Origin of the sequence: Pseudonocardia sp. T1-2H, from assembly GCF_038039215.1 — a bacterium.
GTDB lineage: Bacteria > Actinomycetota > Actinomycetes > Mycobacteriales > Pseudonocardiaceae > Pseudonocardia.
In genome coordinates, this window is the sequence record NZ_JBBPCL010000001.1 from 5,628,293 (window position 1) to 5,685,218 (window position 56,926).

The 56,926-nt window shown below is 74.0% G+C and carries 50 protein-coding genes and 9 pseudogenes (2 of these 59 cut by a window edge); 20 read left to right on the top strand and 39 right to left on the bottom strand.

Annotated elements, in window-relative coordinates:
* Window positions 1-515, top strand: partial view of a M28 family metallopeptidase gene (locus WBK50_RS27685; protein WP_341338410.1) — the 3' portion only. Its footprint begins 907 nt before the window's first position; 515 of the gene's 1,422 nt are visible here — the last part of the coding sequence; its start codon lies beyond the left edge, outside the window; it ends in the stop codon at window positions 513-515.
* A gap of 61 nt (window positions 516-576) precedes the next feature.
* Here the strand turns inward: WBK50_RS27685 and WBK50_RS27690 are convergent, their stop codons facing one another.
* From WBK50_RS27690 to WBK50_RS27730, 9 genes and pseudogenes are all read right to left on the bottom strand, one after another.
* Window positions 577-2,454 (bottom strand): DNA polymerase Y family protein, encoded by a 1,878-nt coding sequence (locus WBK50_RS27690; protein WP_341338411.1) that lies wholly within the window; start codon window positions 2,452-2,454, stop codon window positions 577-579.
* Between the two features lie 26 nt (window positions 2,455-2,480).
* On the bottom strand, window positions 2,481-3,245 hold the full coding sequence (locus WBK50_RS27695; RefSeq protein WP_341338412.1) for a hypothetical protein: 765 nt from the start codon (window positions 3,243-3,245) through the stop codon (window positions 2,481-2,483).
* 197 nt (window positions 3,246-3,442) lie between these two features.
* Window positions 3,443-5,003: pseudogene (purH, locus tag WBK50_RS27700) on the bottom strand (bifunctional phosphoribosylaminoimidazolecarboxamide formyltransferase/IMP cyclohydrolase).
* Window positions 5,004-5,036: 33 nt separating this feature from the next.
* A pseudogene (gene purN, locus WBK50_RS27705) lies at window positions 5,037-5,660 on the bottom strand (phosphoribosylglycinamide formyltransferase); the annotation flags it as partial.
* A gap of 129 nt (window positions 5,661-5,789) precedes the next feature.
* Complete coding sequence (locus WBK50_RS27710) at window positions 5,790-7,862, bottom strand: cell division protein PerM (protein ID WP_341338413.1); 2,073 nt, start codon at window positions 7,860-7,862, stop codon at window positions 5,790-5,792.
* Window positions 7,863-7,947: 85 nt separating this feature from the next.
* Window positions 7,948-8,985 (bottom strand): DUF5336 domain-containing protein, encoded by a 1,038-nt coding sequence (locus WBK50_RS27715; RefSeq protein WP_341338414.1) that lies wholly within the window; start codon window positions 8,983-8,985, stop codon window positions 7,948-7,950.
* Window positions 8,986-9,212: 227 nt separating this feature from the next.
* Window positions 9,213-10,100: a succinate--CoA ligase subunit alpha gene (sucD, locus tag WBK50_RS27720; protein WP_297494359.1), complete on the bottom strand. Its 888-nt coding sequence runs from the start codon at window positions 10,098-10,100 to the stop codon at window positions 9,213-9,215.
* A 2-nt stretch (window positions 10,101-10,102) separates the two neighbouring features.
* Complete coding sequence (sucC, locus tag WBK50_RS27725; RefSeq protein ID WP_341338415.1) at window positions 10,103-11,386, bottom strand: ADP-forming succinate--CoA ligase subunit beta; 1,284 nt, start codon at window positions 11,384-11,386, stop codon at window positions 10,103-10,105.
* A gap of 53 nt (window positions 11,387-11,439) precedes the next feature.
* The gene (locus WBK50_RS27730) at window positions 11,440-11,790 is read right to left on the bottom strand and encodes a hypothetical protein (protein WP_341338416.1); all 351 of its coding nucleotides are present in this window, start codon (window positions 11,788-11,790) and stop codon (window positions 11,440-11,442) included.
* 148 nt (window positions 11,791-11,938) lie between these two features.
* Between WBK50_RS27730 and WBK50_RS27735 the strand changes: the two genes are divergently transcribed.
* Entirely contained in the window at window positions 11,939-12,895 is a 957-nt protein-coding gene (locus WBK50_RS27735; RefSeq protein ID WP_341338417.1) for an esterase/lipase family protein, read from the top strand.
* A gap of 345 nt (window positions 12,896-13,240) precedes the next feature.
* Window positions 13,241-14,020: a M23 family metallopeptidase gene (locus WBK50_RS27740; RefSeq protein WP_341338418.1), complete on the top strand. Its 780-nt coding sequence runs from the start codon at window positions 13,241-13,243 to the stop codon at window positions 14,018-14,020.
* A gap of 112 nt (window positions 14,021-14,132) precedes the next feature.
* Here the strand turns inward: WBK50_RS27740 and pcrA are convergent, their stop codons facing one another.
* A complete protein-coding gene (gene pcrA / locus WBK50_RS27745) occupies window positions 14,133-16,475 on the bottom strand; it encodes a DNA helicase PcrA (RefSeq protein WP_341338419.1) in 2,343 nt (780 codons plus the stop codon).
* Between the two features lie 233 nt (window positions 16,476-16,708).
* Here pcrA and WBK50_RS27750 point away from each other — a divergent pair, with 233 nt between their 5' ends.
* The 4 genes and pseudogenes from WBK50_RS27750 (at window position 16,709) to WBK50_RS27765 (ending at window position 19,471) form a co-directional block, all read left to right on the top strand.
* Window positions 16,709-17,020 carry a chorismate mutase gene (locus tag WBK50_RS27750; RefSeq protein ID WP_341338420.1) on the top strand — a complete coding sequence of 104 codons (312 nt, stop codon included), beginning with the start codon at window positions 16,709-16,711 and terminating at the stop codon, window positions 17,018-17,020.
* Window positions 17,021-17,097: 77 nt separating this feature from the next.
* Window positions 17,098-17,403, top strand: a complete 306-nt coding sequence (locus WBK50_RS27755; protein ID WP_341338421.1) for a hypothetical protein — start codon at window positions 17,098-17,100, stop codon at window positions 17,401-17,403.
* Window positions 17,404-17,486: 83 nt separating this feature from the next.
* Window positions 17,487-18,167, top strand: a pseudogene (locus tag WBK50_RS27760) (PIG-L deacetylase family protein); the annotation flags it as partial.
* A 134-nt stretch (window positions 18,168-18,301) separates the two neighbouring features.
* Window positions 18,302-19,471 (top strand): hypothetical protein, encoded by a 1,170-nt coding sequence (locus WBK50_RS27765; RefSeq protein WP_341338422.1) that lies wholly within the window; start codon window positions 18,302-18,304, stop codon window positions 19,469-19,471.
* Between the two features lie 33 nt (window positions 19,472-19,504).
* Here WBK50_RS27765 and WBK50_RS27770 read toward each other — a convergent pair whose 3' ends face one another.
* Both WBK50_RS27770 and WBK50_RS27775 read right to left on the bottom strand, forming a co-directional pair.
* Window positions 19,505-20,194, bottom strand: a complete 690-nt coding sequence (locus tag WBK50_RS27770; RefSeq protein ID WP_341338423.1) for a response regulator transcription factor — start codon at window positions 20,192-20,194, stop codon at window positions 19,505-19,507.
* A pseudogene (locus WBK50_RS27775) lies at window positions 20,191-21,499 on the bottom strand (ATP-binding protein). Before WBK50_RS27775 ends, WBK50_RS27770 begins: the two are co-directional and overlap by 4 nt.
* Window positions 21,500-21,608: 109 nt before the next feature.
* Here WBK50_RS27775 and WBK50_RS27780 point away from each other — a divergent pair.
* Complete coding sequence (locus tag WBK50_RS27780; protein WP_341338424.1) at window positions 21,609-22,853, top strand: PspC domain-containing protein; 1,245 nt, start codon at window positions 21,609-21,611, stop codon at window positions 22,851-22,853.
* Window positions 22,846-23,088 (top strand): hypothetical protein, encoded by a 243-nt coding sequence (locus tag WBK50_RS27785; protein WP_341338425.1) that lies wholly within the window; start codon window positions 22,846-22,848, stop codon window positions 23,086-23,088. Before WBK50_RS27780 ends, WBK50_RS27785 begins: the two co-directional genes overlap by 8 nt.
* Window positions 23,089-23,170: 82 nt before the next feature.
* On the opposite strand, the gene guaA is transcribed toward WBK50_RS27785, so the two are convergent.
* Window positions 23,171-24,721 carry a glutamine-hydrolyzing GMP synthase gene (gene guaA / locus WBK50_RS27790; protein WP_341338426.1) on the bottom strand — a complete coding sequence of 517 codons (1,551 nt, stop codon included), beginning with the start codon at window positions 24,719-24,721 and terminating at the stop codon, window positions 23,171-23,173.
* Between the two features lie 406 nt (window positions 24,722-25,127).
* Here guaA and WBK50_RS27795 point away from each other — a divergent pair.
* From WBK50_RS27795 to WBK50_RS27810, 4 genes and pseudogenes are all read left to right on the top strand, one after another.
* Window positions 25,128-26,705: pseudogene (locus WBK50_RS27795) on the top strand (circularly permuted type 2 ATP-grasp protein); the annotation flags it as partial.
* Window positions 26,696-27,619 (top strand): alpha-E domain-containing protein, encoded by a 924-nt coding sequence (locus WBK50_RS27800; protein WP_341338427.1) that lies wholly within the window; start codon window positions 26,696-26,698, stop codon window positions 27,617-27,619. The pseudogene WBK50_RS27795 and the gene WBK50_RS27800, both read left to right, overlap by 10 nt.
* The gene (locus WBK50_RS27805) at window positions 27,616-28,491 is read left to right on the top strand and encodes a transglutaminase family protein (RefSeq protein ID WP_341338428.1); all 876 of its coding nucleotides are present in this window, start codon (window positions 27,616-27,618) and stop codon (window positions 28,489-28,491) included. The genes WBK50_RS27800 and WBK50_RS27805 overlap by 4 nt, the downstream gene beginning before the upstream one ends.
* An 8-nt stretch (window positions 28,492-28,499) precedes the next feature.
* Entirely contained in the window at window positions 28,500-29,546 is a 1,047-nt protein-coding gene (locus WBK50_RS27810; RefSeq protein WP_341338429.1) for a zinc-binding metallopeptidase family protein, read from the top strand.
* A 164-nt stretch (window positions 29,547-29,710) separates the two neighbouring features.
* Here WBK50_RS27810 and WBK50_RS27815 read toward each other — a convergent pair.
* Together WBK50_RS27815 and guaB are read right to left on the bottom strand one after the other, a co-directional pair.
* Window positions 29,711-30,846, bottom strand: a pseudogene (locus WBK50_RS27815) (GuaB3 family IMP dehydrogenase-related protein).
* Between the two features lie 32 nt (window positions 30,847-30,878).
* Window positions 30,879-32,384 (bottom strand): IMP dehydrogenase, encoded by a 1,506-nt coding sequence (gene guaB / locus WBK50_RS27820; protein ID WP_341338430.1) that lies wholly within the window; start codon window positions 32,382-32,384, stop codon window positions 30,879-30,881.
* Window positions 32,385-32,586: 202 nt separating this feature from the next.
* On the opposite strand from guaB, the gene WBK50_RS27825 reads away from it, so the two are divergent.
* Window positions 32,587-32,973 (top strand): DUF5319 domain-containing protein, encoded by a 387-nt coding sequence (locus WBK50_RS27825; protein WP_445942314.1) that lies wholly within the window; start codon window positions 32,587-32,589, stop codon window positions 32,971-32,973.
* Window positions 32,974-33,051: 78 nt separating this feature from the next.
* Here WBK50_RS27825 and WBK50_RS27830 read toward each other — a convergent pair whose 3' ends face one another.
* The 6 genes from WBK50_RS27830 to WBK50_RS27855 form a co-directional block, all read right to left on the bottom strand.
* Entirely contained in the window at window positions 33,052-33,432 is a 381-nt protein-coding gene (locus WBK50_RS27830) for a hypothetical protein (protein ID WP_341338432.1), read from the bottom strand.
* On the bottom strand, window positions 33,429-34,256 hold the full coding sequence (locus tag WBK50_RS27835; protein ID WP_341338433.1) for an anti-sigma-D factor RsdA: 828 nt from the start codon (window positions 34,254-34,256) through the stop codon (window positions 33,429-33,431). Before WBK50_RS27835 ends, WBK50_RS27830 begins: the two co-directional genes overlap by 4 nt.
* Complete coding sequence (locus tag WBK50_RS27840) at window positions 34,257-34,829, bottom strand: sigma-70 family RNA polymerase sigma factor (RefSeq protein ID WP_341338434.1); 573 nt, start codon at window positions 34,827-34,829, stop codon at window positions 34,257-34,259.
* Between the two features lie 566 nt (window positions 34,830-35,395).
* Complete coding sequence (locus WBK50_RS27845; protein ID WP_037046231.1) at window positions 35,396-35,992, bottom strand: response regulator transcription factor; 597 nt, start codon at window positions 35,990-35,992, stop codon at window positions 35,396-35,398.
* A 192-nt stretch (window positions 35,993-36,184) separates the two neighbouring features.
* A complete protein-coding gene (locus WBK50_RS27850) occupies window positions 36,185-37,183 on the bottom strand; it encodes a hypothetical protein (protein WP_341338435.1) in 999 nt (332 codons plus the stop codon).
* A 39-nt stretch (window positions 37,184-37,222) separates the two neighbouring features.
* Entirely contained in the window at window positions 37,223-38,338 is a 1,116-nt protein-coding gene (locus tag WBK50_RS27855; RefSeq protein ID WP_341338436.1) for a MerR family transcriptional regulator, read from the bottom strand.
* 151 nt (window positions 38,339-38,489) lie between these two features.
* Between WBK50_RS27855 and WBK50_RS27860 the strand changes: the two genes are divergently transcribed.
* A complete protein-coding gene (locus tag WBK50_RS27860; RefSeq protein WP_341338437.1) occupies window positions 38,490-38,813 on the top strand; it encodes a WhiB family transcriptional regulator in 324 nt (107 codons plus the stop codon).
* A 69-nt stretch (window positions 38,814-38,882) separates the two neighbouring features.
* On the opposite strand, the gene groL is transcribed toward WBK50_RS27860, so the two are convergent.
* A complete protein-coding gene (gene groL / locus WBK50_RS27865) occupies window positions 38,883-40,502 on the bottom strand; it encodes a chaperonin GroEL (RefSeq protein ID WP_341338438.1) in 1,620 nt (539 codons plus the stop codon).
* 125 nt (window positions 40,503-40,627) lie between these two features.
* On the bottom strand, window positions 40,628-40,921 hold the full coding sequence (gene groES / locus WBK50_RS27870; protein WP_341339522.1) for a co-chaperone GroES: 294 nt from the start codon (window positions 40,919-40,921) through the stop codon (window positions 40,628-40,630).
* 194 nt (window positions 40,922-41,115) lie between these two features.
* Here groES and WBK50_RS27875 point away from each other — a divergent pair, with 194 nt between their 5' ends.
* Entirely contained in the window at window positions 41,116-42,042 is a 927-nt protein-coding gene (locus WBK50_RS27875) for an aldo/keto reductase (RefSeq protein WP_341338439.1), read from the top strand.
* A 214-nt stretch (window positions 42,043-42,256) separates the two neighbouring features.
* Here WBK50_RS27875 and WBK50_RS27880 read toward each other — a convergent pair.
* The 4 genes and pseudogenes from WBK50_RS27880 to WBK50_RS27900 form a co-directional block, all read right to left on the bottom strand.
* Window positions 42,257-42,454 (bottom strand): annotated as a pseudogene (locus WBK50_RS27880) (AMP-dependent acyl-CoA synthetase); the annotation flags it as partial.
* 36 nt (window positions 42,455-42,490) lie between these two features.
* Window positions 42,491-43,134, bottom strand: a pseudogene (locus WBK50_RS27885) (DUF5938 domain-containing protein).
* A gap of 54 nt (window positions 43,135-43,188) precedes the next feature.
* The gene (locus WBK50_RS27895; protein WP_341338441.1) at window positions 43,189-43,614 is read right to left on the bottom strand and encodes a saccharopine dehydrogenase NADP-binding domain-containing protein; all 426 of its coding nucleotides are present in this window, start codon (window positions 43,612-43,614) and stop codon (window positions 43,189-43,191) included.
* Window positions 43,611-43,844 carry an SDR family oxidoreductase gene (locus WBK50_RS27900; protein WP_341339524.1) on the bottom strand — a complete coding sequence of 78 codons (234 nt, stop codon included), beginning with the start codon at window positions 43,842-43,844 and terminating at the stop codon, window positions 43,611-43,613. Before WBK50_RS27900 ends, WBK50_RS27895 begins: the two co-directional genes overlap by 4 nt.
* A 247-nt stretch (window positions 43,845-44,091) precedes the next feature.
* Between WBK50_RS27900 and WBK50_RS27905 the strand changes: the two genes are divergently transcribed.
* Window positions 44,092-44,712 carry a TetR/AcrR family transcriptional regulator gene (locus WBK50_RS27905; RefSeq protein WP_341338442.1) on the top strand — a complete coding sequence of 207 codons (621 nt, stop codon included), beginning with the start codon at window positions 44,092-44,094 and terminating at the stop codon, window positions 44,710-44,712.
* Window positions 44,713-44,868: 156 nt separating this feature from the next.
* On the opposite strand, the gene tsaD is transcribed toward WBK50_RS27905, so the two are convergent.
* From tsaD to WBK50_RS27950, 9 genes and pseudogenes are all read right to left on the bottom strand, one after another.
* Window positions 44,869-45,921 carry a tRNA (adenosine(37)-N6)-threonylcarbamoyltransferase complex transferase subunit TsaD gene (gene tsaD, locus WBK50_RS27910; protein WP_341338443.1) on the bottom strand — a complete coding sequence of 351 codons (1,053 nt, stop codon included), beginning with the start codon at window positions 45,919-45,921 and terminating at the stop codon, window positions 44,869-44,871.
* 14 nt (window positions 45,922-45,935) lie between these two features.
* A complete protein-coding gene (gene rimI, locus WBK50_RS27915; protein ID WP_341338444.1) occupies window positions 45,936-46,400 on the bottom strand; it encodes a ribosomal protein S18-alanine N-acetyltransferase in 465 nt (154 codons plus the stop codon).
* The gene (gene tsaB / locus WBK50_RS27920) at window positions 46,397-47,071 is read right to left on the bottom strand and encodes a tRNA (adenosine(37)-N6)-threonylcarbamoyltransferase complex dimerization subunit type 1 TsaB (protein WP_341338445.1); all 675 of its coding nucleotides are present in this window, start codon (window positions 47,069-47,071) and stop codon (window positions 46,397-46,399) included. Before tsaB ends, rimI begins: the two co-directional genes overlap by 4 nt.
* 34 nt (window positions 47,072-47,105) lie before the next feature.
* Window positions 47,106-47,816, bottom strand: coding sequence for an HAD family hydrolase (locus WBK50_RS27925; protein WP_341338446.1), 711 nt, complete (start codon window positions 47,814-47,816; stop codon window positions 47,106-47,108).
* Entirely contained in the window at window positions 47,813-48,265 is a 453-nt protein-coding gene (tsaE, locus tag WBK50_RS27930; protein WP_341339525.1) for a tRNA (adenosine(37)-N6)-threonylcarbamoyltransferase complex ATPase subunit type 1 TsaE, read from the bottom strand. The genes WBK50_RS27925 and tsaE overlap by 4 nt, the downstream gene beginning before the upstream one ends.
* Window positions 48,266-48,466: 201 nt before the next feature.
* Window positions 48,467-49,495, bottom strand: a pseudogene (locus tag WBK50_RS27935) (alpha/beta fold hydrolase); the annotation flags it as partial.
* The gene (alr, locus tag WBK50_RS27940) at window positions 49,396-50,586 is read right to left on the bottom strand and encodes an alanine racemase (RefSeq protein WP_341338447.1); all 1,191 of its coding nucleotides are present in this window, start codon (window positions 50,584-50,586) and stop codon (window positions 49,396-49,398) included. The gene alr and the pseudogene WBK50_RS27935, both read right to left, overlap by 100 nt.
* A 248-nt stretch (window positions 50,587-50,834) precedes the next feature.
* Window positions 50,835-52,307, bottom strand: coding sequence for an NAD(P)H-hydrate dehydratase (locus WBK50_RS27945; protein WP_341338448.1), 1,473 nt, complete (start codon window positions 52,305-52,307; stop codon window positions 50,835-50,837).
* 30 nt (window positions 52,308-52,337) lie between these two features.
* Window positions 52,338-52,514 carry a DUF4333 domain-containing protein gene (locus WBK50_RS27950; protein WP_341338449.1) on the bottom strand — a complete coding sequence of 59 codons (177 nt, stop codon included), beginning with the start codon at window positions 52,512-52,514 and terminating at the stop codon, window positions 52,338-52,340.
* A gap of 190 nt (window positions 52,515-52,704) precedes the next feature.
* Here WBK50_RS27950 and WBK50_RS27955 point away from each other — a divergent pair, with 190 nt between their 5' ends.
* From WBK50_RS27955 to WBK50_RS27965, 3 genes are all read left to right on the top strand, one after another.
* Window positions 52,705-53,541 carry a poly(ethylene terephthalate) hydrolase family protein gene (locus tag WBK50_RS27955; protein WP_341338450.1) on the top strand — a complete coding sequence of 279 codons (837 nt, stop codon included), beginning with the start codon at window positions 52,705-52,707 and terminating at the stop codon, window positions 53,539-53,541.
* A gap of 97 nt (window positions 53,542-53,638) precedes the next feature.
* Window positions 53,639-53,932 carry a hypothetical protein gene (locus WBK50_RS27960; RefSeq protein WP_341338451.1) on the top strand — a complete coding sequence of 98 codons (294 nt, stop codon included), beginning with the start codon at window positions 53,639-53,641 and terminating at the stop codon, window positions 53,930-53,932.
* The gene (locus WBK50_RS27965; protein ID WP_341338452.1) at window positions 53,929-54,303 is read left to right on the top strand and encodes a hypothetical protein; all 375 of its coding nucleotides are present in this window, start codon (window positions 53,929-53,931) and stop codon (window positions 54,301-54,303) included. The genes WBK50_RS27960 and WBK50_RS27965 overlap by 4 nt, the downstream gene beginning before the upstream one ends.
* Window positions 54,304-54,547: 244 nt before the next feature.
* On the opposite strand, the gene glmM is transcribed toward WBK50_RS27965, so the two are convergent.
* The 3 genes from glmM to rplM form a co-directional block, all read right to left on the bottom strand.
* Window positions 54,548-55,891, bottom strand: coding sequence for a phosphoglucosamine mutase (gene glmM, locus WBK50_RS27970; RefSeq protein ID WP_341338453.1), 1,344 nt, complete (start codon window positions 55,889-55,891; stop codon window positions 54,548-54,550).
* A gap of 10 nt (window positions 55,892-55,901) precedes the next feature.
* Window positions 55,902-56,333 (bottom strand): 30S ribosomal protein S9, encoded by a 432-nt coding sequence (rpsI, locus tag WBK50_RS27975; protein ID WP_341339526.1) that lies wholly within the window; start codon window positions 56,331-56,333, stop codon window positions 55,902-55,904.
* A gap of 161 nt (window positions 56,334-56,494) precedes the next feature.
* Window positions 56,495-56,926: the 3' portion of a 50S ribosomal protein L13 gene (rplM, locus tag WBK50_RS27980; protein WP_341338454.1), read on the bottom strand. 12 nt of this gene lie beyond the right edge of the window; 432 of the gene's 444 nt are visible here — the last part of the coding sequence; its start codon lies off the right edge, out of view; its stop codon occupies window positions 56,495-56,497.

Consider the following 56,926-nt stretch of genomic DNA (forward strand, 5'->3'; position numbering starts at 1 on the left):
GGTGGGGCGCGGAGGAGGAGGGCCTGCTGGGCTCGACCGCCTACGTCCGGGACCTGCCCGCGGAGGAACGTCCGTCGATCGCGCTCTACGTGAACCTCGACATGATCGGTTCGCCGAACCCCGGCTACCTGGTCTACGACGGTGACGACTCGGACAAGGTGGGGGCCGGCCCCGGGCCGCAGGGCTCGGCGACGATCGAGCAGGTCCTCTTGGACCAGCTCCGCACCACCGGGGTGACGCCGGCGGGCACGGACTTCGACGGGCGCTCGGACTACGGGCCGTTCATCGAGGCGGGCATTCCCGCCGGCGGTCTGTTCACCGGCGGGGAGGAGGTCAAGACGCCGGAGCAGGCGGCCCGGTGGGGTGGCGAGGCCGGCAAGCCCTACGACTCCTGCTACCACCAGGCCTGCGACACCCTGGCGAACGTGGACCGGACCGCGCTGGACCGCAACGTCGACGCGCTGGCCGGGGCGGTCGGCCGGTTCGCGCTCTCCCTCGACGGGATGCGCCCCTGAGCGGAAGCACCGGGCCGGGAGCACCGGGCCGGAAGCACGGAGCCTGGAGCACCGGGCGGGGCTAGTCGTAGATGCCGGTGACCCACCAGCGCCCCTCCCGATGGACGAGGAGCAGCGCCGCTCCGTCGGCGAGCACGACCTGGATCCGCACCTCGGTGTGCGCGCCGCCGACCCACCAGCGCTGCTGCAACGGCCACGGTCCCGCCCACGCGCTCAGCTCGCGACCGGGGTGGCCGGCCAGGACGAGCAGGTGCGGCTCGGAGTCCAGCAGGTCCAGCGCCCGCAACCCGACCGGACGCCCGTCGACGTCCAGGAGCTCGACGGGCAGGGGTTCCGGCGGGACGGTCGCGGGGGACGGCGCGGGGAGCCGGCCCGGCCAGGCGGGGACGGGGTCCTTCGCGGCCTTCGCGGTGCGGATGGGCCGGGAGCGGGTGGGCCTGCGGATGCTCGACGGCTGCGGGGCCTCGGTCAGCCGCGGGGCCTCGGCGGGCCGCGCGTTCCCTGCCACGGCGGGCCTGTGATCGTCGTTCGGGCGCACCGGGCCGCGGCCGGCGGTCCCCGGCCGGTGGTCGCGGGCGTCCGGCTCCGTCGCGGACGGGACGACCCGGAGCGGCCGGACCGGGACGCCCGGGGCTGCCCGCAGGTGTCCCCCCAGCCCGATCGGCTCCGGCGCGGGCGCGCCCGTCAGCTCCCCCGGCCCCGCACTCCCGCTGCCCGCCGCCCGGTCGTCCCCCCACGGGACGAGCCGCACCCGTTCCCCGGGGTCCCGACCGCCGGTCAGGACGGCGGTGACCACCGCCTCCGGCCCGAGCAGCGCCTGCACCCGGACGAGCGCCCGGCCCGCCCGCTCGTCGGACTCGCCGACCTCGCCCCACAGCCCTCTCTGCAGCGCCCCGGCGGTGACGGTCTCCTCCGGGGTGAGCCGCAGCCGCACGACCGCGCCCGATCCGCCGCGGGTGAGCCACGAGTCCAGCTGCCACCGGACCCGGTCCACCGTGCCGGACGGGGTGAGCGGCTCCGCGCAACGCCAGATCCGCAGCAGCTCCTCCCCGCCCTCCGTGCGCGCCCACACCCCGAGCCGCGTGCAGGACAGCGCGTGCCCGGCCAGCGTGGTGTGCAGCCGTTCGGCCAGGGCACGGGCGGCGAACGCGGCGGCGTCCACCCGGTCCACGGGCGGGTCCAGCTCCAGCTCGACGGCCAGCTCCTCCGGCGGGCGGCGGCGCACGGGCGGACGGGGGTCCAGCCCGCGGGCGAGGCGGTGGGCGAGCACCGCGTCCGTCCCGAACCGGGACGCGACGTCCGCCGGCGCCAGCCCGGCGAACGCCCCGAGGCTGCGCAGCCCGAGCCGACGCAGCAGGTCCACCAGCTCGGCGCGGTCCACGTCCGGCTCGCGGTCGAGCTCCTCGACCCCGAGCGGCGCCAGGAACTCCCGGCTGCGCCCGGCCTCCACCCCCAGGCCGCGCCGGGCCGCGAGGACCGCGGCGAACAGGCCGTCCGCGAACCCGGTCTGGCACTCGACCCCGGTGCGGGCGGCGACCTGGTCGATCAGCCGTTCCGCCGCCTCCCGCTCACCGCCGAACCAGCCGACGGGCCCTTTCGCGGGCAGCGCGAGCAGCCCCGGCCGGACGATCTCCACCCCGGGAGCCAGCTCCTCGACGGCGACGACGACGGGTTCGAACAGCCGGGCGTCCCGCTCCGGGTCCGGGGCGAGGACGGCCAGCTCCGGGCACCGGGCCTGGGCGTCCCGCCGGCGCAGGCCCCGCCGCACCCCGTGCGCCCGCGCGGTGGCCGAGCACGCCAGCACCCGGTTCGCGTGGAACACCGCCGCGGGCCGGTGCGCCGGGACGTGCGCGCCCAGCGCGGCCGCGGTGACGGGCCAGTCCGGGGACCAGAGGGCGAGCACCCGTTCCGCGGCCCCGTCCACGGGGGCACCGTGCACCGGGGCAGTGTGCTCGTCGGGCGGCCTCATCCGACGGCCACCCGGGTGTCCTCGTGTCCTGCCACGACGGGCACCGGCGCCGCGGCGGGCACGTCGATCGCGCCGTTCCTCCCCGGGAGCAGCACCTCCGCCCGTCGCCCCGCTCCGGCGCCCCGGCCACCGCTGCGTACGACGACCTGTCGGGAGCACAGCCGTCCCGCGCCCCGGTCCACCCCCGACCAGCGGACCTCCGAGCAGCCCAGCTCGACGTCCGCGCCGGGCCAGGCCCCCAGCGCGAGCAGTACCGCACCCCGCTGCCGCGCCCGGGCCGCGAGCCGTTGCCGGTCCTGCCCCCGCAGGCCGGCCCGCTGCGCCCCCGCGACGACGACGAGGTCCATCCCGTCCAGCAGCGCGAGCACGACCGCGACCAGGTCCCCGCCCGGCCGCGGGACGAGCGCGAGCCGCTCGAGCCGGACCCCCGCCTCCGCCGCGGCCACCACCCCGAGCCCGGGCACTCCGACGACGCCCGCCCACATCCCCTGGGCGGAGGCCGCCGTGAGCAGCCCGAACAGCAGCGACGTCGATCCCGTGCCGGACGCGACCGAGACCGAGGAGCCCCGGCGCAGCCCACCCGCGGGCAGCAGCGGCCGCAGCGGCGCCGCCACGGGCAGCACGTCGCCGCCCACGTCCTCCCCGGGACCGATCGGCGCGGGCCGCACCGCGTCCGAACGATCCGACCGGTCCTCCATCCTGCGGAGCAGCCCGCGTGCGAGCTCCAGCCTGCTCGCTGCGTCCCCCACGGCACCCTTCACCGGGACACCTACCTCCCGACCGGATCGCGTCGCGGGGAAGACGACGGGCATCGAACATGTGTTCGAACTTTAGCGGCCGAACGGAGCCTCTTCAACTCCCCGTACGGGCGTCCGCCGATGGATCCCTGCGCCGAATGCACGAACGGCACCTTCGCGCGGTAGGTCCGCACGACGGTGCCGTTCGTGAGTCGACAGAGCTAGTGCGCGAAGTGCCTCGTGCCCGTCAGGTAGAGGGCGACGCCCGCGGCGGCGGCCGCGGCGGTGACCTGCTCGTCCCGGATCGAGCCGCCCGGGTGGACGACGGCCTTGACGCCCGCTTCGAGGAGCACCTCCAGCCCGTCGGGGAACGGGAAGAACGCGTCCGACGCCGCGACGGAACCCCGCGCGCGGTCCCCGGCCCGGGTCACGGCGAGCTTGCAGGAATCCACCCGGTTGACCTGACCCATCCCGACACCGACGGCCGCGCCGTCCGAGGCGAGCAGGATCGCGTTGGACTTCACCGCACGGCAGGCGCGCCAGGCGAACGCGAGGTCCGCGAGCACCTCGTCGGACACGGGCTCACCGGCGACGAGCTTCCAGGACGACGGGTCGTCCCCGGCCGCGTCGACGGCGTCGCGCTGCTGCAGGAGCAGCCCGCCTGTGATCGGCCGCATCTCGGCGCCGGTCCGGCGGACCTCGCCGGGCAGCCGCAGCACCCGCAGGTTCTTCTTCGACGTGAGGATCTCCAGCGCGCCCTCGGCGAAGGACGGCGCGAGCACGACCTCGGTGAAGATGTCCTTCACCTGCTGCGCCATCTCCACGCTGACCTCGCGGTTCGTCGCGATGACGCCGCCGTAGGCGCTCACCGGGTCCGTCGCGTGGGCCTTGCGGTGGGCCTCGGCGACATCCGCGCCGACCGCGATGCCGCAGGGGTTCGCGTGCTTGATCACCGCGACCGTCGGCTGGTCCCCGTGGTCGTGCGCGGCGCGCCAGGCGGCGTCCGCGTCGACGTAGTTGTTGTAGGACATCTCCTTGCCGTGCAGCTGCTCGGCCTGCGCGAGGCCCGAGCGTCCCGGGGGACACGTAGAGCGCCGCGGCCTGGTGCGGGTTCTCGCCGTAGCGCAGCGTCGCCTTGCGCTCCCAGGTGGCACCGGCCCACGCGGGGAACACCGTGTCCGCCTCGGGCGCGAGGACCGAACCCATCCAGGACGCGACGGCGACGTCGTAGCTCGCCGTGTGCCGGAAGGCCTCGGCGGCGAGCCGGCGCCGGTCCGCGAGCAGGAACCCGCCCGCCGCGACCTGCTCGAGGACCCAGTCGTACCGCGCCGGGTCCGTGATCACGGCGAGGCTGTCGTGGTTCTTCGCCGACGCCCGGACCATCGCGGGCCCGCCGATGTCGATCTGCTCGACGCACTCGTCCTGCGTGGCACCGGACGCGACGGTCTCGGTGAACGGGTAGAGGTTCGACACGAGCATGTCGAACGGCGCGACGCCCAGCTGCTCGAGCTGCGCGAGGTGCTCAGGGCGGCGGGTGTCCGCGAGCAGTCCGGCGTGCACCCGCGGGTGCAGGGTCTTCACCCGGCCGTCGAGGGTCTCCGGGAAGCCGGTCAGCTCCTCGACCGGGGTCACCGGGATGCCCGCGTCCGCGATGCGCTGGGCGGTCGACCCGGTGGAGACGATCTCCACGCCCGCCGCGTGCAGCCCGGTGGCGAGGTCCGGCAGACCCGCCTTGTCGTAGACGCTGATCAGGGCCCGGCGTACCGGCCTGCGCTCACTCACGTCGATGCTCGCCTCTTTCTCCGCTCGCGCCGATCCGATGCGGACCAGCGCCTCGACGGTGCCGACCAGCAGCCGCCGTTCCGAGTTCTTGATCCGTTCGTGCAGCTCGGCCTCGGTGTCGCCGGGCCGCACGGGTACGGCTTCCTGGGCCAGGATCGGCCCGGTGTCCACACCGGCGTCGACCAGGTGGACGGTCGTTCCGGTGATCTTGACGCCGTGTGCCAGCGCGTCCCGGACGGCATGCGCGCCCGGGAACGACGGCAGCAGCGCCGGATGGGTGTTGACGATCGGGCAGCCGATCCCGCCCAGGAAGTCCGGGCCGAGGATCCGCATGAACCCGGCGCAGACGACCAGGTCGGGCTCGTGCGCACGGACCGCGGCCAGCAGCGCGCGGTTCCAGGCGTCCCGGTCCGGGTGCTCCGCGGGGCGGACGACGGCGGTGGGCACGCCGGCCCGCATCCCGCGCTCGACGGCGGGGGCGTCCCGGTCCGCGGCGACGGCGACGACCTCGGCCGGGTAGGCCGCGTCCGCGGCGGCGTCGAGGAGGGCCTGCAGCAGCGTGCCGGAGCCGGACGCCAGGACGACGAGCCGCGCAGGTGGGCGGGGTCCGGGTGTGCTGCTCGCGGCGCTGGGATCGGCGCTCGACGCGGCGGACAACCGGGCTCCTCTTCTCGACGGGGGCGGCACCGACTGCGGGAGGTCCTCCCCGTCGGATACTGCGACCCTGACCAGCGTAAACCGCGACCCGGGTCACAGCGCGGCCGCGTCGCCCGCACGGGGTGCCGGTCAGTCCCCGCGGGCGGCCTCCTCGGCCTGCCGGGCGCGCAGGGCGACGAGCTCCGCGACGGTCCGCGGCTTCGCTTCGGTGCCCTCCCTCGGCGCGTCGTGCGCCGGCTCCCCGGACGCACCGGGTCCGGGCGCGTGGGACTCGGGCGCGTGGGACTCGGGCGCCCGGGAGCCGGGGATCCGGGGGCCTGCCGCTCGGCGCTCGACCGGGGGCTCGGCCGCTCGGCGCTCCGATACGGGCTCGGCCGCACGGGCCGGGCCCTGCCGGGGCTCGGCCCGGCGGAACCGGGAGGCGCGGGGCCCGCCCTCCCGTTCCTGACGGGTCCGTTCCCGCCGCTTCTCCCGGCGGCGCTGCTCCCGCTCGGAGTACCGGGCGCCGACGGAGCGGGCGCGGGACAGGGGCTCGTCACCGGGCGCCGGGGTGGCTGCGGGGTCGTCGCCTGTGGAGCCGTCGCCTGCGGGGTCGTCGGCCAGGCCGCCGTCCACGGGCTCGCGGTCTGCGAGGTCGTCGTCTGCGAGGTCGTCGTCTGCGAGGTCGTCGTCTGCGAGGGCGTCGTCGTCTGGGGAGGCGTCGTCCACCGGGCCGTCGCGCACCTCGTCCTCGGGCCGCGCGTACCCGTCCAGGTCTCCGTGATCGACGGGCTCGGCCGATGCCCCCCGGCGGCGCTGCCGGTCGTCGTCGGTCTCGGCCTCGGAGGCGGCGTCCACCGGACCCCGGTCCTCCGGATCGTCCCCGTCCGGCTCGAGGTCCTCGTGCCCGGGCACGTCGTGCCCGGACTCGTCATACGCAGCCTCGTCCCACTCGTCGTCCCAGTCCCCGGTCTCCGGGTCCCGGCGCTCCTCCTCGACGTGCCGGTATCCGTCGGGCGCCTCCGCACCCCGCTGTACCAGCGCAACCAGCGCCCCCGGCCCGCCGACCCACAGCAGCACCGCCAGCAGCACCAGCCACGGCGGCACGACCACCGGGTCGAACGGCCCCGCCGCGAGTCTGCCTCCGGCGAGGGTCGCGGCGAGCGCGCCCGCGGCGGCGAGCAGCGCCGCGGCCGTCCCGACCGCGCGGATCCGCTGCACCACCGTCGACGAGGGCCCGAGCACCCGCCGGCACATCCCGCCGACGAGCAGTCCGACCCCGGCGGGGAGCAGGAACACCACGACCGCCCACACCGGCGGCGTCCCGACGGGCAGCGCCCCGAACAGCGGGAACGGAGGCAGCGGGCCGCTCGTCGAGCCGAGCGGGGACACCGAGGCCGTCCCCACCTCGACTCCCGGGCCGAGCAGCCAGGACGCCCCGGCGACGACGGCGTTGGGCAGGTAGGCCAGCGCGAGCAGGGTGAGTCCGAGGCCCGCCCCGAACGCGGGGGCGACGGCGACGTAGCCGGCGTGGACGCGCGTGGCGCCGAAGCCCAGGCCGACCAGGACCGCCAGCGCGCCGAGCGTCAGCAGCGCCGCGCCGCCGACGGCCGCCGCGGCCAGCCCGGCGGCCGGCCAGCCGGGGAGCCGCTCGCGCCACGCGTCGGGCAGCCCGCAGGCCCGCAGGACGCCGATCGCCGCGGCGAGCCCCGCCACCAGACCGCCGCCGACCATCGCGCCCCACGGGGACACGACGACCTCGGCCGCCCGGGGCAGCAGCGCGCTGCCGAGCACCGCGACGGCGGCGTGCGCGCCCGCCTGGCTGGCGATCACGGGACCGGTGTCCAGCCGGAACCGGCCGCCGAGGCGCCGGACGGACCAGCGGGTCCCGATCGCGACGACGACCGCGACCGCGAGGGTCGGCAGCAGCGGGAGCACGCCGATGGGCTGCCCCTCCAGCGCCATCGGGATCTGGTGCGCGGCGAGCCAGAGCGGGATGGAGACGGCGAACGCGCCGTCCACCGAGACGCTCCCACCCGCCGTGCCCATGACCAGCGCGGCGACCGGCACCAGCATCGCGTAGCTGACCAGGACCGTGCCCATGGCGGCGGCCAGCAGGATCCGGAGTCGGTCCAGCCCCTCGACCGGGGTGGGACCGTCACCCGGTCCGCGCTCGTCGCCGGGGGTCTCGGGACGGTCGGGAGCCGAGAGGGAGCGGGTCACCCGGCCAGCGTCGCAGCGCGACGGCCGCGCGTCAGCCTGCCACGCCGGGACGCCGTCACGGGCCGGTCACCCGCGACGACCGGGATCAGCCCCGGTCGTCCTTGCGCGGGTTCTGGATGACGGTGGTGTGCTCGCCGCCGTTCCCGGGGCGCTGCTGCTCCTCCGGCTGACCGTGCCGGCTTGTGTGCTCCTCGGGGGACGCATCCGTGACCGGAGGGCCGTCGACCCGGGTGGCACCGAGGTCCTGTGGCTGCCCGGAGGCACCGACCTGGGTCTCGTGGGAGCCGGCCCCGGACTGGCCCGGCGGCGTGCCGACGGCCTGGGTGGGCCCGGTCTGGGCGTATCCGGACTGGCCGTACGGCGGCTGCTGGCCCCACGGCTGCTGGCCCTGGCCGGGCTGCCCGGAACCCTGCTGACCCGGACCGGGCTGGCCGTAGGCCGGCTGTCCGGGTGCGGGCTGCTGGCCGGGTGCGGGCTGCTGGACGTACCCGCCGCCGTAGCCGCCCTGCGGCCCGTAGCCCGGCTGGCCGTACTGCTGGCCGCCCTGACCGATCCCCGGCTGCCCGTATCCGGGCTGGGCATACCCGGGCTGGGCGTACCCGGGCTGGCCCGAGGCGCCGTAGCCCTGCTGGCCGTAGCCCTGGCCGGGGTAGCCGCCGTAGCCGGGCCGGCCGTGCGCGCCGGAGTTCTGCGGGGACGGGCGCGGGGCGGGCAGCGAGAGCATGCCGGCGTCGAGCAGGACCGCGGCGACCAGCACCGCGGCCACGAGGAAAGCCAGCACCAGGCCCGTGATCACGATCCCGCCCACGGTCCCCTGCAGAATGGTGACGGTCTGCAGGAACGTCAGGAAGCCGACCGTGGCGAGGACGGCGCCCGGCAGGAGCACGCGACCGGCCCCGGGCAGCAGGGCCGCCGCAGCCAGCAGGCCGCCGGCCAGCGCCAGCGTGGTCCCCAGGCCGAAGCCGATGTCGGTGAAGAAGCCGAGGAGGTAGACCACCAGCGCCAGGCCGGCGCCCACCAGGACGAGCATCCGGGCGGGACCGGGGGCGAGCGGGGGCGCGGCGGCCGCGTGGGCGGATCCGGTCTCCCCGGAGGTGGCGGGCGGCTCGTGCTGCTGGCTCATCGACTGCTCCCTGGACCGTCGGGCACGGCGGTCGTTCTCGGACGTACTGGTCGCGTCGCGGACACCGGTCGCGGCGAACGCTAGCCCACCGCGCCCGTACACGCGGACGCCGACACCTGATGACAGCAGAACGCGCGGGCGCCGGGAGGGTTCCCGGGGCCCGCGCGTCGGCCGATCCGCCTCCGGAGAGGCCGAAGGGTCTGTCCAGCGGACGGACCCGGCCGGGCTCAGAGCCCGGCGATGATCTCCTTCATCAGGGCGGCGGTCTCGGACGGCGTCTTGCCGACCTTGACCCCGGCGGCCTCGAGGGCCTCCTTCTTCGCCTGCGCGGTGCCCGCCGAGCCGGAGACGATGGCGCCGGCGTGGCCCATCGTCTTGCCCTCGGGGGCGGTGAAGCCCGCGACGTAGCCGACGACCGGCTTGGTCACGTTCTCCTTGATGAACGCGGCGGCCCGCTCCTCGGCGTCGCCACCGATCTCACCGATCATCACGATCGCGGCGGTCTCGGGGTCCGCCTCGAACGCCTCGAGGGCGTCGATGTGCGTGGTCCCGATGATCGGGTCGCCGCCGATGCCGATCGCGGTGGAGAAGCCGAACTCCCGCAGCTCGTACATCATCTGGTAGGTCAGCGTGCCGGACTTCGACACGAGGCCGATCTTGCCCGCGCCCGCGATGTCCGCCGGGATGATGCCGGCGTTGGACTTGCCGGGGCTGATGATGCCGGGGCAGTTCGGGCCGATGATCCGGGTCTTGTTGCCCTTGGCGACCGCGTGCGCCCAGAAGTAGGCCGAGTCGTGCACCGGGATGCCCTCGGTGATGACGACGGCGAGCGGGATCTGCGCGTCGATCGCCTCGATGACGGCGTCCTTGGCGAACTTCGGCGGCACGAAGACGACGCTGACGTCCGCGCCGGTCTCCTTCATGGCCTCCTCGACGGTGCCGAAGACCGTGAGGTCCTTGCCGCCGAGGGTGATCGTGGTGCCGGCCTTGCGCGCGTTCACGCCGCCGACGATGTTCGTGCCCGCCGCCAGCATCTTGGTGGCGTGCTTGGTGCCCTCGCCGCCGGTGATGCCCTGGACGATGACCTTGCTGTTCTCGTTGAGGAAGATCGACATGATCAGGCCCCCGCTGCTGCGAGCTCGGCGGCCTTGTCGGCCGCGTTGTCCATCGTGTCCACCTGGGTGACCAGGGGGTGGTTGGCGTCGTCGAGGATCTTGCGGCCCTCGACGACGTTGTTGCCGTCGAGCCGGACGACGAGCGGCTTGGTGGCCGAGTCGCCGAGGATCTTCAGCGCCTCGACGATGCCGTTCGCGACGGCGTCGCAGGCGGTGATCCCGCCGAAGACGTTGACGAACACGCTCTTGACGTCCGGGTCGCCCAGGATGACGTCCAGGCCGTCCGCCATGACCTGCGCGGACGCGCCGCCGCCGATGTCCAGGAAGTTCGCCGGCTTCACGCCGCCGTGCTTCTCCCCGGCGTACGCGACGACGTCCAGGGTGCTCATGACGAGACCCGCGCCGTTGCCGATGATGCCGACCTGGCCCTCGTCGAGCTTGACGTAGTTGAGGTTCTTGGCCTTCGCCTTGGCCTCGAGGGGGTTCTCGGTGCGCTGGTCGACGAGCTCGGCGTGCGCCGGGTGCCGGAAGCCGGCGTTCTCGTCCAGCGTGACCTTGCCGTCGAGGGCGATGACCTTGTCCTGCGGGTCACGCACGAGCGGGTTGACCTCGACGAGCGTCGCGTCCTCGGCGACGAAGGTCTCCCACAGCTTCACGATGACGTCCGCGGCCTGGTCCGCGACCGCGGCCGGGATCTTGCCCTCGGCGACGATCTCGGCGGCCTTGGCCTTGTCCACCCCGGCGATCGGGTCGATCGCGATGCGGGCCAGGGCGTCCGGACGCTCGACGGCCAGCTGCTCGATCTCCATGCCGCCCTCGGCCGAGCACATGGCCAGGAAGGTGCGGTTCGACCGGTCCAGCAGGAAGGAGAAGTAGTACTCCTCGGCGATGTCGCTCGCCGTGGTGACCAGCACCTGGTGCACGGTGTGGCCCTTGATGTCCAGGCCCAGGATGGCGTTCGCCTTCTCCTTGGCCTCGTCCGGCGTCTCGGCCAGCTTCACGCCGCCGGCCTTGCCCCGGCCTCCGGTCTTGACCTGGGCCTTCACCACGACAGCGGAGCCCAGCTCCGCGGCGGCGGCCGCAGCGGCATCCGCGTTGTCCACCGTCTTGCCCGGAAGCACCGGGACTCCGTGTGCGGCGAAGAGATCCTTCGCCTGGTACTCGTACAGGTCCACTCGGTTCTCCCGCTCCACTTCGCTGTGCCCGCGGTGTGCTCGCCCTGTCGCGGGACCGCTGCTGCGATTCCGGACGGCGTCGACCGCAGGACTCGATCGCGCTGCTGCCATTGGACCCTAGCGACGTGCTCGACACATGCCCTGACCTGGGGCGGTGACAGCAATCACCCTGCCCCGTCGCCAGGGGTGAGGTCTGCCACCCCGAGTCGATCCGGGAGGCGTGCGACACATGTTCCCGCATCCCCCGCGACGACGGCGACGTCGTCCGCGCCGCCCGCGTCGAGCCCCTCCCGGACAGCGGCGACGAGACCCTCCGGCGCCTCCGGCAGGAGCACCGCGGCCACGTCCTCCTGCAGCGCGACGGCGGCGACGTGCCGGGCCGAGCGGGCCTCGTCGAGCAGGATCACCTCGGTGCCGCGGTCACGCAGGGTGCGCGCCAGCCCGCTGATCCCCGTACCCGGACCGCCGGTGTCGTCACCCGAGGCGACCAGGATCAGACGCACCCGCTCACTCATACCGACACTGTGCTCGATGCGGCGGCCGACCGGCCCAGCGGGCCACCCGTTCGGACCTGCCGACGAGGAATCAGGTGCGATGACCGGTCCGGATGTTTCGGTGCGATTTCACCCGGCAATTCTCTTTGACGTGGCCTACCGTTCATCCATGGCGCTGGTCCAGGGCGGACTGCGCCGCCTGGCACTGGTCGCCGGCGGCGTGCAGTCCCTGGCGGCCGGGGCCGGACGCGCTGGCGGTTACGCGCTGCGCACGTTCGGCGCGCCCCCGGGGCTCCGGGGACTCGTGCTCGAGAGCGCCTGGCTGGCCGCGCACATCGCGCTCTATCCGATCGGTCTGGCGAGCGAGAAGATCCACCAGCACGACGTCTACCGGACCGACGACCTTCCGCCGGCCCAGCGGTGCCTGGTCGTCGGGGACATCGAGGCCGCCGGCACACCGGTCCTGCTCGTCCACGGGATCATGGACAACCGGTCCGTGTTCACCGTTTTCCGGCGGGCGCTGCGGCGCCGCGGCTTCGGCGTCGTGCACGCCATCAACTACAGCCTCCTCACCGGGGACCTGCGCAGCGCCGCGCACGAGCTGCGCAGCCACGTCGAGCGGCTGCGCGCGGAGACCGGCGCGGACAAGGTGCACATCGTCGGCCACTCGCTCGGCGGCATGATCGCCCGCTACTACGTGCAGCGGCTCGGCGGCTCGGCGTCGGTGGACACCCTGGTGACGATGGGCAGCCCGCACGCCGGTTCGAACATGGCCTACCTGATGCCCACCCCGCTGGCCCGCCAGCTGCGCCCCGGCTCGGACGTCCTCGCCGAGCTCGACGAGCCGGCACCCGGCTGCACCACCCGGTTCGTCGTCGTGTGGAGCCGGATGGACGAGATGATCGTCCCCCAGAGGAATGCCCGACTGAGCCATCCGGACCTGCGGATCGACGAGCTGGAGCTCCGTGACGTGGGTCACCTGGCCCTGCCCGTGGACTCACGCACCGTGCACTGGGTCGCCACCGCGCTCGCCCGGCCGGTCCACGACCAGCACTTCCGTCGGCGTCATCGGCACATCACGCGGGTGCCGGACACGCTGCGTGCAGGAGCCTCGCCCGCCTCGTGAGCCGATCGGGCCATGGGTCCGAACACCCGCGCGCCGAATTTGCCGACTCGCGGGTAACCCCGCTACGTTCACCCGGTCCGTGTCACGGAGCGATCACGACGACAGGCTGCCGACCCCGAACCGACAGCCGCCAGGGTTCCCCGACCCGATGTCGCCGCCGCCACCGGCAGGGATGCACGAAGCCCACCCCAGGGTTGTCGAGAAGGGCAGGTCTTGGCGAGCCACCGCTCCCCCAGCGGCGCCCGACCGGTCCCCGACGAGTTCGACGCGGCCCCCCACGCGTCGGCCCCGCCGGGATCGCACCGGCTTCCGGCGCCACCCTCGCCGTCGCTGCACGTTCGCGCGATGGCGTTCGCCGTGGCCGGCGGCGCGCTCGTCGCCGCGGGACAGACCCTGGTGTCGGCCCACGGTGACCCCGGCGTCTCCGACGACCCGTACGCGAAGCTCGCCCGGAACGCGATGCTCCCGGTGACGGATCCCGTCCAGTCGGCGGTGGCCTCGGCCGCGCCGGCCACCAGCGCGAACGCCATCGGCGGCGACCAGCTCGGCAACTCCTTCACGCTCCCCGCGCTCGACGAGAGGTCCGAGGTCGACGTCGCGAGCCTGGTCAAGGCCGCCGGCATCGGCGAGGAGATGCAGAAGCGCACCTCGATCATCAGGGCCGCGCTCGCGGGCGGCGCTCCCGAGGCCGTCCTGGACGGAAGCACGGCCTACGTGCTCCCGACGAACGGCCGCTTCACCTCCGGCTTCGGCGCCCGCTGGGGCGTCACGCACTACGGCATCGACCTCGCGGCGCCGATCGGCACGCCGATCTTCGCGCTGACCGACGGCGTGGTGGAGGAGTCCGGCCCGGCCAGCGGGTTCGGGATGTGGGTGGTGCTCAAGCACCCGGACGGCACGCACAGCGTCTACGGCCACGTCAACCGCTCGTTCGTCGACGTCGGCCAGAAGGTCCGGGCCGGCGAGAAGATCGCCGAGGTCGGCAACCGCGGTCAGTCCACCGGCCCGCACCTGCACCTCGAGATCTGGGACGCGACGAACAACAAGATCAACCCACTGCCCTGGCTGCGGGCCAGGGGCATCGACGTCACCAGCACCGGCACCGGGGACGGCCCGGCGGACTGACCCCGCCGTCGCCTCGCCTCGTCGCGCCGATCACGGGCAGAGCCCACGATCCTGGTGACGGGGTCCGCGGCGGAGGAGCCGTCCGGTCCCCCGGCCACGGAACGCCGGCGGGTCAGAGCTTCTGGAGCGGGACCCCGCCGATCAGCATCAGGCGGACCGTGCCCGAGCTGCCGAAGTCGATCGTGACCGTGGCGCGGGGACCGATGCCGTCCGAGGCGACGACCGTGCCCAGCCCGTACTTGTCGTGGCTGACCCGGTCCCCGACGTCCAGGCTGATCTCGGCGTTCAGGGTGCGCTGCGGGACCTTCCAGTCCCCGCGGTCCGTCGCGGTCTCGCGGCGGCCGAAGCCGAAGCGGCCGACCGGCGCCGACGGGCGCTCCGGCTCCGAGCGCCGCCAGTCCACGAGCTCGGCGGGCACCTCGTCCAGGAAGCGGGACGCCGGGTTCGTGCTCGGCTGCCCGAACGCGGACCGGACGATCGCGCGGGAGAGGTAGAGCCGCTCCCGGGCCCGGGTGATGCCGACGTAGGCGAGCCGGCGTTCCTCGGCCAGCTCCGTCGGGTCCCCGAGGGTGCGCATGTGCGGGAAGATCCCGTCCTCCCAGCCGGTGAGGAACACGACCGGGAACTCCAGGCCCTTCGCCGTGTGCAGGGTCATCAGGGTGACCATGCCCGCGTCGTCGTCCGGGATGGAGTCCGCGTCCGCCACGAGGGCGACCCGCTCCAGGAACGCGGCGAGCGACCCGGGCTCCGGCGCACCCGCGGCGACGTCGTCGTCCACCTCGAGGTCGGCGACCGCCGCGTCGCCCGCGAACTCGCGGGCCACCGTCACCAGCTCGGCCAGGTTCTCCAGGCGCGTGCCGTCCTGCGGGTCCTCGCTGGCCTCGAGCTCGGACACGTACCCGGAGCGCGCGTACACCGCCTCCAGGATCTCCGCGGTCTCGTCGCCGCGCTCGACCAGCTCGCGCAGCTCGTCCATCATCCGCTGGAACCCGGCGATGTTGCGCTGCGAGCGGGTGGCCAGGGCGTGCAGCCTCGCAGGCTCCTCGGCGGCGACGCGCAGGGCCTGGGCGAACGAGATCCGCTCGCGCTCGGCGTACTCCGCGACCACCGCCTCGGCCCGGTCCCCGATCCCGCGCTTGGGCACGTTCAGGATCCGGCGCAGGCTCACCGTGTCCTCGGGGTTCGACAGCACCCGCAGGTAGGCCAGCGCGTCCCGGATCTCCTTGCGCTCGTAGAAGCGCACGCCGCCGACGACCTTGTACGGCAGCCCGATCCGCAGGAACACGTCCTCGAAGACGCGGGACTGGGCGTTGGTCCGGTAGAAGATCGCGATGTCCGAGTTCCGGAACTCACCCGAGTCCACCAGGCGGTCGACCTCCTGGCCGACGAACGACGCCTCGTCGTGCTCGTTGTCCGCGACGTAGCCGACGACCTTCTCGCCGTCCCCCTGGTCCGACCACAGGCGCTTGTCCCGACGGTTCGGGTTGCGGGCGATGACCGTGTTCGCCGCCGTGAGGATCGTCTGCGTCGAGCGGTAGTTCTGCTCGAGCAGGATCGTGGTGGCGTCCGGGAAGTCCTGCTCGAACTCGGTGATGTTGCGGATGTTCGCGCCGCGGAAGGCGTAGATGGACTGGTCCGAGTCCCCGACGACGCACAGCTCGGCGGGCCTCGCCCCGGCCGTCGCGGGCTCGACCAGCTCGCGGACCAGCGCGTACTGCGCGTGGTTCGTGTCCTGGTACTCGTCCACCAGCACATGCCGGAAGCGGCGCCGGTAGTACTCGGCGACGGCCGGCATCCGCTGCAGCAGCGAGACCGTCTCCATGATCAGGTCGTCGAAGTCGAAGGCGTTCGCCTGGCGCAGCCGGGACTGGTAGTTCGCGTAGACCTCGGCGATCCGGCGCTCGTGCTCGTTGCCCGCGCGGGACGCGGCGTCGTCCGCGGAGAGCAGCTCGTTCTTGAGGTTCGAGATCTGCGCGGCCAGCGCCCGCGGGGCGAACTTCTTCGGGTCCAGCTCCAGGTCCCGCGCGACGAGGCTGACGAGCCGGCGCGAGTCGTCCGCGTCGTAGACCGAGAAAGCGCTGCGGACGCCGAGGTGCTTGGCCTCGCGGCGCAGGATCCGCACGCACATGGAGTGGAACGTGGAGACCCACATCGCGGCGGACCGGCGCCCGACCAGCGCGTCCACCCGCTCCTTCATCTCGGCCGCGGCCTTGTTGGTGAAGGTGATGGACATGATCTCGCCCGGGTGCACGTCCCGTTCGGCGAGCAGCCAGCCGATCCGGTGGGTGAGCACCCGGGTCTTGCCCGACCCCGCCCCGGCCACGATCAGCAGCGGGGTGCCCGCGTGCACGACCGCCTCCCGCTGCTTCGGGTTCAGCCCCTCGAGCAGGGCTCGACCCCGCGCCGTCGTGGGCTCGACGGTGGCCTGGGCGGGGAGTTCGAACAGCGCGCTCATCGTGTCGAACACGGTACCTCTGCGGGGTGACGGTTCCCGAACCGACACTGCCCCCGGAGGCGACCGTGTGGCACACTGCCCGGGTGCACCGCGACGGGCGATTTTTCTACGGGTACCGGTTTCCGGCACCCGTCGATCGTCCTGCCTGACGCAGACCGACCTACGCCCCGGAGTCCACAGGACCCCGGGGCGTTCGTGTGTCCGGGGCGGTGGGCCCGCACCAGGAGGAGACCATGTCCGTGACCGACGACCGTTCCGGCGCCGTGCAGAACACCGCAGCCGAGACCGACATCCCGTCCGCCGAGGAGATCGGCGAGCTGCGGCTCGAGATCGACCACCTCGACGCCGAGATCCTGCGCCTGATCAAGCGGCGCACCGAGGTCTCGAAGCGGATCGGCGTGGCCCGGATGGCCGCGGGTGGCCCGCGGATCGTCTACAGCCGCGAGATGCGGGTGCTGGAGCGCTTCCGCGAGCTCGGCCCCGAGGGCCGCGAGCTGGCGATGATGCTGCTGCGGCTCGGCCGGGGCCGGCTGGGAACACGCTGAGAACCCGCCCCTGACCTCCGCAGATCTCCGACCGATTCCACCCCACGATGGTCTCCGGCCGTGGCACTGTGGGGGCCATGGGGATCGTGTTCACGCTCATCGCGCTCGTCGGGCTCCTCGCCGCCCTGGGCCACGTCGGATATGTGGCGATGCTGTCCAACGCTGCCAAGAAGAAGGGTGCGGCGGGCGCGGAGATCGCCGCCTACACGCGCACCCGCTGGCCCGCCGCGGGCGGCGCGGCCGGGCTCGCCCTCCTGGGCCTGCTGTTCACCTCCGGCGGCCTGACGATGGACATCCTCGGCGTGCTGCTGGCGGCCGGCGGCGGCCTGATGGGCTGGAACGGCCTCAACGCCGAGCGCAACCGGTACCCGACGAACCGCTGAGCGGGCCGCCACGGGCGAGGTCCTAGAGTCTTCAACCGTGTCTCTCTCCCCGGACGGACGTCGAGCGCGTCCTCGTCGTCACCGCCCACCCGGACGACGTGGACTTCGGTGCGGCCGGGACCGTCGCGTCCTGGGTCGAGGCCGGGATCCACGTCGCCTACTGCATCTGCACCTCCGGTGACGCGGGCGGTTTCGATGACACCCCGCGCGCCGAGATGGGCCCGCTGCGGGAGGCCGAGCAGCGCGCCGCGGCCAAGGAGATCGGCGTCGAGGACGTCACGTTCCTGGGTTACCCGGACGGACGGCTCGTCGCCGACATCGCCCTGCGCCGCGACATCAGCCGGGAGATCCGCCGGTTCCGGCCGCAGCGGGTGCTGACCCAGTCCCCGGAGATCTGGTGGAACCGGATCGGGGCGTCCCACCCGGACCACCGCGCCGCAGGCGAGGCCGCCCTCGCGGCCGTCTACCCGGACGCGCGCAACCCGTTCGCGCACCCGGAACTGCTCGCCGACGAGGGCCTCGACGCGTGGACCGTCTCCGAGATGTGGCTCATGGGCGCCCCGGAGGAGCGGACGAACCACGTCGTGGACGTCACGGACAGCTTCTCCAAGAAGGTTGCCTCGCTGCGGGCACATGTTTCGCAGACCGCTCATCGCCCGGACCTCGAGGAGCTCCTGCGGGGCGTCGGCGGCACCGTGGCCAGGCGATTCGATCTTCCCGCCGGCAGGGTCGCCGAGGCCTTCCAGGTTGTGACGATCGGCTAGCGGTACCTCTCGCCCGATGAACGGAGTTCGACCGAACGGGTGAGTCTCGACGAGCGGGCGAGTAGCACTTGGATGACACATCGTCACTCGGGTAGACCTGTTCGGGTCGCACAGTCCCTGGAGGTCGTCCCATCGTGGCAACGTTCGAGCACCGCGTCGGTAACAAGCTGCCGTCCACCGGCAGGGTCACCGTGGCGGAGCTGATGCGCCGGAACCTCCCGGCGCAGCGCACCTCCTCGCCCGACGCCGCCCCGGTCGTCCCGGAGCAGGCCAGGCCCGTCATCGACGGCGCCGCGCTCGCCGCCGTCCACACGGCCGCCCCCGCCGAGGTCGTGTCCGTCGGATCGCTGCTGCGCCGCGAGGGCCGGACCGACGTCCCGGCCCCGGTCCCGGCCGCCGTCCCCACCCCGCGCGGTCCCGCCCGGACCGCCGCGAAGCGCAGCGCGATCGCCGCGGGCACGCTGCTCGCCGCGGGTTCGGTGCTCGGTGCCGCCGTCCTCACCAACGCCTCCTCGGGCAGCTCCGAGGCACAGGCGTCGGCGAACGGCAGCTTCCCCGGCCAGCGCCTCCCGGACGGGTCGGACCCCGCGTCGGCCGCGTTCGCGTCCGACGCCCTGGACGCCGGCACCGCCGCCCCGGGCTCCTGGATGAACGTCGCCTTCCCGAGCGCACTGAGCCCGGCCGCGGCCGGCCCCGCCGCCTCCCCGACGTCCGCCCCCGCGGCCGGCGGGAACTTCATCGGGCCCGTCGCGCCGGCGGCAGGCGGCCGGACCGCCACGAACCCCGGCGCCACCCCCGCGGCGGCCGCACCCGCGGTGAGCCGGCCCGCCGGCCCGGTCGGCCAGGCGACGCAGACGGTCGGCCGGCAGGTCGTCGCGCCCGCCATGAACACCGTCGACACCGTTACCGCCCCGGTCACGTCCACGCTGGACACCGCGGGCAAGGCGCTGAAGCCCACGGCCGACAAGGTCCTGGCGCCCGTCGCGAGCGCCGCGAAGCCCGTCACCGAGACGCTGCGGCACGCCTCGCAGGGCACCGTGAAGCCGCTGACGGACACCCTCCGGCCCGTGTCGCAGCCGTTGGCGAAGGCGGTGGCCCCGATCTCCGGTCCGGTGACGCGCACGGTCGACCGGCTCGCCGCGCCGGTCACGAACCTCACCGCGCCGCTCTCGAAGCCGGTGCAGGACGCCGTCGCGCCGGTGACGGGGTCGCTGCTCGGCACCTCGGACGACGGGTCCGCGCAGCCGGAGTCCGTCGTGGGGAACACGGCGAAGGCCCTCGGCGGCGCGCTCGGCCGGAAGTAGCCCGGCCCTGAGCCACGCCCGGTCGGGCGTGGCTCAGACCAGCCGGCGGTCGGACGCCCAGCGGGACAGCTCGTACCGGTTCGACAGCTGCGTCTTCCGCAGCACGCTCGACACGTGCGTCTCCACCGTCTTCACCGAGATGAACAGCTCCCCGGCGATCTCCTTGTAGGCGTAGCCGCGGGCGAGCAGGCGCAGGACGTCCCGCTCCCGGCGGGTGAGCAGGTCCAGCTCCGGGTCGACGGCGGGTGCCGCGCCCGGGCGGTCCGAGAACGCGTCCAGCACGAAGCCGGCCAGCCGCGGCGAGAACACCGGGTCCCCGGCCTTCACCCGGCGCACGGCGCCACCCAGCTCGGTCGCCGAGATCGTCTTGGTGACGTAGCCCCGCGCACCGGCCCGGATGACGGCGATGACGTCCTCGGCCGCGTCGGACACGCTCAGCGCCAAGAACACGACCTCCGGCTGCTGCGGGCGGACCCGGCGCAGCACCTCGGCGCCCCCGCCGTCCGGCATGTGCACGTCCAGCAGCACGACGTCCGGGCGCAGGTGCGCGATCCCGGCCACCGCCTCCTCGACGGACCCGGCTTCGCCGGCGACCTCGATCGCGGGCGTCCCGGCGACGCCGCGGTCCAGCTCGGCGCGCACGCCGGAGCGGAAGAGGCCGTGGTCGTCGACCAGGAAGACCCGGATCGGCGCGTCGGAGTCGGTGGGCGTGGTCTCGGTCATCGCGCGTCCTCGTGCTCGTCGTTCGGCGCGGGCACCGACTCGTCCCGCTCATCGTCCCCCGGGCCGACCGGGACGGCCAGATGCACCTCGGTGCCCTCACCCGGCGCGCTGCGCAGCCGGACCGAGCCGTGGTGGCGTTCGATCCGCCGGCGGATCGAGTCCGCGAGGCCGTGCCGGTCCTCGGGGACCGTATCCGGGTCGAAGCCCCTGCCCCGGTCCCGGACGAACACGTGCACCACGCCTCCGTCGTCCTCCGCCTCCACCTCCACGTACACGCTGATCTCTCCGACCCCGGCGTGCTTCGCGGCGTTGACGATCGCCTCCCGCGTGGCGAGCACGAGGGCCCGCAGGCCGTCGTCGAGCGGGGCGTCGCCGACGAACACCGGGTTCACCGTGACCGCGTAGGTGTCCTCCACCTCCGCGGCCGCGGCGCCGAGGGCGACCGAGAGCTGCTCGTCGAGGGTGGCGGCCTTCGTCCCGCCGCGGCCGTACCCGGTGGGGCCGTAGAGCCAGTTCCGCAGCTCGCGTTCCTGGCCGCGGGCGAGGCGCTGCACCTCGCGCGGGTCCGCCGCCTGGCGCTGGATCAGCGCGAGGGTCTGCAGCACCGAGTCGTGCAGGTGGGCTGCGATCTCCGCGCGCTCGGACTCGACGATCCGCTCCCGGCGTTCCTCGCCGAGCTTCCCGGACCAGCCGCACCCACCACGGCACGGTCAGCACCGCGATGCCGACGATCGTGGCGAGCACGGCCAGCACGCCGAACTGCATCTGCCCGAGGTTGAGGTTGCCGAGCAGGAACACCGTGATCCCGGCCGCGACGAACAGCACGCCGGCGACGACCCGGATGATCATCGCCCGGCCGCCCCCGCCGCCCATGCCGAGCACCCCGGCCCGCGCGCCGACCGCCCAGCGGCGCCGCTGCGCCTCGTCGGCCTCCCGCCAGACCACCGCCACCCCGACCGCCGCGACGCCCAGCGGCCCGACGATCCAGCCGACGACCGAGTTGTTCAACGCCGCCGCCGCGAGCCCGACGCCCAGCGCGAGCACGGTCAGGCCCAACGCCTGCTGGCGTTCGGTGCGGTCCACGGCGCGCCGGACGTCGAGGGCCTCCTGGCGCACGAACATCCACAGCAGCGCGTAGGCGATCACGCCCGCCCCGTTCGCGGCGGCCAGCAGGATGAAGGCGGTGCGGACCCAGAGGACGGGGATGCCGAGGTGGTCGGCCACGCCGCCGGCGACGCCCGCGACGAGCCGCCCGGAACGGCGGCGGGTCAGGGTCGCCCGGGGGGACACGGCCGGTGTACTCACCCGACCATCGTCACACGCGGGACAAGACCGGGGATCGGGGACGAACCGGGGGTCGCCTCAGGGGCGTCCCCGATACCGTGGGGCCCGTGCCCGGCCCACGCTCGATGACATGAACCGGACGGACGTGCAGACGACTCTGCGGGAGATGTGGGAGACGCGCCCAGCGCGGCCGCGGCGTGACCGCAAGGTCGCCGGCGTCGCCTCGGCGATCGCCCGCCGTTACGACATCGACCCGGTGCTGGTGAGGGTGGGCCTCGTGGTCTCCGCCTTCTACGGTGTCGGGCTGGTCCTCTACGCCCTCGGCTGGCTGCTGCTGCCCGCCGCGGCGGAGGACGACCCGGCCGACGGCGCGACCGTCGGGATGCCGGGGTCCACGGCGCGGACCGCCGCGATGAAACCCGCGGTGAAGGTCGCGCTGGTCATCGCACTGGCCGCCGCGGTCGCGCACTTCTTCACCCACACCGGCATCATCCTGCCGCTGGTGGTGGTCGGGGGGCTGCTCTTCCTGCTGCACCGCAGCCGCGGGCAGCGGGCGTTCGAGCGCTCGACGGGCACCTCGGCGGCCGTGGGCGGGGAACCCGGCGCCGGCACCCCCGTGGACGGCGAGGGGGCCTCCGCGCAGGCCGTGCCGCCGGCGTGGGACCCGCTCGGCGCCGCACCCTTCGCGTGGGACCTGCCCGAGCCCGGCCCGGTCGTACCCGCGCCGGCGCCACCGCGCTCGAAGCTCACGCCCGCCACCCTGGGGCTGGCCGTGCTCGCCGGTGGCATCGCCGGGATCGTGGTGCTGCTCGGCCCGGGTCTGATCGGGCTGCCCGCGGTGTTCGCGACGATGCTCGCGGTCGTCGGCGCGGGGCTCGTCGTCGGGGCGTTCCGCCGGGCCGGGCGGGGCCTGATCCCGTTCGCCCTGATCCTGGCCCTGCTGACCTGGGCCTCGCTGGCCGTCACCTCACCGGCACGCGGCCTGGACGTCCGCGGCGGGGTGGGGGACACGCAGGTGGCGCCGCGGACGGCTGCCGAGGTGCTGCCGAACTACTCGCGGGCCGTGGGCTCGATCGAGCTGGACCTGCGCGGCGTCGACCTCACCGCCGCGCCCGGCACGGCCACCACCCCCATCCGAACCTCCGCGGACGTGGGCACCGGCGCGATCGAGGTGCTGGTCCCCGAGAACGCGGACGTCACCGTCCGGGCGCACGCCGGTACCGGCGACGTCCGGTTCGGGGACCGTGGCGAGAGCGGCCCGGACGCCACCATCGCGGCGACCGACGACCTCGGCGCGGACGGCGTCCGCTCCGGCCGGCCGATCGAGCTGACCCTGAATGCCGGCCTGGGCTCGGTGGAGGTGCACCGTGGCTGAGTTCGAGACCCCCGGCGTCGAGTCCCCCGGGAGCGACGGCGGCACCACCGAGAAGCGCCGGCGGATGCCGGACCTGCTCACCCTGATCGTCGGGCTGGTCAGCCTGGGGATCGCGGGCTCGGGGTTCCTGGGCCGGGCCCCGGACCTGCAGGCCTTCGACCCCCGCTGGCTCCTCGCGGGCGGCGCGGTCGTCCTCGGCCTGGTGCTGCTCCTGGCGAGCATGCGCCGCCGCTGACGCAGGCACAGGGCGGGAGAACCACCCTCACGCCGGATTCCGGCGTGAGGGTGGCTTTCCGCCGTTCAGCCGGGCGGAGCCGCTACTCCCACTCGATGGTGCCCGGCGGCTTGCTCGTGACGTCGAGGACGACCCGGTTGACCTCGGCCACCTCGTTCGTGATCCGGGTCGAGATCCGTTCCAGGACCTCGTAGGGCACCCGGGTCCAGTCCGCGGTCATCGCGTCCTCGGAGCTGACGGGCCGCAGGACGACCGGGTGGCCGTAGGTGCGGCCGTCGCCCTGCACGCCCACGCTGCGGACGTCCGCGAGCAGCACGACCGGGCACTGCCAGATGGTGTTGTCCAGGCCGGCGAGGGTGAGCTCCTCGCGGGCGATGGCGTCCGCCGCGCGCAGCGTCTCGAGCCGCTCGGCGTCGACCGCACCGATGATCCGGATGCCCAGGCCGGGCCCGGGGAAGGGCTGGCGCTGGACGATCGTCTCCGGCAGGCCCAGCTCGGCGCCGACCTTGCGGACCTCGTCCTTGAACAGTGCTCGCAGCGGCTCGACGAGGGCGAACTCGATGTCGTCCGGCAACCCGCCGACGTTGTGGTGGCTCTTGATCGTGGCCGTGCCGGCCCCGCCGCCGGACTCGACCACGTCCGGGTACAGCGTGCCCTGCACCAGGAACCCGACGTGCTCCTCCGCGGCGACCTCGGCCGTCGCGGCCTCGAACACCCGGATGAACTCCCGGCCGATGATCTTCCGCTTCTCCTCCGGGTCCGTGACCCCGGCCAGCGCCTTGAGGAAGCGCTCCTCGGCGTCCACGGTGTGCAGCTTCGCGCCGGTGGCGGCGACGAAGTCCCGCTCCACCTGCTCCCGCTCCCCCGCCCGCAGCAGCCCGTGGTCCACGAACACGCAGGTCAGTCGGTCTCCGATGGCGCGCTGCACGATCGCGGCCGCCACCGCGGAGTCCACCCCGCCGGAGAGCCCGCAGATCGCGCGCCCTTCGCCGATCTGCTCGCGCACCGCGGCGACCGTCTCGTCGATGATCGACGACGTCGTCCAGTCCGGCGTGATGCCCGCGATCTCGTGCAGGAACCGCCGCAGCACCTCCTGGCCGTGCGGCGAGTGCCCGACCTCGGGGTGGTACTGCACGCCCGCCAGCCGCCGCTCGGTGTCCTCGAACCCGGCGACCTGCACCCGGTCCGTCGACGCCGTGACCGTGAAGCCCTCCGGCGCGCGGACCACCGAGTCCCCGTGGCTCATCCAGACCGGATGCTGCGCGGGGAGCCCGTCGTGCAGCACCCCCGCCTCGTCCGCGACGCGCACCTCGGTGCGGCCGTACTCGCGGGTGCCGTCGTGCGCGACGTCCCCGCCGAGGGCCTGCGCCATGGCCTGGAAGCCGTAGCACATGCCGAACACCGGGATCCCGGCCTCGAACAGGGCGGGATCGACCGCGGGCGCGTCCTCCGCGTACACGCTGGAGGGGCCGCCGGACAGGATGATGGCGGCGGGACGGCGCCGGACGATCTCCTCGGTGGGCGTGCCGGCGGGCACGATTTCCGAGAAGACCTGCGCCTCGCGCACGCGGCGGGCGATGAGCTGGGCGTACTGGGCGCCGTAGTCGACAACGAGGACGGTGGGGGTTTCCACGGGTCCAGGGTAAACGCCGGGCACCCGCGCCCTGCCCGTCGCATCCGCTCCCGGCCGCGCCGATCGCCGCGAGCGGGACGTCAGAGCACCCCCTGCCGCCGTCAGGTGCCGCTCGCCTCGATCAGGTGAGGCCCTCGCGCCCGGCTGTGATCCGCCACCGGGATGCCGTGTCGCGGCCGGAGCGACGGTCACAATGAACCGACGCGCACGCGGCCGGAACAGGAGATCGCATGACCATCCGGGCTCACCCGGTCCGGCTCCGCCCGGCGACGCGCGGCCGCACCCCCGGCGCGGGCCGGCCCGACCTGCGACGAGCGGGAGCGGCGCGGCGGTGAGCACGCTCCCGTCCGGCGAGCGAGCCGGCCACCCGGGCCCCGGCTCCCCGGAGCACGCGGCGGCCGACGAGATGCGGACCGCCACCGGCGACGTCCGTCCCCTGTGGACGGGGCTCGCGGGGGTGCTCGACGCCGCCGGCCCGGCCGGGCTCGCGGCCCGCCGCGCGGACACCGAACGCCTGCTCGCGGACGACGGCGTCGCCTACCACCCGCCCGGCGCCGAGGACGAGCAGCTCTGGGAGCTGGACCCGCTCCCCCTGATCCTCGACGGCGCGGACTGGTCCTCGCTGCAGGTCGCGGTCGCGCAGCGGGCCGAGCTCGCGGACCGGCTGCTCGCGGACCTCTACGGCCCCCGGGACACGATCCGCCGCGGGCTGGTGCCGGTGGAGGTAGTCGACGGGCATCCCGGCTACCTGCACGCCTGGCGACGGCCTGCGGGGACGGTGCCCCGGCGCGAGCTGTTCCTCTGCGGTGTCGACCTCGGCCGCTCCCCCGACGGCTGGGTCGTCCTCGACGACCGGGTCCAGGCCCCTTCCGGCGCCGGGTACGCGATGGCGAACCGCCGGGTCGTCGCGCGGGTGCTCTCGGCGCTGCACCGGCGCTCCCGGATCCGCCGGCTCGGCCCCTTCTTCGAGGCGATGCGCGCCGGCCTCGCCGCCGAGGTGCCGGGAGCCGACGAGCCGCGAACCGTCCTGCTCACCCCCGGCCCCCACTCGGAGACGGCCTACGAGCAGGCGCTGCTGTCGTCGCTGCTGGGCGTGCCGCTCGTGCTCGGCTCCGAGCTCACGGTCCGGGACGGCAGGGTGTGGCAGCACGCGCTGGGCCGCCTCGAACCCGTCGACGTCGTGCTCCGCCGGCTCGACGCACAGTGGTGCGATCCGCTGGACCTGCGGCCGGACTCCCGGCTCGGCGTCCCCGGCCTGACGGAGGCCGCCCGGCTCGGCACGGTCAGCGTGCTCAACGGCCTGGGCAGCGGCGTCCTGGAGAACCCGGGCCTGCTGCCGTTCCTCCCCGCCGTGTGCGAGGCGCTGCTCGGCGAGCCTCTGACTCTGCCCTCGGCGCGGACCTGGTGGTGCGGGGATCCGCTGTCCCGCGCCCACGTGCTCGCCCGGCTGCCCGAGCTGGTCATCACCCCGATCGCCCGCGGCGAGGGCCGCACGACGGTCCGCGGGGCGGACCTCACCGAGGACGGGCGCGCCGCACTGGCCGCCCGGATCGAGGCCGAGCCCTACGCCTGGGCCGGCCAGGAGCAGGTGCCGCTGAGCACCACGCCCGTCCTGAGTCCCGCGCCCGTCCCGGGTGGCAGCGGCGTCACGTCCCGGTCCGTGTCGCTGCGAGCCTTCGCGGTCGCGACCGGGGACGGCTGGGAGGTCCTCGACGGCGGCCTCGCCCAGGTCCCGGCCCTCGACGGCGGCCATCCGGCCTTCGAGGGCACGGCGACGCTCGCGAAGGACGTCTGGATCGTCGGTGAGCGCCCGGAGCAGGCGGCCGGGCCCTGGTCCGACGACACGGGCGGCCCTCCGGTCGTCGTCCCGCTCCGGGGGGTCTCGCCGCGGGTCGCCGAGGACCTGTTCTGGCTCGGCCGCTACTCCGAGCGCGCCGAGGACACCACCCGGCTGCTTCGCGCCGTCGCGGACCGGTGGGCGGACTTCCGGACCTCCCCGAGCCGGCCGGTGCCCTCGCGCTCGGCGCCCTGCTGCGCGCGACGACCGCGATCACCGGCACGGACCCCGGCTTCCTCGCCGACGGCCCGGACCGGACGCCGCCCGCCGTCGAGCTGCATTCGTTGCTCTGCGACCGTGAGCGCCCGGGCACCCTCGGGTTCGCGGTGCACCGGCTCAACCTCTCCGCGCAGGCTGTCCGGGAGCAGCTCTCCACGGACACCTGGCTCGTGCTGAGCCGGCTCGACGAGGTGCTCGCCCGCCTCGCGGCCTCGCCCCCGACCCGCAACGGCCCCGACCCGGACCTGGACGGCGCGCTGGTCTCCGGCGCGCTCGACCGGGTCCTCGCGGGGCTGCTCGCGCTCTCCGGTATCGAGGCGGAGAGCCTGGTCCGCGACGCGGGGTGGCACCTCCTCGACGCGGGCCGGCGGATCGAGCGTGCCCAGCACGTCGTCGCGCTGCTGCGGGAGACGCTCGGCGAGGACCCGGGCGGCCAGGCCGGCCGGCTCGTCACCGAGACCACCGTGATCGTCGCGGAGAGCGTGATCACCCACCGCCGACGGCACGCCGGGCGCCGGGACGTCGCGCCCGTGCTGGGCCTGCTGCTCACGGACCGGGACAACCCGCGCGCCGTCGCCTACCAGCTGGCCCGGCTGGAGGAGGACCTCGGCGCGCTGCCCGGACCGGTGCCGGACGCGCTCGCCGCCACCGTCGAGCGGCTGGCCGCGGCGGACCTCGGCGCGGCCGCCGCGCGGGCCGCGGACGGCTCCCGGGCGGGACTGCGGCTGCTGCTCTCCGGGCTCGGGGACGACCTCGCCCGGCTCGCCGAGCAGATCGCCGCGGCCCACTTCGCCCACGCCGCCGGGCCCCGCCCCTACGACCCGCTGGTGGCGACGCCGTGATCCGCTACACCGTCACCCACCGCACCCACTACACGTACTCCGGCGACGTCTCGACGAGCTTCGGCCGCGCCCACCTGCTCCCCCGCGATCAGGCGGACCAGCGCTGCGGCGCCGCCGAGATCGTCCTGGACCCCGCGCCGGACGAGCTGCGCGAGCACACCGACGCGTTCGGCAACCGTTCCACCTACTTCGTCGTGCGCAGTCCGCACCGGGAGCTCACCGTGCTCGCCCGCAGCACCGTCACGGTCGAGCGGCCGGAACCGGCCCCGGCGCAGCGGCCCTGGGAGGCGGTGCGGGACCTGCTCACCGGCACGGCCGACGACGTGCTGGACGCGCGCACCTTCGCCGTCGCGTCACCGCGGCTGCCCGCGCTGGCGGAGGTCGCCGCCTACGCCCGGCCGTCGTTCCCGCCCGGGCGGCCGCTCGGCGAGGCGGTCGGGGACCTGTGCACCCGGGTCCACGCCGACTTCTCCTACGTCAGCGGTTCGACGACCGTGCGCTCCACCGTGCTCGACCTGCTCGAGGGCCGCGAGGGCGTCTGCCAGGACTTCGCGCACCTCGCGGTGTCCGGGCTGCGCTCGGTCGGGCTGCCGGCCCGGTACGTCAGCGGGTACCTGGAGACCCTGCCGCCGCCCGGCAAGCCCAAGGTGCGGGGCGCGGACGCGTCGCACGCCTGGGTCTCGGCCTGGACCGGTGACGGCTGGCTCGACCTGGATCCGACGAACGACCGGGTCGTCGACTCGTCCTACGTCGTGCTGGCGCACGGGCGGGACTACGGCGACGTGCCACCGTTGAAGGGCGTGCTCTTCACGGACTCGGGCGGGAGTGTGATGACGGTGGCGGTGGACATGGAACGGACGGAGGACGGGTAGTTCGCCCGGTGCGCGCCTTCACCTGCCCCCACTGCTCGGCCCTGGTGTTCTTCGAGAACTCCGTGTGCCTCACCTGTGCCACCGCGATCGGCTACTCGCGCGCGGAGGGCGCCTTCGTCGAGGCGGCGGGCCGGACGCGGTGCGCGAACCGGTCCCTCGCCACGTGCAACTGGTTCGCCGAGGACGACGGTCCGCTGTGCGGCTGCTGTGCGCTGACCCGCACCCGCCCCCGGGACGACGACGCCGAGGGCCTCGAGGCGTTCGCCCTCACCGAGGCGGCGAAGCGGCGGCTGGTCTACCAGCTCGACGACCTGGGCCTGCCCGTCGTCGGCCGGGACGTCGACCCGGAGGGCGGGCTGGCGTTCGACCTGCTCTCCAGCGCGAACGAGCCGGTGGTCACCGGGCACGCGAACGGCGTCGTCACCCTCGACCTCGCGGAGGGCGACGCCGGGCACCGCGAACGCCTGCGGATCCAGCTCGCCGAGCCCTACCGGACGCTGCTCGGGCACCTGCGCCACGAGACCGGCCACTGGTACTGGGAGGTGCTCGTGGACCGGCCCGGCCGCGGCGAGGACTTCCGCGCCGTGTTCGGCGACGAGCGCGCGGACTACGGCGAGGCGCTGCAGCGGCACTACGACTCGAACCCGCCCGCGAACTGGGGCGACACGTTCGTCAGCACCTACGCGACGGCCCACCCGTGGGAGGACTGGGCCGAGACCTTCGCCCACTACCTGCACATCCGGGACACCTCGCAGACCGCGGCGGCGTTCGGCGTGGTGGTCAACGGACCCCAGAACGTGCAGGTCCGTCCGGACGAGGGGCTGGTCTCCGAGCCGCAGGAGGCGTCGTCGGACTTCGCCGGGATCGTGGCCGCCTGGCTGCCGCTCACCTACGCGCTCAACGCCGTCAACCGGTCCATGGGGACCACCGACCTGTACCCCTTCGTGCTCGCCCCGGCCGTCCTGGACAAGCTCCGCTTCGTCCACGACCTGGTGACCGCGGACCGCGCGTACCTCCCCGCCGAGCCGGCCGAGCCCACCGCGGTGGCCGGCTGACGCACAGCGTCGTGAGCGGTGGGCCGCTCGTTCCCCTGTCCGCCGATGAGATCCGGGTCGCCGCCGCCGTGCTGCGTCGCGCGCGGGGCGTTGTGCGCCCGGGCCGGAACGACCCCTTCGGGTCTGCTTCCGGTCCAGAAAGCTCAGGTCGGAAGGATGATGTGTCAGCCGCGGACGGTGAGCCCCACCCGCTGGAACTCCTTGAGGTCGCTGTAGCCGGTCTTGGCCATCGCGCGGCGCAGCGCGCCGAACAGGTTGACCGTGCCGTACGGCGTGCTCGACGGGCCGAAGAGCACCTGCTCGAGGGAGCGGTCGCTCTGCGCGAACCCGGTGACCTCCGAGCGCGGGAGCGACGGGTGCGCCGCGGCGGAGGTCCAGTAGAGGCCCTCGGCCGGGGACTCCGCGGAGTCCGCGAGCTGCTCGCCGAGCATGACGGCGTCCGCACCGCAGGCGATGGCCTTCGCGATGTCCCCGGAGCCGGTGATGCCGCCGTCCGCGATGACGTGGACGTAGCGGCCGCCGGTCTCGTCCAGGTAGTCCCGGCGGGCCGCGGCGGCGTCGACGATCGCGGTGGCCATCGGGACGCCGATGCCCAGGACGTCGTCCGTGGTGGTGGCGGTCGCCTGGCCGTAGCCGACGATGACGCCCGCGGCGCCCGTACGCATGAGGTGCATCGCGGTGCGGTAGTCCCCCACGCCACCGGCGACGACCGGGACGTCCAGGGAGTTGATGAAGTCCTTCAGGTTGAGCGGCTCGTCCCCGGCCGAACCCACCGCGACGTGCTCCGCCGAGATGATCGTGCCCTGTACGACGAGGATCTCGACGCCGCCGGCGAGCAGCATCGGGGTAGCGCGCGGGCCCGCTGCGGGCTGACCCGCGCCGCGACCGTGACCCCGGCGTTCCGCACGGTGGCCAGCGCCTCGGCCAGCAGGTCCGGCTGGATGGGCGCGGCGTGCAGCTCCTGCAGGACCCGGATGGCGGCGGCCGGGTCGTCGGAGTCCGCGGCCTCGACCACCCGGGCGAGCGCCCCGTCGGCGTCCGCGTGCCGGGCCCAGAGGCCCTCCGCGTTCAGCACCGCGAGCCCGCCCAGCTTGCCGACGGCAGCCGCCGTCGCCGGGGACACCACGGCGTCCGTCGGATGCGTCACGAGGGGGATCTCGAACCGGTAGGCGTCCAGCTGCCAGGCGGTCGAGACCTCCTTCGAGCTCCGCGTCCGACGGGAAGGAACAATCTCGACCTGGCTCAGGTCGTAGGCCCGACGGGCCTCTCGGCCCATCCCGATCTCCACGAGGTCACGCACGGGTGACCAGGGTAGACGGTCCTCCGGTCGTGCTAGCGACCGGCGTAGTTCGGGGCCTCGACGGTCATCGTGACGTCGTGTGGGTGGCTCTCCTTGAGCCCCGCGGAGGTGATCCGGACCAGCTGCGCCTGCTGCAGCTGAGGGATCGTCTGCGCCCCCGCGTAGCCCATGCCGGAGCGCAACCCGCCGACCAGCTGGTGCACGACCGAGGAGAGCGGCCCGCGGAACGGGATGCGTCCCTCGATGCCCTCCGGGACGAGCTTGTCCTCGCTGAGCACGTCGTCCTGCGCGTAGCGGTCCTTCGAGAACGACTTCGTGGTCCCGCGCGACTGCATGGCGCCGAGCGAGCCCATCCCGCGGTAGGTCTTGAACTGCTTGCCGCCCACGAAGATCAGCTCACCCGGGGACTCGGCGGTCCCGGCCAGCAGGCTGCCCAGCATGACCGTGGACGCCCCGGCCGCGATGGCCTTGGAGATGTCCCCGGAGTACTGGATGCCGCCGTCCGCGATCACCGGGACGCCCGCGGGCGCGCACGCCCGGGAGGCCTCGTAGACCGCCGTGATCTGCGGCGCGCCGACCCCGGCGACCACGCGGGTGGTGCAGATGGAGCCCGGCCCGACGCCGACCTTCACCGCGTCCGCCCCGGCCTCGACGAGCGCCTGGGCCCCCGCGTAGGTGGCCACGTTCCCGCCGACGACGTCCACGGACTCGCCGACCTCGGCGCGCAGCTTCGCGACGGTCTCCAGCACGCGTCGGGAGTGCCCGTGCGCGGTGTCCACCATCAGCACGTCCACGCCCGCCTCGACCAGGCCCATCGCGCGGGAGTACGCGTCCTCGCCGACCCCGACCGCGGCGCCGACGACGAGCCGGCCGTCCGGGTCCTTGGTGGCCAGCGGGTACTTCTCGGTCTTGTTGAAGTCCTTGATCGTGATCAGGCCGCGCAGCACGCCGTCGCCGTCGATGATCGGCAGCTTCTCGAGCTTGTGCCGGCGCAGCAGGCCGAGTGCGGCCTCCGCCGTGACACCCACCCGCGCGGTGATCAGCGGCGTCGGGGTCATCACCTCGTGCACCGGGCGGTCGTGGTCCATCTCGAAGCGCATGTCCCGGTTGGTGATGATGCCGACGAGCCGGCCGCCCGTGTCCGTCACCGGCAGGCCGGAGATGCGGTACTTGGCGCACAGCGCGTCGACCTCGGCCAGCGTGGCCTCCGGCGAGCACGTCACCGGGTCCGTGACCATCCCGGCCTCGGAGCGCTTGACCACCTCGACCTGCGTGGCCTGCTCCTCGGCGGACAGGTTGCGGTGCAGCACGCCGAGCCCGCCCGCGCGGGCCATGGCGATCGCCATCCGGGCCTCGGTGACGGTGTCCATCGGGGAGGACACCAGCGGCACCCGGATCCGGACGCGCCTGCTCAGCTGCGTGCTCGTGTCCACCCCGCTCGGGACGACGTCCGATTCGGCGGGCAACAGCAGCACGTCGTCGAAGGTCAGGCCGAGCATCGCGAACTTCGGCGGCAGTCCGGCCGTCTCGCTGGTCATGATGGCTCGTTCGTCATGATTGGTCGTGCACCCTTCACCGACTCCCGGACACGGCGTCGCCGCCGTACCCACCATCGTATCGGTGCACGAGAACCCTTCGCGGGCCACCGCGGGAGGTCCCGGCCACACCGCGTTCCCCGAGGGTGAACACACCCGTTCGGCGACGCGGCCCGGGGCGGCCGGCCCTCTCCGACGAGGTACCGTGGACCCTGTGTCATCGGATGCCCTGCCACCGGACCCCTTCGCGGGCGACCCGCAGGACCCTGCCCTGTCGCTGGAAGACGAGCACAGTGACGAGCACGAGGAGCTCGGCCCGGACGAGCAGGAGGAGGTCCGCGCGGACCTCGCCGATCTCGCCGTCTACCAGGCCCTGCTGGAGCACCGTGGCGTCCGCGGCATCGTGGTGGACTGCGGGGACTGCGGGGAGCAGCACTTCCACGAGTGGAACCTGCTGCGTGCGAGCCTGCAGCAGCTCCTCGAGGAGGGACACATGCGCCCGCACGAGCCTGCGTTCGACCCGGACCCGGCCCAGTACGTCACCTGGGAGTACTGCCGGGGCTACGCGGACGCGATGATCGCGGACAGCTGAGTCCGGCCCTCCCCACGCACGAGAACGGCCCCCGAACCTCCGTCGGAACGGAGATCGGGGGCCGTCGTCGTTCGGGCGTCAGGCGGGGGTGGAGGTGGTCCCCGCCGTGGAGGTGCCGGTCCCGGACGACTTCGCCGTGGTGGTGCCCGACGTCGTGGTGCCCGACGTCGTCGTGCCCGAGGCCGTCGGGGTGGCCGGGGCGCTCGAGGACGACGGGGTCGCGTCCGGGGCGCCCTCCGAGCTGGGCGTCGGCTCGGTGCTGGAGGACGGCGCCGTCGAGGACGACGGGGCCTCCGACGACGTGCCGCTGCCCGGCGCGCTCGTGCCCGGCCGGTTCGGCGTCCGCGGGTCACCCGAACCGGTCCCGGTGCCCGAGGTGCTACCCGGCGACGTTCCCGTGCCGGGGTTGCTCGGCCCGGCGCCCGGCGAGGACGAGGTGCCCGACGCCGGTGGGATCACCGGTTCCGGCTGGCCCTCGGTCCCCGGGGGGAGGGCGGCGGGGTGCCGTCCGACAGCGGCGCCTTCGGATCCGTCGGCGTCCCCGAGGGCGTCTCCGACACCTTGGCGGCGAGGAACTCCTGCTGCGCGGCGAGGTAGGTCCTGCCCTCGTCCGGCTGCACCTTCGCCAGCAGCGGCGCGAGGTCCGCGATGTCCCGCTGGGCACCGGCGGTGTCCCCGTGGGCCAGCTTGTCGTTGACGGCGGCGATCCGGTCCCGCACCTCGAACGCGGCCTGCCGCGACTCCGCGACGTTGCTGTACAGCACCCGGGTGACCCCGAACAGCGGGTCCCCCGGCTGCGCGTCGTGCGCACCGAGCGAGACACCGCCGATGCTGAAGACCAGCAGCGCGGCGGCCCCGGCGAGCGGGATCAGGTGCCGGCGCCGGGCCGAGCGGGGCGCACCCGACTCGACGGCCTGCACGGCCTTGTCGGTGCTGACCAGCTCCGGGATCGGATCGGCGTCGACCTCGGCCTTCCAGGCGGCGAGCATCGCGACCACTCGGTCGTCGTCGTCGTAACCGGACAGGCCCGGCGACGAGACGGAGAGGCCGGCGGAGAGCGCGTTGATCAGCTCGTCGTCCGCCTGCACGGCGACGAGGTCGATCGGCTCCTCGGCGAAGCCGCCGTCGTTCGGGTCGTCCGCGGCGCGGCGTTCACGGCCGTGCAGCGGGATCGGACGGGTCACCATGCCGTCCGGGTGCGCACCGTTGCCGCCGTTGGTGCGGCGCCCGTTGGCGGACCGGCGGGAGTTCCGGCTGAACGGGTTGTCGTCCTGGTCGGGCACTCAGACCACCTCCTCCTCGGGCATGTTCCTGCGTAGTCGGGCGAGTGCGCGGTGCTGGGCGACGCGGACGGCGCCCGGGGTGGAGCCGACCGCGTCCGCAGTCTCCTCCGCGGAGAGGCCGACCACGACGCGCAGGACGATGATCTCCCGTTGTTTCTCGGGGAGCTGGTCGAGCAGCCGGGCCATCTGGCCGGAGAGCTCGCCGCGCAGGGCGCGCTGCTCCGGGCCGTCGGAGCCGTCGAGGGCGTCCGGGACGTCCGCGACCGGCTCGGATCTGTTACGGGTCGCGGCACGGTGCGCGTCGATCACCTTGTGCGACGCGATGCCGTACACGAACGCCAGGAACGGTCGCCCCTGGACGCGGTACCCGGGTAGGGCCGTCAGCACGGCCAGACACACCTCCTGCGCGACGTCGTCCGCCGAGACGGACGAGCGGTCCATCCGTCCGAGCCGGGCGCGGCAGTACCGCACGACCAGAGGCCGGATGGTGGCCAGTACACGTTCGACCGCTCTGCGGTCACCTGCCATCGCAAGTGCCACCAGCTCGTCGGGAACGTCTGTCGCTTCACTCATCGCGCAGAGTCGTCCAGGCGTTACGCAACATGTTGGTCATCATCCGTTCGTGAGGCCGACCACGCAGAGTGCCGGAATCTGGCCATCAGCGCCGATCACCGTAGCGAAGGCGCCGGGCGGGAGACGACCCGCTCCTCCTCTGCGAAGACGCCGGGAGGCCCCGGAAGTTGCCTCCGATCGACTCTGACCGCCCATGGGTCGCCGGGCGTCGGCGAACGGTCACGGAGACGGAACTACCGAAAAGAGACCTCAGACCGACGTTCCGTGGCCGGACGGGCACATGCGGTGGCGGGCACCAAGGGCCCGGGCGATGCCCGTCGATCCCCTGTGCGGTCCACACACAGATGCACGACGGCGAAACGGCGAAAGGCCGGCGCGGGGTGTCGTCACGCGGGACACCCGGCTCCGGCCGGGGCGACACGGGGCCGGTGCGGTGGCCACCCTCGGGCGGCCACGGCACCCCCTGACGTGTCGTGTGGTCGTGCTCCCGGACCCCCGTCCGGGTCGTGCGAGGCGGCGGGGACGGACCCCGGCGCGGCAGGCCGGCGCGGGCCGGCCCGGGAAGACTAGGAGACCAGTCCGCGGCGGAAGCCGTGGGCGACCGCCTGGGCGCGATCCCGCACGCCGAGCTTGCGGAACAGCCGGCGCGCGTGCGTCTTGACCGTGTCCTCCGAGAGGTAGAGCTCGCGGCCGATCTGGCCGTTGCTCTTGCCCTGGCTCATGCCGCGCAGCACCTGGAGCTCGCGCTCGGTGAGCTGCACGCCGGGGTCCGCGGGTGCCCGCGGAGTGGGTACGGCGGTGCTGGCGAGCGTGTGCGCGAGCGCGGCCACGAGCTCCGGGCGGGAGGCGTCCCACCGGAGGTAGCCACGAGCGCCCCCGGCGATGGCCGCGGCGATGCTGCCCGCGTCGTCCGGGGCGCCGAACACGATGACGTTGGCCTGCGGGTGCGCCGCGACCAGACGGCGCGTGGCCTCGACACCGGTGGGCACGGCACGCTGGGTGCCGACCAGGACAACGTCGACCGGCTGCCGGGAGAACCGGGCCAGCAACTCGTCCCCGTGGGCGACGCAGTCGATCCTGTGCACCCCCGGTACAGCGGACATCACGCGGGTAAGACCTTCGCGGACGCTGCGACGATCGTCGCAGATGAGTACCGTCGTCACGACGATTCCTTCCTGCAGCTTCCTGCAGCCGGGTGATGTGTCACCCTCCGCTTCGGCGGGTGACAGGCTCACCTTGACACGATCAGGGCGGGTTTGTGCCCTCCATTAGAGACCCTTGCGCCGAACGGCGCTTGTCATGTGGGTGACAAGGCCCGAATGGAGTAATTACCGTACCGCGTTTCCCGGGGCCATTTACACCACCTCCCTCATCAGCCGGCGCAGTTGCGGATCACTTCGGGTGAACATCGCGCTCAGCGCGTGAGCGGCGGCGTGTCGTCGGCGTGCCGCGTCGCTCGCCGCACCGTTCACCGATTCCGGTGCCGTTCGGCCGTGTCGCTCGTTTGTGCGAACCGCTGCCCCGGACGGGTTGTGCGGTCCCCGGCGCCCGACGGGCGGACCGTCCGTGGCGGCCCCGGCGAGTCCCGCGGCGGCGAGCAGGGCGGCCCAGCGGAGCGGGAGCAGGCCGAGCTCGCCGGCCTCCTCCGCGAGGGCGTCCAGGCGCGCGCTCCCGGCACTCCCCGCGCCTTCGACGAGGCCGGCCCGGGCGGCCACGAGCCCGGCGACCTCGGCCACGAGCCGGGACTTCAGGAGATGCCGTGCGGAGCCCCACCGCCGGGCGCCGGCGACCGCGTCCGCCGCGGCCCGGACGGCCACGGCCGGATCTCCGCGCAGCAGGGCGATCTCGGCCCGGACCCAGCCGGCCCGGATCGTCGAGCGCGGCCCGGCGCAGTCCCCGAGGACGGCGTCCGCCCTCGTCAAGAGGGAGGTGGCCGCTGCGGCATCGGCGCGGCCGACGGCGTCGGCGGCGAGCCCGACCAGCCCGTCGACGAGCGCGGTGCGGGCGTCGATCCCCAGCGCCGCGGCGCCCGGGTCCGGCCGGCCCGCGGCCGTCGCGAGCCTGATCCCGAGGCCGTCGAACCGGGCCGCGGCGCCGTGCCCGCCGAGCTGACGCAGGTGCGACGCGCGGGTCACCGCGGCGTGGGCGGCGAGCGCCCGCGGCGTCCGCGGGTCCGCCGCCAGCACCTCCAGGAGGGCTGCCGCGGCGGCGTAGCGGCCCTGTCCTCCGAGCGCCACGGCGGCCGTCCAGCGCGCCGTCGGATCCGCTCGGCGCGGTGACACCACCGACACGCCGGGACGGGGGCCGAACGCGATGGACCACAGCTCGGGATGCGCTATGTGGGTGGAGACCATTCAGGTAGTTCTCGTTCTTTCTTCACTCACACGTCGCAGCTAGGGAAGGGCGGCCTGGGTCAGTTGGTCGGTGGCGTCGGCCAGGGATTCCAGGTGGGTCACCGGCGCCGGGAGCCCGACGTTCGTCCAACCCGGCCCTGCCACAAACGAGCGGACCCTCGGTCGAGTGACGGGCAGGCCGCGAATCACCCCGGGTGACGCGGTGCTCCTGCTCTGGGACCAGAGCACCAGCGCGACCGGCGCGGTCCGCCGGATCGCGGACGCCAGGGCGTCGACCGGCAGGTCCGCACCCAGGGACCGGCACGGGACCCCGCGTTCGGCCAGGACCGCGGCGAGCACCGCCAGCGGCAGGTGGTGTCGCTCACACGGGGCCGAGGCGAGCACGACGGGCCGGCCGTCGTGCGCCGGCGGGCCCTGCAGCGACCGGGCCGCGCAGACGGCGAGCACGGCCTCGCTGACCAGGTGCTCGATCTCCACGCAGGTCCCGGTGGACGCCCAACGCTCGGCGATCCCGTTCAGCACCGGGCGGACGACCTCGTCCCAGGTCCGCTGCAGCCCGTCCGCCTCCGCGGAGTCCAGGAGCAGCTCGCGGACCGTCCCGCTGTCCATCGTCAGGGCCGCCCGGGCGAGGCCGCGGGCCCGGCGTCCGGCCCTCGGCATCGACAACATCCGGCCGCCGACCCGGACGCGCCCGCCCGGGTACGCCTCGGCGGTCGCCGGGCCGCCGGGCCCCGGGCCGACGTCCGGGCCGGGGCCGCTCTCCGGCCCCGGTCCGCCGGTCGGGCCGCGGGCCGGCTCCGCCGCGGGCCGGGCCGTCGGGAGGGTCGCCGCGGACAGCGCGAACCGGGCGGCCTCCGCCGGGGACACCCCACGGACGAGGGCCTGCTGCATCAGCTCGAGGCGGGCCAGGTCCGCACCGGAGTAGCGGCGGTGCTGGCCGGGGCGGTGCTCCCGCGGGCCGAGGCCGTAGCGGCGGTCCCAGGTCCGCAACGTCGCCGGGGCGACGCCGAGCCGGCGCGCCGCGGCGGCGACGGTGAGCCGGGGATGTTCCGCTGCCGAGCTGTCGGGACCGGCGATGTCGGGGTACGTCGGCGACACGGATGTCGTCGTCGCCTCCGGGTGCACCGCGCCATCGTCCGGGGCCCGGGTCCCCACGGCAACTCCGGGCTGTGACGACGGCGGGTCGCGCGCGACGCGCCGACGGCCCGAAACTCGTCGAAAAACTTCGCGTGAACAAGGTTTGGACTGGTTCCAGCATGGGAATCTCGCAGTCGAACACGAGATCCGATGCGCAGGGGTGATGACGGTGGCCGACGTTCGACGACTGCCCGGACCGGTCACGGAGGTCTGGGACTGGCAGATGCACGGAGCATGCCGAGGGATGGACAGCGCCTTCTTCTTCCACCCCGAGGGGGAGCGCGGCCCCGCCCGGGCCAACCGCGAGGCCCGGGCGAAGGAAGTCTGCGAAAGCTGCCCCGTCATGGATCTCTGCCGCCGGCACGCCCTCGAGGTCCACGAGCCCTACGGCGTCTGGGGCGGTCTCTCCGAGCACGAGCGGGACGACATCATCCGCGGCCGGGACCGGACCCTGCAGATCGGCAACACCCGGGCTCCGCACGGCATGGCCTGAGCAGCCTCCCTGACGAGAACGGGCGGGCGACCATCCGGTCGCCCGCCCGTTCCCCGTGGTGCAGGAAGGTCAGTGGCCGTGCCCGTGGCCGTGGCCGCCCGCGGCGGGAGCCGGGGCCTCCTCGGGCTTTTCCACGACGGCGCTCTCGGTGCTGAGCACCATGCGCGCGATGGACGCGGCGTTGACCACGGCCGACCGGGTCACCTTGACCGGGTCGATGACGCCGTCGGCCAGCAGGTCCGAGTACTCCAGGGTGGCGGCGTTGAACCCGCTGCCCCACGGCTGCTCGGCGACCTTCGCGGTGACGACCGCACCCTCGAACCCGCCGTTGGCGGCGATCCAGTAGAGCGGCGCGGTCAGCGCACGGCGGACGATCGCGACACCTGTCGCCTCGTCACCCTCGAGCTTGAGGTCCTCGAGCGCGGCGGCGGCGTGCACCAGGGCGGTACCACCCCCGGGCACGATGCCCTCCTCGACCGCGGCCCGGGTCGCCGCGACGGCGTCCTCGATGCGGTGCTTGCGCTCCTTGAGGGCGGTCTCGGTGGCGGCACCGGCCTTGATGACCGCGACACCCCCGGAGAGCTTCGCGAGCCGCTCCTGCAGCTTCTCGCGGTCCCAGTCCGAGTCGCTGGCCTCGATCTCCTTCTTGAGCTGCGCGATGCGGCCCTCGATGGCGTCGGCCGAGCCGGCGCCCTCGATGATCGTGGTCGTGTCCTTGGTGACGACGATGCGGCGGGCGCGGCCCAGCAGGTCCAGCCCGGCCTCGGACAGCTTGAGCCCGACCTCCGGGTTGATGACCTGGCCGCCGGTGGCGATCGCGAGGTCGTCCATGAAGGCCTTGCGGCGGTCACCGAAGAACGGCGACTTGACCGCGGCGACCTTGACCGTCTTGCGGATCGAGTTCACGACCAGCGTGGACAGGGCCTCGCCCTCGACGTCCTCGGCCAGGATGAGCAGCGGCCGGCCCTCGCCGAGCACCTTCTCCAGGAGCGGGAGCAGGTCCTGGATCGAGCTGATCTTGTCCCGGTGCAGCAGGATGTAGGCGTCCTCGAGGACGGCCTCCATGCTCTCCGGGTCGGTGACGAAGTAGGGCGACAGGTAGCCCTTGTCGAACTGCAGGCCCTCGGTGATCTCCAGCTCTGTGGCGAGCGTGGAGCCCTCCTCGACCGTGATCACGCCATCCTTGCCGACGCTCTGGATGGCGTCGGAGATGAGCCGGCCGATCTCCTCCTCGCGGGAGGCGATGGTGCCGATCTGGGCGATGTGCTCGGCGCCGTTGACCGGGATGGCCTTCTCGAGCAGGAACTCGGAGACCTTGTCCGCGGCCGCGGAGATGCCCTTGCCGAGCGCCAGGGGGTTCGCGCCCGCGGCCACGTTGCGCAGGCCCTCGCGCACGAGCGCCTGGGCGAGCACGGTGGCGGTGGTGGTGCCGTCGCCCGCGACGTCGTTGGTCTTGGTGGCGACGGTCTTCGCGAGCTGGGCGCCGAGGTTCTCGAACGCGTCCTCGAGGTCGATCTCGCGGGCGATCGTCACGCCGTCGTTGGTGACTGTCGGGCCGCCGAACTTCTTGTCGATGACGACGTGCCGGCCACGCGGGCCGAGCGTCACCTTGACGGCGTCCGCGAGCTGGTTGACCCCGCGCTCGAGCGCGCGGCGGGTGTCCTCGTCGAAGCTGATCTGCTTCGCCATCTGTGCCTCTCGATCTCAAAGAGCTATCGGGCAGAAATGCCACCGCCCCGAGGCCCGTACGGTCGACGGACCACCGGGGCGGCGGCTGTTACGCGAAGGTAACGATCACGCAGGGGCGCGCAGCGTCAGTTGACGACCGCGAGCACGTCGCGCGCGGAGAGGATGAGGTACTCCTCGCCGTTGTACTTGACCTCGGTGCCGCCGTACTTCGAGTAGATGACGACGTCGCCGACGGCCACGTCGACCGGCACGCGGGTCCCGTTGTCGGTGACCCGGCCCGGGCCCACCGCGAGGACCTTGCCCTCCTGGGGCTTCTCCTTGGCGGTGTCCGGGATGACGATGCCGGAGGCCGTGGTGGTCTCCGCCTCGCTGGCCTGGACGACGATCTTGTCCTCGAGCGGCTTGATGTTCGCCACGATGACCTCCCCTTCCTGGGGTTTCGCTCACGCGTACTTCGCAGTACTGACCGGTGCTGTTCATCGACAGTGGATCGGGGCCCCGTCGTCGCGGGTGCCGGGGCGGCCCGACCCGTCTGTGCCGTTGGCACTCTACCCATGAGAGTGCCAGCACCTCAACGGGCACGCCACTCCACGTTTCGCCGTACCCTCGGGCCATGCCGATGATCGGAACTCTCGACGTCTCGCGCTTCTGTCTCGGGGCCAACGTGTTCGGCTGGACGGCCGACGCCGACGCCTCGTTCGAGGTGCTCGACGCCTACGTCGCCGCAGGTGGGAACTTCATCGACACCGCCGACTCGTACATGTGGCGGATACCCGGGAACTCGGGCGGCGAGTCCGAGACGATCATCGGGGACTGGATGGCCGCGCGCGGCAACCGGGACTCGATCGTGATCGCGACGAAGGTGGGCTCGCTGCCGCAGCGGGCGGGCCTGGGCGGGGAGAACATCGCGGCCGCGGCGGAGGACTCCCTGCGCCGGCTGCGCACGGACCGCATCGACCTCTACTACGCGCACAAGGACGACCCGGACACCGCGCAGGAGGAGACGCTCGACGCGTTCGACGCGCTGGTGAAGGCGGGCAAGGTCCGGGAGATCGCGGCGTCGAACTTCTCCGCCGAGCGGCTCCGCTCCGCGCTGGAGATCTCCAAGCGGGACGGGCTGGCGTCCTACAGCGCCCTGCAGCCGCACTACAACCTGATGGAACGCGAGGAGTTCGAGTCCGCGCTCGCGCCTCTGCTGCAGGGCGAGGGCCTGGCCGCGGTGCCGTACTACGCGCTGGCCAAGGGCTTCCTGACCGGGAAGTACCGGGACGGCGGCCCGGCCGTGGACAGCGTCCGCGCCGAGGGCGCCCGGGCCTACCTGACGGACACCGGCCGCGCGGTCCTGGCCGTGCTGGAGGAGATCTCGCTGGGCCACGAGGTGCCGATGGCGTCCGTGGCGCTGGCCTGGCTCGCGGCGCAGCCGACGGTCGCCGCCCCGATCGCGAGCGCCCGCACGAGGGAGCAGCTCGACGGCCTCCTCCCGATGCTCGACCTGAAGCTCACCGACGACGAGCTGCGCCTCCTCTCCCACGTCAGCTAGCCCTGTGCGCGGGAAACCTCGCCGGAGCAGGTTTCCCGCGCACCGGGGATGAGCCGCGGAAACGCCGGTCAGCGGCCGAGCGGGTCCCGGCGGACGTCGGTCTTGAGGACCTTGCCCACGGTCGAGCGGGGCAGGTCCGGCTGGAACCCGACCTGCTTGGGAGCCTTCACGCTGCCGATCCGGGCCTTTACGAACGCCGTCAGCTCCTCCGTGCCGGCAGGTCCCCGGCGATCTCCTTCACCACCGGCGCACAGGAGGCCTGGAAGATCAGCGCGGTGCAGTCGAAGAGGTCCAGCAGCTCCCGGTTCTTCGCGGCGCCGTTGCGCGGGTTGATCGGGCACCACACCGCGCCCGCCCGCGTGACCCCGAGGACGCAGGAGAACGCCGTCGGGTCGTTGGCGGACAGGATGCCGTAGGTCAGCGACATGTCAGCCGTCGGCCGCGTCAGTCATGGATCGTGACGATCGGCTTGAGCACGAGCCCGTTGGCGCAGCACGCCCAGCAACTCCCGGTGCCCGAACGCCTGGCAGCCCGACGCGAACCCGACGCGCTTCGGCGGCTGCTGCAGCAGCGAGTACGCCGCGTAGGCCTGCAGCAGCCCGGCCTGCTTGTAGTTCTGGTTGCCGTGGATCGCCACGTGCGCGCGGCCCAGCGGACCGGACGCGTGGACGGGGTCGATCGAGGTGTTGATCCGCGGGTTCTCCCGGGGCGGTATGTCGGACTGCAGGCCGGCGGCGATGTCTGCCAGTGCGGCCTCCTGTGCGGCCGGCTCGAGGGGCTTGATCTGCTCCTCGAACGTGCCGGTGGTGGCGACGACGCCGTCCATGACCGCGCGGTCGAACACGCCGCCCGTGGCGGTCACGTTCGCGACGCGGGGGTCGTCGGAGAACCACACGGGATGCGCCATGCCGCCCCACCGGACGGTGAGCGCGGTTCCTGCGAGCCGGGGACGACGCACTCCCGGGTCGCCTTGTGGTCCCAGGCCACGTACTGGTTCTCCACCAGGTGGTACCAGTCCGCCTTGAGGATGGTGAAGATCGTCTGGGCGGAGGCGAAGGTGGGGTAGCCCTTCCACAGCACGAGGATGTCCAACGTGTCCAGGCCCGGAGTCTCCAGCGCGACGTTCGCGGCGATCTCGCTCGTCGTCTACATCTGCGCGATGCCCGGGGAGAGCAGCAGCCCCTTCTCGGCGAACGCCTCGCCCCAGGTGTTCTTCGCGTGCAGCGTCCAGTCCTGCTCGCCGGTGGTGTCGGTGTAGTGGCAGCCGGCGGCGAGCGCGGCCTCGACGGCCTCCGGTCCGTACTTGATGAACGGTCCGACGGTGTTGCAGACGACCGACGCGCCCTCGAAGAGGCCGGTCAGCGAGGCCACGTCGTGGCTGACCTCGACGACGTCGTGTTCCACTGTGTCCAGGCCGGGGATCTTGTCCAGGGCGGCCTGGACCTTCTTCGCGTCGCGGCCGGCGGCGATGAACGAGACGTTGAACTCGCGCAGGTACTCGCAGATCAGACGTCCGGTGTAGCCGGAGACCCCGTAGACGACGACCGGCTTGTCGGTGGGCCCGGTCCTCACATTCCCATCCCGCCGTCGACCGGGAGGCCGGCGCCGTTGACGAATTTGGACGCGTCGGAGGCGAGGAAGACCACCGCGTCCGCCATGTCCTCGACCGCGCCGAGGCGACCCGACGGGGTGAGCTCGATGACCGCTCCGACGGCGGCCTCGGTGCTCTCGAACAGCCCGAGGCCTGCGGTCTCGACGGCGAGCTTCATGCCCATGTCCGTCGGGACGAGGCCCGGGTAGATGCAGTTGACGCGCCCCCGTGACGAGCGCCCTCCGCCCCGTCAGATCGAACCCACTCATGCGGCTTCCTCCCTTGTGGACACGCCTCTGTGCCGGCATCGGTGATGCAGGGCACGACGTAGAGAGGATCTTGGACGACTGTCAAGATTTTTTGGACGATCGTCCAGAGTCGAGTCAGGACCGGAGGTCTGGGCTACCCTGGCCCCGACCAGCGCCCGACCGTGTTCCCCCGACCGAGAGACGGACAGCGTGACCAAGCCCGCCGAACGGATCTCCCGCCGCCAGGTCGACAAGTTCGAGCAGCGCCGCAAGCAGCTCGCGGACGCGGCGCTGCAGACGCTCTCCGAGCTGGGCTACGCGCGGACGAGCCTGCGGGAGATCGCGCAGAACTCCGAGTTCAGCCACGGGGTGCTGCACTACTACTTCCGGGACAAGGTCGAGCTGATCACCTACTGCGTCCGGCAGTACAAGGCGCACTGCGTGCTGCGCTACGACGGGATCGTCGCCGACGCCGAGGACCCGGACGCCCTCGCCCGGGACTTCGCGGACGGGCTCGTGGACACGCTGGTGGGGGAGGCGCTGCTGCACCGCCTCTGGTACGACCTGCGCTCGCAGTCGCTGTTCGAGGAGTCGTTCCGGGCGGACGTCGCGGACATCGACGAGAGCCTGGAGCGGATGATCTGGCGGATCGTCAGCCGGTACGCGGAGCTCTCCGGGAACGCCCCCACCTGCAGCTCCGCGATGGCCTACGCGACCTTCGACGGCCTGTTCCAGCAGGCCCTGCTCCGGCACCTCGCCGGCTCGGCGATCGCCCTGGACGACCTACGCGCGGGCGCGCGGCACCTGCTGAGCCACGTCGTCTGCGCCTGAACTGCTTCCCGCGGGCGGGCTTGCTGGCCTCTGACGCTTGAGCGGCTCAAGCGCCACCCTGCGCTGCTCGAGCCACTCAGGCACCGCGGCGCGTCCCGTACTGCCGCCGCTCGAGTGGCTCCAGCGGCGGCCGTTGACGCTCGAGCCACTCGAGCGTCAGCCGACCAGCACCTCGGTGACGGGCAGGCTCGAGTCCGCGGGCAGGTCCAGCGGGGACGGGGCCGCACCGGCCCGCAGCAGGTGCGCGCCCAGGGCCGCCACCATCGCTCCGTTGTCCGTGCACAGGACCGGCCGCGGGACCCGCAGCGTCAGGCCGGCGGCGTCGCAGCGCTCCTGCGCCAGGGCCCGCAGGCGCGAGTTCGCCGCCACCCCGCCGCCGAGCAGCACCGTGTCCATCCCGTGCTCCCGCGCCGCGCGGACGGTCTTCGCCGTCAGCACGTCGACGACCGCCTCCTGGAACGACGCCGCGACGTCCGCGACCGGCACCGGCGTCCCCTCCCGTTGCAACGCCTCGACGTGCCGTGCCACCGCGGTCTTCAGCCCGGAGAACGAGAAGTCGAACGGCGCGTCCCGCGGGCCGGTGAGCCCGCGCGGGAACCGGACCGCCGCCGGGTTCCCCTCCTTCGCCGCCCGGTCGACGTGCGGGCCGCCGGGGAACGGCAGGCCGAGGAGCCGCGCGACCTTGTCGAAGGCCTCGCCGGCGGCGTCGTCGATCGTGGCACCGAGCGGGGTGACCGGGCCGGCGAGGTCCGGGACGGCGAGCAGGCTGGAGTGCCCGCCGGAGACGAGCAGCGCGAGCGCGGGCGGCAGCGGCCCGTGCTGCACCGTGTCGACGGCGACGTGCGCGGCCAGGTGGTTCACCCCGTAGAGCGGGACGCCCCACGCCGCGGCGTAGGCCTTCGCGGCCGCGACCCCGACGAGCAGCGCGCCGGCGAGCCCCGGACCTGCGGTGACGGCGACCGCGTCGACGTCCCGGCCGGTGATCCCGGCGGTCGCGAGGGCCCGGTGCACCGCCGGAACCATCGCCTGCAGGTGCGCGCGGGACGCGACCTCGGGGACGACGCCGCCGAAGCGCGCGTGCTCCTCGACACTGGACGCGATCTCGTTCGCGAGCAGCTCCGGGACCCCGTCGGCGGAGATCCGCACGATGCCGACGCCCGTCTCGTCGCAGGAGGTCTCGATGCCGAGCACGATGCCCGCGCTGTTCATCCGGCGTTCTCCTGTCATCGCGCAGGCCTCTTCATCGTGAACGCGTCCGCCATGCTCGGCCGGTAGTACCGCTTCCGGAGCCCGACGACGGTGAAGCCGGTCGCGGCGTAGAGCGCCTGCGCGGCCTCGTTGTCCGTCCTGACCTCGAGGAACACCGTCGCGTGCGCTTGGTCCGCGATCCGCAGCAGCTCGTCGAGCAGTCGGCGGCCGATGCCGCGGCCCTGGTGCGCGGGATCGACGCCGATGGTGTGCACCTCGGCCTCCGCCTGGGGCGGTCCCGCGACGAACCCCAGGCCCGCATAGCCGACGAGCTCGTCGCCCACCCGCGCCGCGAAGTACGGCAGGCCGTTCGTCAGCTCCTCCCGGAAGGCCTGGGCCCGCCAGGGATCGTCTCCGGGGAAGAGGATCCGCTCCAGTTCGGCGCAGCGCTCCGCGTCTGCGCGGTAGAGCGGCCCGATCCGGACCGTCTCGATCGTCACGCGATCACCGGCTTCCGCTCCCCGGGCGGCACGGCGTCCGGCCGGCGCAGGTACAGCGGTTCGAGGGGACCCGGCTCCGCTCCGGAGCCGAGCAGGTCCACGGCCGCGGCGACGAGCCCGCGCGGGGTCGGCGCCTGCGGCCCACGGACGGGCAGCCCGAACTGCTCCACGAGCGACCCCGCGGCGGCCGCCAGGCCGAGGCCGGGGATCCGCTCGGCCAGCGCGTCCGGCCGCTCCACCGTCGGCCCGGTGAGCCGGCGGGCCTCGGCGTCGTAGGCGGCCCAGTAGACCTCGCGGCGCCGCGCATCGGTGGCGACCAGCAGGTTCCCGCCGATCCCGTCGCCGACGGCGTCGGCAGCGATCGCGTCGAGGGAGCACACGCCGTGCACCGGGATCCCGAGCGCGTCCCCGAGCGAGGCGGCGGTGACCATCCCGACCCGCAGCCCGGTGAAGGGTCCCGGTCCGGCGCCGACGACGACCGCCTCGATCTCCCGCAGCGTCACGCCCGCGTCGGCGCAGGCGGCCAGCACACCGGGCATGAGCAGCTCGCCGTGCTTGCGGCCGTCGTGGACGACCCGGGCGGCGAGTTCGGCGACGGTGCCGTCGGGGTCGAGGCGGACGACGCCCGCCGAAACTGCGGGCGTCGCGGTGTCCAGAGCCAGCACGAGCACGCCCCGAGCCTACGAGCGCTCGCGGAGCGCCCGGCTACCAGGTGCGGATCAGCCCCGGCAGCTCCGCGAGGCGCTGCACCACGCCGTCCGGCTCGATGTCCACCGGCACTCGCTGGTCGACCGGGATGTCGCTGTGCGGGACCAGCACGGCCTTCATCCCGACGCCCTTCGCGCCGCTGATGTCGTCGTAGGGCCGGTCCCCCACGTAGACGCAGCGAGCGGGATCGTCGACGCCGACCGCCTTCATCGCCGCGAGGAACGCCTCGGGGTGCGGCTTGGTCCAGGGCAGGTCGCTGCTCCAGGTGACGGCGTCGAAGTAGTGCAGCACGCCGTCCCGCCGGAGCCACTCCTCGTGCCACTCGCCGGGCCATGCCGTCGAGGACAGCACCCCCAGCTTGAGCCCGCGCCGCTTGAGCTCCTGCAGCATCGGCTCGACCTCCGGGTCCGTGTGCGTGGCCTGCACCCAGAACTCCCGGTAGGCCTCCAGCGCGTCCCCGTGCAGCTCCGAGGAGGCGTCCAGCCCGGCGTCGGCCAGGACGTGCGCGAGCGTGAACGCCGCGCTGCTGTCCTTCACGGCGGCCCAGCGGCCGGTGTCCGCCTCGGCGAGGGCGGCGGCCGCCGCGGCGGCGCGTTCGGCGTCGTCGCCGTGCAGCACGTCCGCGTACGTCCGCCAGCCGGCGTGGAAGTCCATCGTCTTCCAGGGCGTGAGCGTGCCGCCCCAGTCGAAGATCACCGCGTCGATCATGTGCTCACCCTCTCGGCGCGGGCCACCCGTACGTCGTCCGGGCGCCGGTCGAGGCGCACGAGCACGTGCCGGTCCGCCAGCCGCTCCGCGACGCCCTCGCCCCACTCGACGGCGACGACCGCGGCGGTCAGGTCCGTGTCCAGGTCCAGGTCGTCCAGCTCGTCCGCGATGCTGCCACCGCCCATGCCGAGCCGGTAGGCGTCGACGTGCACCAGCGGGACCCCGCGCGGGCCCGCCTTGTGCTCGCGCGCGATCACGAAGGTGGGCGAGGTGACCGCACCGCGCACGCCGAGGCCCCGGCCCAGGCCCCGGACCAGCGCGGTCTTGCCCGCGCCGAGCGGCCCGGAGAGCACCACGAGATCGCCGGGGCCCAGCTCGGCGGCGAGCGCCTCGCCGAACGCCTCGGTGTCCTCGACGCCCGGGAGCTCGACCTCCGCCCCCCAGAGCACCTGGCCGACGCTCACGCCCGCCTCCGCAGCTTCCGTAGGCCTTTCGGGCTCGCGCGCTTCGCCGCCCGCTGGATCAGCCCCGTCAGCGCCTCGTCGATCACCTCGTGCTCCTCCAGCATCGGCAGGTGTCCGACGCCGGGCATGGTGACCAGCGTGGCCGTCGGGAAGCTCGGCGGCGATCCGCTCGCTGTGCGAGTACGGGATGACCTGGTCCGCGGTGCCCGCGGCGACCAGGACCTCGGCCGAGGCCAGCCCGGGCAGTGCGGCGATCCGGTCGTGCGTGCCGAGGGTGTCCACGAAGTCCGTGAGCGCGTCCACGGCGTTCACGCCGATCATGGTGTCCACCAGGTCCACGAGCGCCGGGTCGACGGACTGGTTCCCGTAGGCGTAGCGCCGGGTGATGCCCCAGATGAGGTTGCCCGCGGCCTTGCGCACGCCCTCGACCAGCGACGGCTGCACCCGCGCCAGCAGCCCGACCCCGCGGGTCAGCGGGTTGTGCCGGGACAGCAGCGTGCCGGGCAGGCCTGCGCTGCCCATCTCGCCCGCGGACGTCGAGATCAGCCCGACGCCGGCGACGCGCTCCCGGAACAGCTCCGGCTGCTGCTCGGCCAGCGCCATCAGCGTCATGCCGCCCATCGAGTGACCGACGAGCACGAGCGGACCGGCGGGCGCCAGGGTGCGGATGACCGTGGCCAGGTCCTTGCCCAGCTGCTCGAGCGTGCAGCTCTCCTGCGCGGCCCGCTCGGAGCGGCCGTGGCTGCGCTGGTCGTACAGGACGACCCGGACGGCCGGTTCGCCCAGCTCGGAGAGGCTGCGCCGCTGGAACTGCCAGGTGCGCCGGTCCAGCGCGAAGCCGTGCACGAGGACGACCGTGAGCCCCGGCGTCCGGCCACCCGACGGTTCGATCTCCTCCGCGGCGAGGCGCACGCCGTCGTCGGCGGTGACCGAGCACTCCCGGCCCGAGGGCAGGGAGTCGGGGATCCCGCGGGACATCTCCGACGCGAGGCGACGCCGGTCCGTGGCGATCTGCGAACGCTTGCGCGCGGCGACCCCCACCCCGACGGCCGCGCCCGCGGCACCGGCGACTCCTCCCGCGACGCCGAGGGCCTGCCAGAGCCTGCGGTTCGCCATCACCGGCCCCCGTCCTGGTTCAGGAGGGTGCGCGTGACCCGGGCGCCGTGCACGCCGGTGGCGATCTCGTAGTGGATGGTGCCGAGCTCGGTGGCCCATTCCTGGGCGGTGGGGCCGTCGTGGTCGCCCGCGCCGAACAGGACCGCGGGTTCGCCCTCGCGCACGACGTCGTCCCCGCAGTCGACGACGATCTGGTCCATGCACACCCGGCCCACCACCGGGCGGGACCGGCCCGCGAGCCACACCCGCATCCGGCCGTTCGCGTTCAGCCGCCGCGGCACCCCGTCGGCATAACCGGCGGGTACCACCGCGAGGGTGGTCTCCCGCGGCGTCGTCCATTCGTGGCCGTAGGACACCCCCTCCCCGGCCGGTACCCGTTTGACCAGGGCGACCCGGGCCCGGAAGGTCATCGCCGGGCGCAGCGGGGACTCGGCGACGGGCCGGTCGAGCGGGTCCAGCCCGTAGACGGCGATGCCCGGGCGCACCAGGTCCAGGTGCAGGTCCGGGCGGGTCATCGTGGCCGCCGAGTTCGCGAGGTGGCGAATCGGGGTGAACCCGTGCGCCCGCGCCTCCTCCCACGCGGCGGTGAGTCGTTCGAGCTGCCGGTCGATGACCGGATGGCGCGGCTGGTCCGCAAGGGCGAGGTGCGACCAGACCGCCACCACCTCGGCCCGGCCGGCCGCCACGGCCTTCGCGACGTCGTCCAGCAGCTCGGGCCACTCGGCGGGGGTGACGCCGCTGCGGCTCAGGCCGGTGTCCGCCTTGAGGTGCAGCCGCGCGGGGAGGCGGGCGCGCCGGGCGCCGTCGAGCACCCCGGCGAGATGACGCACCGACGACACGGACAGGTCGACGCCCGCGGCGACGGCGGGCGCGAAGTCCTCGTCCGGCACGTGCAGCCACGACAACACGGGCGCGGTGATCCCGGCGGCACGCAGCTCCAGCGCCTCCTCCAGCGTGCAGACGCCCAGCCAGGACGCTCCCGCGCCGAGGGCCGCGCGGGCCACCGGGACGGCGCCGTGGCCGTACGCGTCGGCCTTGACCACCGCCATCATCCCGGCGCCGGACGCGGCCGCGGCGCCGGAGAGCAGGCGCACGTTGTGCCGGATCGCGTCGAGATCGACTATCGCCTCCGCGCGCGGCGGCGCGGGGGACGTGGGGCGGACAGGGCCATGGCCGGGGAGCTCGGGCACGTCCGCATCATCGCATCCGTGCCCGACAAGTTCCGGATCGATCAGGCGCACCCGCGGCCGTCCGGTCCGTGCGCGGGGCCTCTGCTCTGCGCACACCGACGCGCCGTTGCCCTGCACACACCCACGCACCGGCCCGCCCGACGCCGTGTGGCGCCACGCGCGCCGTCGACCGCGCGCGTCGCACCGATCCGCGCGCGTCGCGGTGGCGGGGTGCGCAGAGCGGTGCGGTGGGGTGCGCAGAGCAGAGCTCACGCCGCGAGCGCCGCCTGCCGGACGAGCCGGATCGCCTCCGTGATCATCAGCTGCAGGTACGACGCGGGCGCGGGCACCCCGGGGACTTCCGGAACGCCCCCGTGCGCCGCGAGGGACGCAGCCTTGCCGTGGACGTGCGCCGCGCACCCGGCCGCCCACAGCGGTTCGAGACCGGCGGCGAGAAGCGCACCCAGGATCCCGGAGAGCACGTCGCCCGAGCCCGCCGTGGCGGCCCAGGCGTCGGTCGAGGGGTGGACGAGCGTGCGGCCTTCTGGGGCGGCGATGACCGTCGCGTTGCCCTTGAGCAGCACCGTCACCCCGAGCGCGGCCGAGGCCCGGCGGGCCGAGGCGATCCGGTCTGTGCCCACCTCCCCCGCGATCCGGGCGAACTCACCGGCGTGCGGAGTGAGCACCACGGGCTTCCCCGCGACGCGTTCGCGCAGGTCCTCGTGGCGGGCGAGCAGGGTGATGGCGTCCGCGTCCGCGCAGACCGGGACGTCGCGGTCGAGCACCGTGGCGAGGACGTCGCGACCCTCGTCGTCCGTGCCGATGCCGGGTCCGACCGTCCACGCCTGGGTCCGCCCCGCGTCGTCGACGGTGTCCGTGGCGACGATCTCGGGCCAGCGCCCGCGCACCCAGTCGGCCGCGGACCCGGCGAACCGGACCATGCCGCTGGTGGCGAGGGCCGCGGCGCCCGCGCTGAGCACGGCCGCCCCCGGATAGGTCGACGAGCCGGCCGCGATCCCCACGACGCCCTGGGTGTACTTGTCGTCCGCCGGTCCGGGGATCGGCCAGCGCTCGCCGGCGTCGACGTCGTCGAGGACCTCGGCGTGCGGCTCGGGGAGCAGCGGGCCGAGGCCGATGTCCACCAGCTCGACGTGTCCGCAGCGCGGAGCCGCGAGCACGTGGACGGGCTTGAGGGCGCCGAACGTGACCGTCAGCGCGGCCCGTACCGCCGGCCCGTCGACCGCGCCGGTGTCCGCGTCCACGCCGCTGGGCAGGTCGACGGCGACGATCGGCACCCCCGACTCGTCCGCCGCCGCGACGAGCGTCGCCGCGGGCTCCCGTAGCGCACCCTTCCCGGAGATCCCCACGATCCCGTCGACGACGACGTGGGCGCCGGTCACGGCCGCGCGGGCCTTCTCCGGATCGTCGCCGGTCAGGATCCGGGCGCGGGACCGGCGCAGGGCCGCGAGCCCGCTCGGGTGCGCCCGGTCCGGCACGAGCAGGACCGCGGTGACGCGCGCCCCCCGGCGCGCCAGCTCCGCCCCGGCCCACAGCGCGTCGCCCCCGTTGTTGCCCGCGCCCACCAGCAACGTCACCCGCCGACCGGCCGTCGATCCGAGGAACCGGCGCACGTGGAGCGCGAGCCCGCTCGCCGCCCGTCGCATCAGGGCGTCGTCCGGGGTGCGCTCGAGCAGTACGGCTTCGGTCTCGCGGATCTGCTCCGCCGTCCAGACGCCTCGCATTCCGCAGACGCTAGCGGCGGATCAGGAGGCTCACACCTCGTTGATGTCGAACTCGACGTTGCCGCCCTCGACCGATGTCACCTTGGCGACGACGTCGAAGGTGCGGTCCGGCATGACGACGTTGCACTGCACCGACGCGCCGACCTCCGCCTCGAGGTCGTCCGGGCAGTCGACGGACTTCGCGGACGTACGCAGCTGCTCCTGCACGGTGCTCGTGAGGTTGCCGGAACGCTTTCCGGCCTGGTCGGAGCGGTATCGAGGGACGGGATCGGGGTCGGGAGTGTCACCGCCACATCCGGCGTGCGGATCCGCGCACCCTCACCGGGAGGCTGCTCGACGTCCCCGTGCCACGGGCGGGGTGGGCGCACCGCGGGCGGCGGCGGTAGCGTTCGCGGTTGTGAGCCGGACCAGCACGTTCACCCGTCCGCCCGCGCTGCGCAACGCCAAGGACGCGCTCGAGCAGCTGTCCCGGCCCGGGCCCAAGGCGGTCCTGCGCGGCGACCTGGGTCTCGTCGGGCTGCCCGGCGTCGTCTACGCCCCGGAGGAGGGCCTCGGCCTGCCCGCCGTCGCGTTCGGGCACGACTGGCTGCAGCCGCCGTCGCGCTACGCCGAGCTGCTGCGCCACCTGGCGTCCTGGGGCATCGTCGCGGCCGCGCCGGCCAGCCAGCGGGGCCCGCTGCCCAGCGCCGCCCGGTTTTCGGCAGACCTGCGCACGACGCTCGACGTGTGCGCCGGCGTCCGGCTGGGTGACGGCCGGATCAGCGTGGACTCCCGGCGCACCGCGCTGGCCGGCCACGGCACCGGGGCCGGGGCGGCGCTGCTGGCGGCCGCGGCCCACCCGAAGGTCGCCGCGGTCGTGACCCTCGGTGCGGCCGAGGTCCGCCCGTCCGCGATCGACGCCGCCCGGCGGATCACCGTGCCCACCCTGCACATCGCGGCCGGCAAGGACACGGTCGCGCCGGTCGCCGGCCACGCGGAGCCGATCGCGCAGGCCGCGGGCGGGCCCGTGTGGCTGCGCACGATCGGGAAGGCGAGCCACACGGAGTTCATGACCGGCCCGCACTGGACGGATCTCCTGCTCTCCGGCAGCCCGAACGGCAAGACCCGCCGGATCACCCGCGCGCTGATGACGGCCTTCCTGCTCAAGCAGCTCTGCGACGAGGACCGGGTGGACGAACTGGTGGACGGCAAGGTCCCGAGCACCACGCTGGTGGACCTCACCCCGAAGCGGTAACCGAGCCGGGCCTGCGGCGGGGCCTCGACGTGCACGATCGTGAACGGTTTCGCCGTTGCGCCCCGCGCCGAGGGGATGGCGCGCGATGCTCGTCGGCGTGCGTGCCGACCTGCATCACGACCCCGACGGGCTCGACGCCGCCGCCGCACTCGCGGCCGCGCTGGCAGCCGACCTCGGCGGGCTCCCGGCGCTGGATCCCGACGGGTTGCTGCCGCGCGCGGTCGCGGACGAGCACGAAGAGCTCCGGCTCACCGTCGGGCGGGCGGCGCAGGAGATCGCCGGGCTCGCGGACGAACTGGGGCGGGCGGCGAGGCGCAGCCGTGCCGCCGAGCATGCTGCGCTGACCGGGTTCGACGGCGCCGTCGTCCTCGGTCCGGGGGGGTGGGTGTGAACGCGGACCGACCGGCGGACGGGCTGTCGCTGCTCGCGGAGCGGCTGCAGAACGCCGTCGCCGACGCGGCCCGGCTCAGCCGGACGATCGAGGAGGCCAGCCCGGACGGACGCGGACGGACGTGGGTGGAGCGGACGGACCTGGTCGGCCGGGAACTGGGCCGGCAGGCCGACCTGGCCGCGGAGCTCGCGCGCGTCGTCCGTCGGATCGCGATGCCCGGGAGCGACGACGAGGGCCCTGCGGTGCTGCACGGTCCGACCGGCCCGGCCCGCAGCGGCTCCGCCCGGTTACCGGGGACCGAGGGCCGGCACACGCAGGATTCGCGCGGGGTCGTGCTGCCGTTGCTGCCGGACGGGGACGAGCCGACCTGACGACCGGGGCTCACCTCGTTCGAGGCTGCGGCCCAGCAGCTCGGGTGCCGTCTCGCGCGGCGGTGGACCGCGACTCGCGCGGTCCCACACCGCGACTCGCGCCGTCCCACATCGCGACTCGCGCCGTCCCACATCGCGACTCGCGCGGTCCCACATCGCGACTCGCGCGGTCCCACATCCCGACTCGCGCGGTCCCCGGTCGCGACTCGCGGGGTGCTCCCCCCGCGGGTCGCGGCGCTCGGGGTCAGGCGGAGGCGACGATCTCGGCGAGGTGGGTGGCGGTGCGTTGGGCGATCTCGGCCGTGGGGGCCTCGACCATCACCCGGACCAGCTGTTCGGTGCCCGACGGGCGCAGCAGGACGCGGCCGGTGTCCCCGAGCTCCGCCTCGGCCTCGGCGACCGCCGACGCCACCGCAGCCGACGCGGCGACGGTGGCCTTGTCCCCCACGGACACGTTGATCAGCACCTGCGGGAGCGTCGTGACGATCCCGGCCAGCTCGGCGAGCGACGAGCCCGTCTCCGCCATCCGGGCCATCAGCCGCAGCGCGGTGAGCAGACCGTCGCCGGTGGTGGCGTGGTCCGGGAGCACGATGTGCCCGGACTGCTCGCCGCCGAGGCTGAACCCGCCCGCGCGGAGCTCCTCCAGCACGTACCGGTCCCCGACGCCCGTGACCCGCAGCCCGATGCCCGCCTCGCGCATGGCGATGTGCAGGCCGAGGTTGCTCATGACCGTGGTGACCAGGACGTCGTCGACGAGCGTGCCGGCGTCCTTCATGGCGAGCGCGAGCACCGCCATGATCTTGTCCCCGTCGACGACGTGACCCGCCGCGTCGACGGCGAGGCAGCGGTCCGCGTCCCCGTCGTGCGCGATGCCCAGGTCCGCGCCGTGGGCGACCACGGCCTCCTGCAACGGACCGAGATGGGTCGATCCGACGCCGTCGTTGATGTTCAGCCCGTCCGGGGAGGCGTGGATCGCCACGACCTGCGCGCCGGCCTTCGCGTAGGCCGCCGGAGCGGCTTCGGCGGCGGCACCGTGCGCGCAGTCCACGACGACCCGGACGCCCGCCAGCGTCCGCGGGGTGCTCGTGAGGAGGTGGGCGACGTAGCGGTCCACGGCGTCCGTCTGGTCCCGGACGCGACCGATGGCGGCACCGGTCGGCCGGTGCCGGGCAGGCCCGGCGTCGATCGCCTGCTCGATCTCCAGCTCGATCGCGTCCGGCAGCTTGTGGCCGCCCGCGGCGAAGATCTTGATGCCGTTGTCCGGCATGGCGTTGTGCGACGCCGAGATCATGACACCCAGGTCCGCGCCCAGCTCCGCGACCAGGTGCGCGACGCCGGGGGTCGGGATCACCCCGACGCGCACGGCGTCCGCACCGGCCGAGGTGAGGCCAGCCAGAACGGCGGCCTCGAGCATCTCGCCGCTGGCCCGGGGGTCGCGGCCCACGACCGCGACAGGTCGGCTCGCGGCGCCACGATGGGCGGCGAGCACACGGGCGGCCGAGGCGGACACGGCAACGGCGAGCTCCGGTGTGAGGAGCTCGCCGTTGGCCAGGCCTCGGACGCCGTCGGTTCCGAAGAGTCGACGCATCCGGGTGAGATCAGCGCTTGGAGTACTGGGGCGCCTTGCGGGCCTTCTTGAGGCCGTACTTCTTGCGCTCGACGGCACGCGGGTCACGGGTGAGGAAGCCGGCCTTCTTCAGGGCCGGGCGGTCCTCGAGGTCGACCTCGATGAGCGCGCGGGCGATGGCCAGGCGCAGCGCGCCGGCCTGGCCCGACGTCCCGCCACCGGAGAGGTTGGCGAAGATGTCGAAGCGCTCGGTCTTCTCGACCGTGACGAGGGGCTCCCGGATGAGCTGCTGGTGCAGCTTGTTGGGGAAGTAGACCTCGAGCGGCTTGCCGTTGAGCTGGAACTTGCCGGTGCCGGGCATGAGGCGCACCCGGACGATGGCCTCCTTGCGGCGGCCGACCGTCTGCACGGGGTGGTCCGACACGACGGGCGCGTCGACGGCGAAGTCCTCGCCGGACTCGATGTCCGTGTCGACAGCGTCCGTGTCGGCGGCGTCGGCGTCGTAGCCGGCCGCGTCACCGATCGTGTAGTCGTTCTCGGCGTTGTCCGAGTCGGAGGTGTAGACCTCCTGGTCGGGGGCCTCGGGGGTGGTCACGGGCTGTCCCTCTTCGTTGCTGGGCGTGGTCACTGGGCGACCTGGGTGATCTCGAACGGCTGCGGCTGCTGCGCGGCGTGCGGGTGCGACGGACCCGCGTACACCTTCAGCTTCTTGGCCATGGCGCGGCCGAGACGGTTCTTCGGGAGCATGCCCGTGATGGCCTTCTCGACCAGCCGGTCCGGGTGCTTCTCGATCATCTCGCCGACCGAGCGCTGCCGGAGGCCGCCCGGGTAACCGGAGTGCCGGTACACGAACTTGTCGGTGCGCTTGTTGCCCGAGACCGCGATCTTCTCCGCATTGACGATCACGACGAAGTCGCCGGTGTCCATGTGCGGGGCGTAGGTCGGCTTGTGCTTGCCGCGCAGCAGGGTCGCCGCGTGGGTGGCCAGGCGGCCGAGCACGATGTCGGACGCATCGATCACGTGCCAGGCACGAGTGATCTCGCCGGGCTTGGGGCT

What these genes read in the sequence shown, in the direction of transcription:
- groL (WP_341338438.1), bottom strand. Translation starts at nt 40,502, where the DNA reads ATGGCGAAGCAGATCAGCTTCGACGAGGACACCCGCCGCGCGCTCGAG.
- WBK50_RS27715 (WP_341338414.1), bottom strand. Translation starts at nt 8,985, where the DNA reads ATGAGCCAGCAGCACGAGCCGCCCGCCACCTCCGGGGAGACCGGATCC.
- WBK50_RS27850 (WP_341338435.1), bottom strand. Translation starts at nt 37,183, where the DNA reads ATGGTCTCCACCCACATAGCGCATCCCGAGCTGTGGTCCATCGCGTTC.
- WBK50_RS27755 (WP_341338421.1), top strand. Translation starts at nt 17,098, where the DNA reads ATGGGGATCGTGTTCACGCTCATCGCGCTCGTCGGGCTCCTCGCCGCC.
- WBK50_RS27840 (WP_341338434.1), bottom strand. Translation starts at nt 34,829, where the DNA reads ATGAGTGAAGCGACAGACGTTCCCGACGAGCTGGTGGCACTTGCGATG.
- guaB (WP_341338430.1), bottom strand. Translation starts at nt 32,384, where the DNA reads ATGACCAGCGAGACGGCCGGACTGCCGCCGAAGTTCGCGATGCTCGGC.
- WBK50_RS27945 (WP_341338448.1), bottom strand. Translation starts at nt 52,307, where the DNA reads ATGCGAGGCGTCTGGACGGCGGAGCAGATCCGCGAGACCGAAGCCGTA.
- sucD (WP_297494359.1), bottom strand. Translation starts at nt 10,100, where the DNA reads ATGTCGATCTTCCTCAACGAGAACAGCAAGGTCATCGTCCAGGGCATC.
- WBK50_RS27735 (WP_341338417.1), top strand. Translation starts at nt 11,939, where the DNA reads ATGGCGCTGGTCCAGGGCGGACTGCGCCGCCTGGCACTGGTCGCCGGC.
- WBK50_RS27750 (WP_341338420.1), top strand. Translation starts at nt 16,709, where the DNA reads ATGTCCGTGACCGACGACCGTTCCGGCGCCGTGCAGAACACCGCAGCC.
- WBK50_RS27780 (WP_341338424.1), top strand. Translation starts at nt 21,609, where the DNA reads ATGAACCGGACGGACGTGCAGACGACTCTGCGGGAGATGTGGGAGACG.
- pcrA (WP_341338419.1), bottom strand. Translation starts at nt 16,475, where the DNA reads ATGAGCGCGCTGTTCGAACTCCCCGCCCAGGCCACCGTCGAGCCCACG.
- WBK50_RS27770 (WP_341338423.1), bottom strand. Translation starts at nt 20,194, where the DNA reads ATGACCGAGACCACGCCCACCGACTCCGACGCGCCGATCCGGGTCTTC.
- tsaD (WP_341338443.1), bottom strand. Translation starts at nt 45,921, where the DNA reads ATGAACAGCGCGGGCATCGTGCTCGGCATCGAGACCTCCTGCGACGAG.
- glmM (WP_341338453.1), bottom strand. Translation starts at nt 55,891, where the DNA reads ATGCGTCGACTCTTCGGAACCGACGGCGTCCGAGGCCTGGCCAACGGC.
- WBK50_RS27875 (WP_341338439.1), top strand. Translation starts at nt 41,116, where the DNA reads ATGCCGATGATCGGAACTCTCGACGTCTCGCGCTTCTGTCTCGGGGCC.
- WBK50_RS27740 (WP_341338418.1), top strand. Translation starts at nt 13,241, where the DNA reads ATGGCGTTCGCCGTGGCCGGCGGCGCGCTCGTCGCCGCGGGACAGACC.
- WBK50_RS27925 (WP_341338446.1), bottom strand. Translation starts at nt 47,816, where the DNA reads ATGATCGACGCGGTGATCTTCGACTGGGGCGGCACGCTCACGCCCTGG.
- WBK50_RS27730 (WP_341338416.1), bottom strand. Translation starts at nt 11,790, where the DNA reads ATGAGTGAGCGGGTGCGTCTGATCCTGGTCGCCTCGGGTGACGACACC.
- sucC (WP_341338415.1), bottom strand. Translation starts at nt 11,386, where the DNA reads ATGGCAGCAGCGCGATCGAGTCCTGCGGTCGACGCCGTCCGGAATCGC.